The sequence below is a fragment of the Cobetia sp. 5-11-6-3 genome, assembly GCF_013374055.1.
Taxonomy (GTDB): Bacteria; Pseudomonadota; Gammaproteobacteria; order Pseudomonadales; family Halomonadaceae; genus Cobetia; species Cobetia marina.
This window is the reverse complement of the sequence record NZ_BLWJ01000005.1, coordinates 285,135-342,805: the sequence shown is the minus strand read 5'-3', so window position 1 is coordinate 342,805 and position 57,671 is coordinate 285,135. Positions and strand designations below refer to the sequence as shown.

Annotated in this window: 49 protein-coding genes, 2 tRNA genes and 1 other RNA gene (2 of these 52 cut by a window edge); 16 read left to right on the top strand and 36 right to left on the bottom strand. The window is 63.0% G+C overall.

Going from position 1 to position 57,671, the window contains the following annotated elements; genetic code table 11:
* Both HXS66_RS11270 and HXS66_RS11265 read right to left on the bottom strand, forming a co-directional pair.
* On the bottom strand, nt 1-614 hold the 5' portion of the coding sequence (locus tag HXS66_RS11270; protein WP_176503567.1) for a DNA/RNA nuclease SfsA. It extends 253 nt beyond the left edge of the window; 614 of the gene's 867 nt are visible here — the first part of the coding sequence; the start codon lies at nt 612-614; its stop codon lies beyond the left edge, outside the window.
* Nucleotides 614-1,798: an aminotransferase class I/II-fold pyridoxal phosphate-dependent enzyme gene (locus HXS66_RS11265; RefSeq protein WP_084209477.1), complete on the bottom strand. Its 1,185-nt coding sequence runs from the start codon at nt 1,796-1,798 to the stop codon at nt 614-616. The genes HXS66_RS11270 and HXS66_RS11265 overlap by 1 nt, the downstream gene beginning before the upstream one ends.
* 275 nt (nt 1,799-2,073) lie before the next feature.
* Here HXS66_RS11265 and dksA point away from each other — a divergent pair, with 275 nt between their 5' ends.
* The 9 genes from dksA to HXS66_RS11220 all read left to right on the top strand — a co-directional run bounded on the left by dksA (nt 2,074) and on the right by HXS66_RS11220 (nt 11,989).
* Nucleotides 2,074-2,511, top strand: a complete 438-nt coding sequence (gene dksA, locus HXS66_RS11260) for an RNA polymerase-binding protein DksA (protein ID WP_077379460.1) — start codon at nt 2,074-2,076, stop codon at nt 2,509-2,511.
* Between the two features lie 135 nt (nt 2,512-2,646).
* Nucleotides 2,647-3,561, top strand: coding sequence for a tRNA glutamyl-Q(34) synthetase GluQRS (gluQRS, locus tag HXS66_RS11255; RefSeq protein WP_176503566.1), 915 nt, complete (start codon nt 2,647-2,649; stop codon nt 3,559-3,561).
* Nucleotides 3,562-3,689: 128 nt separating this feature from the next.
* Entirely contained in the window at nt 3,690-5,189 is a 1,500-nt protein-coding gene (locus tag HXS66_RS11250; protein WP_176503565.1) for a sigma-54 dependent transcriptional regulator, read from the top strand.
* Nucleotides 5,190-6,294: 1,105 nt separating this feature from the next.
* Nucleotides 6,295-7,695, top strand: coding sequence for a polynucleotide adenylyltransferase PcnB (gene pcnB / locus HXS66_RS11245; protein WP_077379465.1), 1,401 nt, complete (start codon nt 6,295-6,297; stop codon nt 7,693-7,695).
* 29 nt (nt 7,696-7,724) lie between these two features.
* Entirely contained in the window at nt 7,725-8,222 is a 498-nt protein-coding gene (folK, locus tag HXS66_RS11240) for a 2-amino-4-hydroxy-6-hydroxymethyldihydropteridine diphosphokinase (protein ID WP_176503564.1), read from the top strand.
* Between the two features lie 181 nt (nt 8,223-8,403).
* The gene (panB, locus tag HXS66_RS11235) at nt 8,404-9,195 is read left to right on the top strand and encodes a 3-methyl-2-oxobutanoate hydroxymethyltransferase (RefSeq protein ID WP_176503563.1); all 792 of its coding nucleotides are present in this window, start codon (nt 8,404-8,406) and stop codon (nt 9,193-9,195) included.
* Nucleotides 9,195-10,049 carry a pantoate--beta-alanine ligase gene (gene panC / locus HXS66_RS11230; RefSeq protein WP_176503562.1) on the top strand — a complete coding sequence of 285 codons (855 nt, stop codon included), beginning with the start codon at nt 9,195-9,197 and terminating at the stop codon, nt 10,047-10,049. Before panB ends, panC begins: the two co-directional genes overlap by 1 nt.
* 99 nt (nt 10,050-10,148) lie before the next feature.
* Nucleotides 10,149-10,529, top strand: a complete 381-nt coding sequence (gene panD / locus HXS66_RS11225; RefSeq protein ID WP_077379473.1) for an aspartate 1-decarboxylase — start codon at nt 10,149-10,151, stop codon at nt 10,527-10,529.
* Between the two features lie 278 nt (nt 10,530-10,807).
* Entirely contained in the window at nt 10,808-11,989 is a 1,182-nt protein-coding gene (locus tag HXS66_RS11220) for an acetyl-CoA C-acetyltransferase (RefSeq protein WP_084209482.1), read from the top strand.
* Nucleotides 11,990-12,101: 112 nt separating this feature from the next.
* Here the strand turns inward: HXS66_RS11220 and pnp are convergent, their stop codons facing one another.
* The 15 genes from pnp to rlmE form a co-directional block, all read right to left on the bottom strand.
* Nucleotides 12,102-14,255 carry a polyribonucleotide nucleotidyltransferase gene (pnp, locus tag HXS66_RS11215; protein ID WP_176503561.1) on the bottom strand — a complete coding sequence of 718 codons (2,154 nt, stop codon included), beginning with the start codon at nt 14,253-14,255 and terminating at the stop codon, nt 12,102-12,104.
* A gap of 247 nt (nt 14,256-14,502) precedes the next feature.
* Nucleotides 14,503-14,772, bottom strand: coding sequence for a 30S ribosomal protein S15 (rpsO, locus tag HXS66_RS11210; RefSeq protein ID WP_065392421.1), 270 nt, complete (start codon nt 14,770-14,772; stop codon nt 14,503-14,505).
* A 98-nt stretch (nt 14,773-14,870) separates the two neighbouring features.
* Nucleotides 14,871-15,800 (bottom strand): tRNA pseudouridine(55) synthase TruB, encoded by a 930-nt coding sequence (gene truB / locus HXS66_RS11205; RefSeq protein WP_176503560.1) that lies wholly within the window; start codon nt 15,798-15,800, stop codon nt 14,871-14,873.
* Nucleotides 15,800-16,225, bottom strand: coding sequence for a 30S ribosome-binding factor RbfA (gene rbfA, locus HXS66_RS11200; protein ID WP_065392581.1), 426 nt, complete (start codon nt 16,223-16,225; stop codon nt 15,800-15,802). Before rbfA ends, truB begins: the two co-directional genes overlap by 1 nt.
* A gap of 27 nt (nt 16,226-16,252) precedes the next feature.
* A complete protein-coding gene (gene infB, locus HXS66_RS11195; RefSeq protein WP_077379481.1) occupies nt 16,253-18,703 on the bottom strand; it encodes a translation initiation factor IF-2 in 2,451 nt (816 codons plus the stop codon).
* 28 nt (nt 18,704-18,731) lie between these two features.
* Nucleotides 18,732-20,225, bottom strand: coding sequence for a transcription termination factor NusA (gene nusA, locus HXS66_RS11190; protein ID WP_077379484.1), 1,494 nt, complete (start codon nt 20,223-20,225; stop codon nt 18,732-18,734).
* A 76-nt stretch (nt 20,226-20,301) separates the two neighbouring features.
* Complete coding sequence (gene rimP, locus HXS66_RS11185) at nt 20,302-20,760, bottom strand: ribosome maturation factor RimP (RefSeq protein ID WP_077379486.1); 459 nt, start codon at nt 20,758-20,760, stop codon at nt 20,302-20,304.
* Nucleotides 20,761-20,883: 123 nt separating this feature from the next.
* Nucleotides 20,884-20,960: transfer RNA gene (locus tag HXS66_RS11180), tRNA-Met, on the bottom strand.
* A 103-nt stretch (nt 20,961-21,063) separates the two neighbouring features.
* Nucleotides 21,064-21,150, bottom strand: a tRNA-Leu gene (locus HXS66_RS11175).
* A gap of 63 nt (nt 21,151-21,213) precedes the next feature.
* Entirely contained in the window at nt 21,214-21,600 is a 387-nt protein-coding gene (secG, locus tag HXS66_RS11170; protein WP_077379488.1) for a preprotein translocase subunit SecG, read from the bottom strand.
* Between the two features lie 5 nt (nt 21,601-21,605).
* Complete coding sequence (gene tpiA, locus HXS66_RS11165; RefSeq protein ID WP_136939438.1) at nt 21,606-22,352, bottom strand: triose-phosphate isomerase; 747 nt, start codon at nt 22,350-22,352, stop codon at nt 21,606-21,608.
* Nucleotides 22,353-22,525: 173 nt separating this feature from the next.
* Nucleotides 22,526-23,878 carry a phosphoglucosamine mutase gene (gene glmM / locus HXS66_RS11160; RefSeq protein WP_176503559.1) on the bottom strand — a complete coding sequence of 451 codons (1,353 nt, stop codon included), beginning with the start codon at nt 23,876-23,878 and terminating at the stop codon, nt 22,526-22,528.
* A complete protein-coding gene (gene folP, locus HXS66_RS11155) occupies nt 23,875-24,768 on the bottom strand; it encodes a dihydropteroate synthase (protein ID WP_255303210.1) in 894 nt (297 codons plus the stop codon). The genes glmM and folP overlap by 4 nt, the downstream gene beginning before the upstream one ends.
* Nucleotides 24,769-25,158: 390 nt before the next feature.
* The gene (gene ftsH, locus HXS66_RS11150; protein WP_176503558.1) at nt 25,159-27,162 is read right to left on the bottom strand and encodes an ATP-dependent zinc metalloprotease FtsH; all 2,004 of its coding nucleotides are present in this window, start codon (nt 27,160-27,162) and stop codon (nt 25,159-25,161) included.
* Nucleotides 27,163-27,611: 449 nt separating this feature from the next.
* Nucleotides 27,612-28,340, bottom strand: a complete 729-nt coding sequence (rlmE, locus tag HXS66_RS11145) for a 23S rRNA (uridine(2552)-2'-O)-methyltransferase RlmE (protein WP_084209486.1) — start codon at nt 28,338-28,340, stop codon at nt 27,612-27,614.
* A 175-nt stretch (nt 28,341-28,515) separates the two neighbouring features.
* Between rlmE and yhbY the strand changes: the two genes are divergently transcribed.
* Nucleotides 28,516-28,830, top strand: coding sequence for a ribosome assembly RNA-binding protein YhbY (gene yhbY / locus HXS66_RS11140; protein ID WP_077379496.1), 315 nt, complete (start codon nt 28,516-28,518; stop codon nt 28,828-28,830).
* Between the two features lie 106 nt (nt 28,831-28,936).
* On the opposite strand, the gene HXS66_RS11135 is transcribed toward yhbY, so the two are convergent.
* From HXS66_RS11135 to dapB, 5 genes are all read right to left on the bottom strand, one after another.
* Nucleotides 28,937-29,389 carry a hypothetical protein gene (locus HXS66_RS11135; protein WP_176503557.1) on the bottom strand — a complete coding sequence of 151 codons (453 nt, stop codon included), beginning with the start codon at nt 29,387-29,389 and terminating at the stop codon, nt 28,937-28,939.
* 126 nt (nt 29,390-29,515) lie between these two features.
* The gene (gene greA, locus HXS66_RS11130) at nt 29,516-29,992 is read right to left on the bottom strand and encodes a transcription elongation factor GreA (protein ID WP_077379500.1); all 477 of its coding nucleotides are present in this window, start codon (nt 29,990-29,992) and stop codon (nt 29,516-29,518) included.
* Nucleotides 29,989-33,219 (bottom strand): carbamoyl-phosphate synthase large subunit, encoded by a 3,231-nt coding sequence (gene carB, locus HXS66_RS11125; RefSeq protein WP_176503556.1) that lies wholly within the window; start codon nt 33,217-33,219, stop codon nt 29,989-29,991. The genes greA and carB overlap by 4 nt, the downstream gene beginning before the upstream one ends.
* Before the next feature lie 67 nt (nt 33,220-33,286).
* Complete coding sequence (gene carA, locus HXS66_RS11120) at nt 33,287-34,432, bottom strand: glutamine-hydrolyzing carbamoyl-phosphate synthase small subunit (RefSeq protein WP_174775661.1); 1,146 nt, start codon at nt 34,430-34,432, stop codon at nt 33,287-33,289.
* A gap of 576 nt (nt 34,433-35,008) precedes the next feature.
* A complete protein-coding gene (dapB, locus tag HXS66_RS11115) occupies nt 35,009-35,815 on the bottom strand; it encodes a 4-hydroxy-tetrahydrodipicolinate reductase (protein ID WP_176503555.1) in 807 nt (268 codons plus the stop codon).
* 210 nt (nt 35,816-36,025) lie between these two features.
* On the opposite strand from dapB, the gene HXS66_RS11110 reads away from it, so the two are divergent.
* Nucleotides 36,026-37,051, top strand: coding sequence for an esterase-like activity of phytase family protein (locus HXS66_RS11110; RefSeq protein WP_077379508.1), 1,026 nt, complete (start codon nt 36,026-36,028; stop codon nt 37,049-37,051).
* 132 nt (nt 37,052-37,183) lie between these two features.
* On the opposite strand, the gene dnaJ is transcribed toward HXS66_RS11110, so the two are convergent.
* The 3 genes from dnaJ to grpE form a co-directional block, all read right to left on the bottom strand.
* The gene (dnaJ, locus tag HXS66_RS11105; RefSeq protein WP_077379510.1) at nt 37,184-38,332 is read right to left on the bottom strand and encodes a molecular chaperone DnaJ; all 1,149 of its coding nucleotides are present in this window, start codon (nt 38,330-38,332) and stop codon (nt 37,184-37,186) included.
* A 168-nt stretch (nt 38,333-38,500) separates the two neighbouring features.
* Nucleotides 38,501-40,423: a molecular chaperone DnaK gene (gene dnaK, locus HXS66_RS11100; protein WP_077379512.1), complete on the bottom strand. Its 1,923-nt coding sequence runs from the start codon at nt 40,421-40,423 to the stop codon at nt 38,501-38,503.
* 216 nt (nt 40,424-40,639) lie between these two features.
* Nucleotides 40,640-41,269, bottom strand: a complete 630-nt coding sequence (gene grpE / locus HXS66_RS11095) for a nucleotide exchange factor GrpE (RefSeq protein WP_077379514.1) — start codon at nt 41,267-41,269, stop codon at nt 40,640-40,642.
* Between the two features lie 364 nt (nt 41,270-41,633).
* Between grpE and recN the strand changes: the two genes are divergently transcribed.
* Nucleotides 41,634-43,304, top strand: coding sequence for a DNA repair protein RecN (gene recN, locus HXS66_RS11090; RefSeq protein WP_077379980.1), 1,671 nt, complete (start codon nt 41,634-41,636; stop codon nt 43,302-43,304).
* Nucleotides 43,305-43,459: 155 nt separating this feature from the next.
* On the opposite strand, the gene fur is transcribed toward recN, so the two are convergent.
* Nucleotides 43,460-43,882 (bottom strand): ferric iron uptake transcriptional regulator, encoded by a 423-nt coding sequence (gene fur / locus HXS66_RS11085; RefSeq protein WP_077379516.1) that lies wholly within the window; start codon nt 43,880-43,882, stop codon nt 43,460-43,462.
* A 78-nt stretch (nt 43,883-43,960) separates the two neighbouring features.
* Here fur and HXS66_RS11080 point away from each other — a divergent pair, with 78 nt between their 5' ends.
* Nucleotides 43,961-44,389, top strand: a complete 429-nt coding sequence (locus tag HXS66_RS11080; protein WP_077379518.1) for an outer membrane protein assembly factor BamE — start codon at nt 43,961-43,963, stop codon at nt 44,387-44,389.
* 159 nt (nt 44,390-44,548) lie between these two features.
* Here the strand turns inward: HXS66_RS11080 and HXS66_RS11075 are convergent, their stop codons facing one another.
* Together HXS66_RS11075 and HXS66_RS11070 are read right to left on the bottom strand one after the other, a co-directional pair.
* Complete coding sequence (locus HXS66_RS11075) at nt 44,549-44,857, bottom strand: RnfH family protein (protein ID WP_176503554.1); 309 nt, start codon at nt 44,855-44,857, stop codon at nt 44,549-44,551.
* A gap of 72 nt (nt 44,858-44,929) precedes the next feature.
* A complete protein-coding gene (locus HXS66_RS11070) occupies nt 44,930-45,367 on the bottom strand; it encodes a type II toxin-antitoxin system RatA family toxin (protein ID WP_077379522.1) in 438 nt (145 codons plus the stop codon).
* 162 nt (nt 45,368-45,529) lie between these two features.
* Here HXS66_RS11070 and smpB point away from each other — a divergent pair, with 162 nt between their 5' ends.
* Both smpB and ssrA read left to right on the top strand, forming a co-directional pair.
* Entirely contained in the window at nt 45,530-46,006 is a 477-nt protein-coding gene (gene smpB, locus HXS66_RS11065; protein WP_077379524.1) for an SsrA-binding protein SmpB, read from the top strand.
* Between the two features lie 181 nt (nt 46,007-46,187).
* Nucleotides 46,188-46,542, top strand: a transfer-messenger RNA (tmRNA) gene (ssrA, locus tag HXS66_RS11060).
* An 87-nt stretch (nt 46,543-46,629) separates the two neighbouring features.
* Here the strand turns inward: ssrA and HXS66_RS11055 are convergent.
* The 4 genes from HXS66_RS11055 to HXS66_RS11040 all read right to left on the bottom strand — a co-directional run bounded on the left by HXS66_RS11055 (nt 46,630) and on the right by HXS66_RS11040 (nt 50,856).
* Entirely contained in the window at nt 46,630-47,490 is an 861-nt protein-coding gene (locus tag HXS66_RS11055; protein ID WP_176493790.1) for an ABC transporter ATP-binding protein, read from the bottom strand.
* Nucleotides 47,491-47,622: 132 nt separating this feature from the next.
* Nucleotides 47,623-48,726, bottom strand: coding sequence for an iron chelate uptake ABC transporter family permease subunit (locus HXS66_RS11050; protein WP_176503553.1), 1,104 nt, complete (start codon nt 48,724-48,726; stop codon nt 47,623-47,625).
* Nucleotides 48,727-48,775: 49 nt separating this feature from the next.
* Entirely contained in the window at nt 48,776-49,744 is a 969-nt protein-coding gene (locus tag HXS66_RS11045; protein ID WP_077379982.1) for an iron ABC transporter permease, read from the bottom strand.
* Between the two features lie 155 nt (nt 49,745-49,899).
* Nucleotides 49,900-50,856 carry an ABC transporter substrate-binding protein gene (locus HXS66_RS11040; protein ID WP_176503552.1) on the bottom strand — a complete coding sequence of 319 codons (957 nt, stop codon included), beginning with the start codon at nt 50,854-50,856 and terminating at the stop codon, nt 49,900-49,902.
* Nucleotides 50,857-51,283: 427 nt separating this feature from the next.
* Between HXS66_RS11040 and ybiO the strand changes: the two genes are divergently transcribed.
* Nucleotides 51,284-53,743 carry a mechanosensitive channel protein gene (gene ybiO, locus HXS66_RS11035; RefSeq protein ID WP_176503551.1) on the top strand — a complete coding sequence of 820 codons (2,460 nt, stop codon included), beginning with the start codon at nt 51,284-51,286 and terminating at the stop codon, nt 53,741-53,743.
* 139 nt (nt 53,744-53,882) lie between these two features.
* Here the strand turns inward: ybiO and HXS66_RS11030 are convergent, their stop codons facing one another.
* The 4 genes from HXS66_RS11030 to HXS66_RS11015 form a co-directional block, all read right to left on the bottom strand.
* Complete coding sequence (locus HXS66_RS11030) at nt 53,883-54,467, bottom strand: DUF2780 domain-containing protein (RefSeq protein ID WP_077379535.1); 585 nt, start codon at nt 54,465-54,467, stop codon at nt 53,883-53,885.
* Nucleotides 54,468-54,874: 407 nt separating this feature from the next.
* Entirely contained in the window at nt 54,875-56,098 is a 1,224-nt protein-coding gene (locus HXS66_RS11025; protein ID WP_077379537.1) for a heme biosynthesis HemY N-terminal domain-containing protein, read from the bottom strand.
* The gene (locus HXS66_RS11020; protein WP_176503550.1) at nt 56,095-57,660 is read right to left on the bottom strand and encodes a uroporphyrinogen-III C-methyltransferase; all 1,566 of its coding nucleotides are present in this window, start codon (nt 57,658-57,660) and stop codon (nt 56,095-56,097) included. Before HXS66_RS11020 ends, HXS66_RS11025 begins: the two co-directional genes overlap by 4 nt.
* Nucleotides 57,661-57,671 carry the end of a uroporphyrinogen-III synthase gene (locus HXS66_RS11015; RefSeq protein ID WP_308478286.1) on the bottom strand. The gene runs 925 nt beyond the window's last position, so the window shows 11 of its 936 coding nt (coding positions 926-936); its start codon lies off the right edge, out of view — the gene reads right to left on this strand; it ends in the stop codon at nt 57,661-57,663.

Sequence of the window (57,671 nt, the reverse complement as noted above, 5' to 3'; positions counted from 1 at the left end):
GCGACCAGCGCGGCAAGACTGGCAAGGTGACGGCGCGCGCGCGTACTGACCGAGTCCGGAAAATACCCATGCCCATCCGGCTCACGCAGGGTGAGCTGCTTGACCTCGACATAGATCGAGGCGGCCTGCTCATCGCGCGGCCATAGCTGGAAATCGAGCCGCGAGCGCTCCGCGACCTCACTGCCTGCTGGCATGACCTCGACCCGCGCCTCCCGCTCGATTCGCGCCAGATTCGTCAGCCCTCTCTCACGCAGCGCAGCATGCAGTGCAGGCGGGCACTCTGACGAGTCACCCTCCCGCAGGACCGCCTCGACATGCGCATTGGCACGTCCGGTATGCACCGCCACCAAGGCCTCACGCCGACCGCCAGCCCCGGGAGGGTCCAGGGGCAGGCGAATCAGCTCCCAGGTCCAGGCAAGCTTGCGCTTCGGATTGTTGGATGGTGACAGCCATACCTCACAGCCTTCCACGCACACGGCACGCATCGAGCCGGTATTCGGACAATGCGCCGTCACCACCTCGCCTGCCCGTTCCCCCTCGAGCAGCTCCACTTCAGCGAAGAAGCGCTTGTAGCGCCGGATCAGCCGACCACGATACAACCCTGTCAACTGCATCAGGCAGATGCTCCCGCCGGGGCAGCACGCCGCTCCAGGAAGCGCTCAAGTCTCGTCAGGGCTTCGCGCAGACGCGCCTCATCGGCCGTGAAGGCGATCCGCACATGGCGACGTCCATCTGCCAGCGCGAAATCGGTCCCCGGCGTGATGGCAACGTTCTCTTCCTCCAGCAAGGCACGGCAGAAGGCCTCGCTGTCATGACTCAAGTGCGAGATATCCAGCCAGACGTAGAAGGCGCCCTGCGGTGGAACCGACGGTGCCAGCCCGAGACGTTCGAGTCCGGCCAGCAGCACGCCGCGCCGCGCCTCCAGCACCTGGCGACGGCGTTCGAGCTCGGCCTCGCACTCCGGCGTGAAGGCCGCCAGCGCCGCATGCTGCGCGGGGGTGGAGGCAGCCAGGAAGACATTCTGGGCCAGGCGCGACAACGGCTCGACCGCCGCTTCCGGCGCCACCAGCCAGCCCAGTCGCCAGCCGGTCATGCCGAAATATTTCGAGAAGCTGTTGATCACGAAGGCATCCGGACATTCCGCCAACGCCGTATGTGCAGGCACGCCATAGGTCAGGCCCTGATAGATCTCATCGACCAGCAGGTGAGCGTCTCGGGCTCTGCACAGCTCCCCCAGCGCCTGCAGCTCCTGTGGCGACAACACGTGCCCGGTGGGATTGGAAGGAGATGCCACCATCACCGCACGGGTGTTCTCGCGCCAGACCTCATCGGCAAGCTCCGCGGTCAGCTGCCAGCCGCTCTCGGCGCTGACAGGCACCACGTCGAGCTGGGCATCGACCAGCCCCATGAAATGGCGATTGCACGGGTAGGTCGGATCCGCCATCAGCACGCTGTCACCGCGCTCGGCACACAGCAGGGTGGCCAGCAGCAGAGCGCCAGAGGCGCCGGGTGTGACGATGATGCGCGAGGGCGAGACCGTGACACCGTGACGGCGCTGGTAGTCTGCCGCGATGGCGTCGCGCAGCGCGGGCAGGCCACAGGCGGGCGTGTAGCGAGTCTGGCCGGCGGCCAATGCCGCCTGACCGGCCGCGATCACCGGCGCAGGGGTCGGGAAGTCGGGTTCGCCCACTTCCAGATGGATGACATCATGCCCGGCAGCCTCTCGCGCCTGGGCGGCTTCCAGCAGCGTCATCACGCGAAAGGCGGCAACGGATTCAAGACGGCGGGCAAACTGCATGATGGCACTCCTCGTGACGGAAGCTTCATTCTAGGCACCTGCCAAGGCCCATTCCCACCCCCTTTTCACAGGAAAATGCATGTTTGCGTGAACAGGCCTGTTCATGAGCCGGCACAAACTATCGTCGGAGTTCGGTTGCAAACTTGTCATTTTTACGCTAAATAAGCTGATCTTCTCGCGAGGGCAGCAGTCAGGACAGCCCCCTCGCCGTGGCCAAGGAGGCAGTGCAACAGACTGTCGACGGCCCAAGTCACCTTGCGGAATGAGGCGGTCCCATGCCAGTAGCTGAAACCAAGCCGGAAGCGCTTAAGAAATTCACCCCGTACGAGCCGGCAGCGGGTGAAGAGTACATGAACGAGAAGCAGCTAGCGCACTTCCGTCAAATCCTGCTGGACTGGAAACAGGAGCTGATGGAAGAGGTTGATCGCACCGTGCGTCACCTGCAGGAAGATGCCAACAACTACGCGGACCCTGCAGACCGTGCCACTCAGGAAGAGGGCTTCAGTCTCGAACTGAGAACGCGTGACCGCGAGCGCAAGCTGTTGAAGAAGATCAACGAGACCATCGAGAACATCGATGAGGACGATTACGGCTTCTGCGAAGCCTGTGGCGTCGAGATCGGTATCCGCCGACTGGAAGCACGCCCGACCGCGACCCAGTGTGTCGACTGCAAGACACTGGCCGAGCTGAAGGAAAAGCAGCTGGGCCGCTAAGCCCCGCTGTCGGTGAACCGACGGCCCGCCGTCGACCTCATCCCCCATACGGGCACCCTCCTTGGAGCGGTGCCCGTATGCGTTGGGGTCCGCACAGCCAGACATTCCCCAATCACGGACGCCGGAGCCCTGCCGATGCCCACCGCCTACCGTGGCCGTTTTGCCCCGACCCCCTCTGGCCCACTGCACGCCGGTTCGCTGCTGGCGGCCGTGGCCAGCTACCTGGATGCCCGGCATCACGCTGGCCAATGGCTGGTGCGCATCGAGGACATCGACCCGCCACGCTGCCCCGTAGGCAGCGCCGACACCATCCTGCGTCAGCTGGAGGCCTTCGGACTGCACTGGGACGGCGCGGTGCGCTATCAGAGTGATCGCCATGCCGCCTACGACGAGGCGCTCGCGAAGCTCAAGGCCACGGGTATCGCCTATCCCTGTGATTGCTCCCGCAAGCAGTGGCGGGACTTCGCGGTCTATCCGGGCTGGTGTCGCGATCGCGATGAGCCACCCGCTGGCGAGCACGCCTGGCGTCTGGACGTGCGAGCGGCAGAGCGCTTCGGTGGAGCCGGCGCCATCGCCGGCTGGCACGATCGCCTGCAAGGCCCGATCCAGCAGGAACTGGCGGCACTCGGCGACGTGGTGCTCAAGCGTCGCGATGGCCTGTGGGCCTATCAGCTGGCCGTGGTGGTGGATGATGCCGAACAGGGAATCACCGACGTCGTACGCGGCCTGGACCTGCTCGACAACACGCCCTGGCAACGCCTCCTGCAGGCGTCCCTTGGTCTCCCCACACCGCGCCTGACGCACCTGCCACTGATCACCGCCGACAATGGGCAGAAGCTCTCCAAGCAGAACCTGGCCCCGGCCCTGCCGGTCGATGAAGTCGCCATTCGCCAACTGCTGCATCACACGCTGACGCTGCTCGGGCAGGCACCGCCAGCCGAGCTGGCCACTGCCAGCCCCGCGGAACAACTGGCGCACGCCACGCCACGCTGGTCGCTCGCGAACGTTGGCGCGGCCCAGTCACTGCGCATGGCCACGCCATTTCCATGACGACCAGGCCAGCCACGATTGTCGGATTGCCAGCCCACGGGGAACAGGGGAGACTTTGTACGAGATAGCCAAGGCATCAGCGCCATCTCGTTTCTTCACGCACTCCATCAGGCGAGCGATAGCATTCCATGGCCCGGATTCTGATCATCGAAAAGGAAGGTGCCACACGCACTGCCCTTCAGCATCTGCTGGAGCGCGACGGGCACGGCGTGGTGCATGCCAATGGACTTGAAGACGCCTGTCGTCAGAAACCCGGCGAGTTTGCACTGGTCATCTGCGATGTCGCGCTCGCCGGAGAACATGCCAAGCCCGTTCTCGAGGCCAGCCACCCTGCCCCGGTGATCCTGCTGGCGGATCCCCCCAGCCTGCATGGCGCCATCGCCTGCCTGAAAGCCGGCGCCGCGGATTATCTGCCCAGACCCTTCGATCAGGAGGCCTTCGCGCGCAGCGTACGTGAGGCGCTGGCCTTGCCGCGCAATGACGATGCGCCGTCCCCCTCATCGCGCCCCTCCTCTCATTCCGGAGCCACCGGCTCGCAGGTCGAGATGATCGGCCACTGCCGTGCGATGCAGCAGGTCTATACCCGCATCCGCAAGGTGGCCCCCGCGGATGTCACCGTACTGGTACTTGGCGAATCCGGTACCGGCAAGGAGCTGGTCGCACGTGCGATTCATCGCCAGAGCGGACGGCATCAGGCACCGCTGATCTGCGTCAACTGTGCCGCCATTCCGGAAACCCTGATCGAATCCGAGCTGTTCGGGCATGAAAAGGGCGCCTTCACCGGCGCGACGAATTCACGCACCGGCCTGATCGAAGCCGCGGATGGCGGCACCCTGTTCCTGGATGAGATCGGGGAACTGCCGCTGGATGCTCAGGCTCGCCTGCTGCGTGTCCTTCAGGAGGGTGAGATACGTCGCGTCGGCGCCATCGAGACGCGCCATGTGGATGTCCGCCTGATCGCGGCCACTCACCGCGACCTGCACCGCCTCTCCGCGACCGGCGAGTTCCGCCTGGATCTCTATTATCGCCTCAACGTCATGGAGATTGACCTGCCTGCGCTGCGTGAGCGGGGAGATGACGTGCTGGAACTGGCCGAACACCTGCTGAAGGGCATCGCGCGCCGGCATGCCCGGGAGGGGATGCGGCTGTCACAGCGTGCGCGCCAGGAAATCCATCAGTACGGCTGGCCCGGCAATGTGCGCGAGCTCGAGAATGCCCTGGAGCGCGGCGTGATCCTGGCAGACCGTCGGATCATCGCCCCGGAAGACCTGGGCCTGCGCGCCGAGCATGTCCTGCGAAGCGATACTGCTGACGGCCGTCCACAGGAGCCCCTCGCCCACCAGCCGCCTCCCGTCACTTCAGCACCGCGTCCGCAGGCTGAAGGTGCCTCTCCGGCACGGGAGACCGCCCCCCCTCGACCCGCGCCTCCACTCGCCACCCCGACACCGGAAGAGGAAGACCTGTCCCTCGAGGACTACTTCCAGCATTTCGTTCTCGAACATCAGGACCACATGAGCGAAACGGAGCTAGCCCGTCGACTCGGCATCAGCCGCAAGAATCTGTGGGAGCGCCGTCAGCGGCTGGGTATCCCGCGCAAGAAGGCACGCCGTGGCAGCGCGACGTCCTGAGGCATCATCAGCACATGTCTCCCTCAAGCAGGCGCATGGGCAGGCTGACGATCACCAGCCGACCCGCGGGCTCCCCATCCGCATTGCACCAAGCGGGTGCTCGCCCCCACGACTCACCTGGCCGTCTTCGAGACATCAACACTCAAACCCTTCAGGACTCGGCAGGCAGCCAGCCGGTCTCGCTAGACTTTAGTGCCGAATCCATGCCGGAAAACACTTCCCAATCATTAGCTTGCGAGTCACTCCGTTAGACCTTCGCACCAATTGTTACCATCGACCCCAAACAGTGCCCCCATCCAGCGCGGTAATGGCCACGTCAGGTAACACCTCAGCCTCACCTACGCCTCACGTCTCAGCGACCTATGTCTAAATGACTGAATTACGTGTTTTTTTTAAGCTGTGGCACATCCGATGCAATAACACGGTCAAGAAAAAGAACAACCGGAAATACGAAGCGCGTCCAACAACAACAAGATTGCGCAAGGCTTCGAAAACCCTCGACACCAACAACAACAAGATTCGTCGAGCGAGTGACATTGATGATGACAGGCAAGCACGGCCGAGATTCATGGCCGGATGCTGGAGCCACAACAAGAACAAGCGGCCGCACGTCATCATCCGCCGAACCAACAACAACAAGATATCGGCAGTCCGGAATCTACTGACCAGGACGCGACGAATCCGGCCTCGAGTGCCAACAACAACAAGATACTCGGCCCCGGATCACCCCCGACCCAACAACAACTCGCGGGGGGAGGCTATTCAGCCGTCGGTGAATGGAAGATTGTTTTGAATACGAGATGGTCACTGAACAGACGGTCAGATAACAACAATAGCTTCATCTGTCTGCGTGATTGGCGACTGTGGTGCGTATTCAAGGCGATGCGCCTTCACGAAAAAGAACATCTGCTCAAGGATGCGTGTACTCTACCTGAAAGGGAGACCGAGAAATCGGTCTCCCTTTTTCCTTGCCCGAGAGGCATTTCTTCCCTCATCAGGCACCTTGAAGTGCAGTCTCGGCCCATCAGTGGCAGACCGGCGCTTTGCCAAGGTATCTGCCCTCCGCTACACTGGGCGGCCTGCTACGCACGAGTCGAATCGCTGCATGTTCAAAGGATTTACCCGCTTTCTCCAACGCCCCGGTGACCGCTTGAAGACGCTTTTCAATGCAACTGACGCGCCCGAGGCCACCCTGCCCAGCCTGCGTGTGATACCGCGGGATGAGCATCCCGTGTCCCGCCGCCAGCTCAGCGAAAACGCACTGAAGGTGCTCTATCGCCTGCAGAGCGGCGGCTATCAGGCCTATCTGGTCGGTGGCTGCATCCGTGATGCCCTGCTCGGCGAGCGCCCGAAGGACTTCGACGTGGCGACCAACGCCACGCCGGAACAGGTCCGCGAGCTGTTCCGCAACGCACGCATCATTGGCCGACGCTTCCGCATCGTGCATGTACGCTTCGGCCGTGAGGTGATCGAGGTCACCACCTTCCGTGGCAAGCCTGCCGACAGCACGCCGAGCCAGCATACCCAGCAGTCGGAAGATGGCATGCTGCTGCGCGACAACGTCTGGGGCTCCATCGAGGAGGACGCGCTGCGCCGCGACTTCACGATCAACGCCCTCTACTACGACGTGTCCGACTTCACGATCCACGACTGGGCGCATGGCGTGCGTGACATCGAAGCGCGCATGATCCGCCTGATCGGTGACCCGGAAACGCGCTATCGCGAAGATCCGGTCCGCATGCTGCGGGCGGTCCGCTTCGCCGGCAAGCTGGACTTCGACATCGAGGAAGCCACCGCCGAACCGATGTACGAGCTGGCACCGCTGCTGCTGCAGATTCCGCCGGCACGCATGTTCGAGGAAGTGCTGAAGCTGTTCATGTCCGGCTACGCTCTGGAAACGTTCCACCTGTTGCGTGAGTTCGGCCTGTTCCAGATGCTGTTCCCGGAAACGGAAGAGAGCTTCGCGCACTATCACTGGTCCATGCCGCTGATCGAGAAGGCGCTGGCGAGCACGGATGATCGTATCCGTGACGACAAACCGGTCACGCCGGCCTTCCTCTACGCTGCGCTGTTGTGGCCTGGCGTCAAGGCACGCACCGACCAGCTGGTCGCCAGTGGCATGCCGGACATCCCGGCAGCCCACCAGGCGGCTCAGCAGGCGATCGCCCGTCAGCTCAACCACACCTCGATTCCGAAGCGCTTCAGCATCCCGATGCGCGAGATCTGGGACATGCAGGCCAAGCTGCCGCGTCGCCGTGGCAAGCGCGCCTTCCAGACCCGCGAGCATCCACGCTTCCGCGCCGCCTATGACTTCCTGCTGCTGCGGGAATTCGCCGGCGAAGTGAAGCCGGGACTGGGCAAGTGGTGGACCGACTTCCAGGAAGTCGATTCCCGTGCTCAGGTCGCCATGATCGAAGGCGTGTCCGATGAGGGGCCGGCAGGCAGCAAGCCGGCGGGCACCAAACGTCGCGGCAAGCGCCGTCGCAATGGTCGTGGACAAGGCTGAGCACTGGCGTGCCGACGCAGGAACCTCGCATGACTTCGACAGCCTTGATCGGCCTCGGTGCCAATCTTGACGATCCGCGCGCTCAACTCGAGCGCGCACTTGAGGCGCTGGACCGCCTGCCGCTGACCCGCTGCACGCGCCACTCGCGCCTGTATGCCAGCAAGCCGGTCGGGCCTCAGGATCAACCTGACTTCGTCAATGCCGTCGCCGAGCTCACCACACGCCTCTCCCCCCTGGCGCTGCTGGATCAACTGCAGGCACTCGAACAGCAGCACCGTCGCGTACGATTGCGCCACTGGGGGCCTCGCACCCTGGATCTGGACCTTCTACTGTTCGATGATCGCTCCATCGCTACCCCGCGCCTGTCAGTGCCGCACCCCGAGATGCTCAAACGAGGTTTCGTGCTGCGTCCACTGGCGGACCTGCTGGGCCCCGTGCGCGTTTCCTCCCTGAGCGAAGATGACCTGGAGACGCTGGCACAGCGGGTTGAAGGAGATGACTTGCTCCCCCTCGGGCCTCGGGAGTAGAGTTTCGCCACATTGTTACCGATGCGCCCACTGATCGTGGCTCGGTAACACTTTCTGGTAACACCGGCTCGTCCTGTCAGGTCGCGCACATGGCTCCCCGCCTGCGACGATCCTGGCCACGTCGTCCGTCCGACGCCACGGACACGACAAGGCACACGCGCCGCAACGAGTACGCTTCCTGATGAAAAACGTCACCCTGAGCACCCTGCGCCGCCTCAAGGCCGACGGTGAGACGTTCAGTTGCCTCACTGCCTACGACGCGACCTGCGCCCACCTCGCTGGAGAAGCCGGCATTGAAGTACTGCTGGTCGGCGATTCCCTCGGCATGGTCCTGCAAGGCCACACCAGCACCCTGCCTGTCACCATCGATGACATCTGCTACCACACCGCGGCCGTCGCGCGTGGCAAGCAGGGCAGCCTGGTCATGGCTGATCTTCCCTTCATGAGCAATGCCAGCACCGAGATACTTCTCGACCATGCCGCACGTCTGATGCGTGCCGGTGCCGAGATGGTGAAGGTGGAAGGCGAAGCCTGGCTCGCCGAGGCCGTCACGGCCCTCGTCCAGCGTGGCGTGCCGGTCTGCGTGCACATGGGCCTGACGCCGCAGCATGTCCATGCCTTCGGAGGCTACAAGGTGCAGGGCCGCGAGGAAGCGCGCGCCACGCAGATGATCGCCGACGCCCGCACGCTTGAAGCCGCCGGTGCCGCGATCATTCTGCTCGAGTGCGTGCCTGCCGAGCTCGCCGCACGCATTCGTGATGCGGTCGAGGTGCCGGTGATCGGTATCGGCGCAGGCGTCGAGGTGGACGGCCAGATTCTGGTCATGCATGACATGCTCGACCTGACACCGGGCCGCAAGCCGCGCTTCGTCAAGAACTTCATGGCTGAGGCCAGCAGCGTGCAGGACGCCTTCGCTGCCTATCATCGGGCCGTCAAGGAACGCAGCTTCCCGGCAGCGGAGCACACCTTCTGATGGAGACCCTCACTCACATCAGCGCCCTGCGCGAGCGCCTGGCCGAGGTGCGCCGCAAGGGCCTGCGCATCGCGCTGGTGCCCACCATGGGCAATCTGCATGCAGGCCATCTGTCCCTAGTGCGCGCGGCACGCCGACAGGCGGACTTCGTCGTCGCCAGCATCTTCGTCAACCCGCTGCAGTTCGGGCCGGGCGAAGACCTCGACAGCTACCCGCGCACGCTTGTCGATGACCAGAACGCATTGACCGCAGAGGGCTGTGATCTGCTGTTCGCCCCGTCGACAGCGGAGCTGTACCCCGAAGGGCGCACCGGACTGTGCAACGTGCAGGTCCCGGGGGTCTCCGAAGGCCTGTGCGGTGGCAACCGACCGGGGCACTTCGATGGCGTGGCCACCGTCGTCAGCATCCTGTTCCATCTGGTGCGTCCCGATGTCGCCTGTTTCGGCGAGAAGGATTTCCAGCAGCTGGCGGTGATCCGCAAGCTCAATCGTGATCTGCACTTCGGGATCGAGATCCTCGGCGTGCCCATCGTGCGTGCCGAGGATGGTCTGGCACTCTCCTCGCGCAACGGCTACCTGAGCGCCGAAGAACGCGCCATCGCCCCTCGCCTTGCGCAATGCCTGAATGCGCTCAAGGACAGCCTCGAAAGTGGCACCGCGCCTGCCGAGGCCCTGCGCGTCGCGCTGGCCGCCATCAGCGAGTGCGGCTTCAAGCCGGATTATCTCGAACTGCGCCGCGCCGAAGACCTGGGCCCGGTGCAGGACGACACCCGTGATGCCGTGATTCTGGTCGCGGCACACCTGGGACGTACCCGTCTGCTCGATAACCTGAAGGTCGCCTTGCCGGTGGCCTGATGCCTGAATAGACTGCGCCGCCCTGCCTTCACGACCGCGTCCCGCGTTCCGGTCATCAAGGCCTCCTGCGCCCGGCGGCGCTCAACCGGAGATATCCCGATGCAAGCCATCATGCTCAAGGCCAAGCTGCACATGGCCCGCGTGACCCATGCCGTTCTCAATTACGAAGGCTCCTGCGCCATCGATGGTGACCTGCTCGACATGGCAGGCATCCGTGAGTACGAACAGATCCAGATCTACAACGTGGACAATGGCAAGCGTTTCACCACCTATGCCATCCGCGGTGAAGAAGGTTCGAAGATCATCTCGGTGAATGGTGCCGCGGCCCACCAGGCCGACGTCGGTGACCGCGTGATCATCTGCGCCTTCGCCAACTATGCCGAGAGCGAGCTGGAGGCCCACAAGCCCTCCATGGTCTATCTGATGGAAGGCAATGAGGTCAGCCACACGGCCAACGCCATTCCGGTGCAGATGGCCTGATCGCCGTCCTCCCACGGTAATGAAACACGCAACGACGACGCCAGCCCCGCGAAAGCGGAGCTGGCGTCGTCGTTGATGGCCACGCAAAGGGGCGCACCCGGAGCACGTATGGCAAATGGCTGACAGACCCACGACGCTTTGACGATTGCCGCATTGCACAACACTGCCTTATGCTGGAATCTCGCATCAGCAAGGCTGCAAGCCCTCTACCCGATTCGACAGTGCAGGGCGCAGCGTCTTTGACTCAGACAGTCTCGCGAGAGAACAGGAGCGTTCAGATGCAAGATGTGGTGATCGTAGCAGCTCGTCGTACCGCCGTAGGTGCCTTCGGTGGCAGCCTCGCCGGCATTTCCGCCGCTGACCTCGGGGCACATGTCATCAAGGATATCCTCGCCAGCACAGGGGTGAGCGGTGATCAGGTCGACGAAGTTCTGCTCGGCCAGGTGCTGACGGCAGGCTGCGGCCAGAATCCGGCTCGTCAGACCGTCATCAAGGCAGGCTTGCCGGAAGGCGTGCCGGCGATGACCATCAACAAGGTCTGTGGCTCTGGCCTGAAGGCACTGCATCTGGCCACCCAGGCCATCCGCTGTGGCGATGCCCAGCTGATTCTGGCCGGCGGTCAGGAGAACATGTCACTGTCTCCTCATGTGCTGCCCAACTCCCGCAATGGCAAGCGCATGGGCGACTGGAAGGCGATCGACACCATGGTCCACGACGGACTTTGGGATGCCTTCAATGATATCCACATGGGCATCACCGCCGAGAACCTGGCAGAGAAGTACGAGATCACCCGCGAAGCGCAGGATGCCTTCGCTGCCGCATCCCAGCAGAAGGCCTGCGAGGCCATCGAGGCGGGCCGCTTCAAGAGCCAGATCGTTCCGGTCGAGATTCCGCAGCGCAAGGGCGACCCAATCGTCTTCGACACCGACGAGAACCCGCGTGCCGGCACCACTGCCGAGAAACTCGCCGGCATGCGTCCAGCCTTCAAGAAGGATGGTACCGTCACCGCAGGCAACGCCTCGGCGCTCAATGATGGTGCCGCCGTGGTCATGCTGTGTTCCGCCGACAAGGCCCGCGAACTTGGCCTGACGCCGCTGGCGACCATCAAGGCGTACTCCAACGCCGGTGTCGACCCGAAGATCATGGGCATCGGACCGGCTCCCGCCACCCGCCTGTGCCTCAAGAAGGCCGGCTGGAGCCTGGAAGATCTCGATCTCGTCGAAGCCAACGAAGCCTTCGCCGCCCAGGCGCTCTCCGTCAACAAGGAGCTGGGCTGGGATGTCGACAAGGTCAACGTCAATGGCGGTGCCATCGCGCTGGGCCACCCGATCGGGGCATCCGGCTGCCGTGTACTGGTCACGCTGGTACACGAGATGATCGCCCGCGATGCCAAGAAGGGTCTGGCGACCCTGTGCATCGGCGGCGGCCAGGGTGTCGCACTGGCCATCGAGCGCAGCTGATCGCTCACGGATGATCTCCCGCTGCCCCCGCGATCACGGGCACCAGGAGACAAGAAAGCCCCCGCCAGTCCTGCTGGCGGGGGCTTTTCATTGGGCTGAGGGGATGGTGGCCTTACTGGCCGTCTGCCGCCTCAGCAAGCTTCTCGGCTGCCTGACGTGCCACGAAAGCCGCCTTCTCTTCCTCGCTAATCTCCTTCAGCGACAGCTTGACGCGATTGCGGTTGTCGATGTCGAGCACCTTGACCACGACCTCATCGCCTTCATTGAGATAATCGCGCACGTCATTGACGCGCTCCTCGACGATCTGGGAGATATGCAGCAGGCCATCGGTGCCCGGCATGAAGGTGATGAAGGCCCCGAAATCGGCGATGCGAGCGACCTTGCCGGCGTACAGCTTGCCGATCTCCGCCTCGGCGATGATGCCCTCGACATAGTGAGCGGCCGCCTGGGCCTGGGCCTTGTGCTCGGCATAGATACGCACGCTGCCGTCATCGTCGAGATCGACATTGGCACCGGTCTCTTCACAGATCTTGCGAATGGTCGAGCCACCCTTGCCGATCACGTCACGGACCTTGTTCGGCGCGATCTTCAGCGACAGCATCGCCGGGGCGTTGTCGGACACCTCTTCGCGGCTACCCTTCAAGACAGCGTTCATCTGCTCGAGAATGGTCAGGCGCGCCTCAAGGGCCTGCTCCAGCGCCTGCTCCATGATGGCCTCATCGATCCCCTCGATCTTGATGTCCATCTGCAATGCCGTGACGCCCTCTGCCGTCCCCGCGACCTTGAAGTCCATATCCCCCAGGTGATCTTCATCCCCGAGAATATCGGTCAGTACGGCCACGCCGTCGGCATCCTTGACCAGCCCCATGGCAATCCCCGCCACCGGCGCCTTGAGCGGTACCCCGGCATCCATCAATGCCAGCGACGCCCCACACACGGACGCCATGGAGCTTGAACCATTGGACTCGGTGATCTCGGAGACGACACGGATCGCGTAGGGGAAGTCCTCGACGGTAGGCAACATCGACTCGATCCCACGTCGCGCCAGACGCCCATGACCGATCTCGCGACGTTTGGGAGAACCGATGAAGCCCGTCTCGCCGACACAGTAAGGCGGGAAGTTGTAGTGCAGCATGAAGCGATCATGCTTCTCACCTGACAGCCCCTCCACCAGCTGGGCGTCACGCGTGGTGCCCAACGTTGCCGTCACCATGGCCTGTGTCTCGCCGCGCGTGAACAGCGCAGAGCCGTGGGCCTTGGGCAGGACGCCAACGGCAATGTCCAGCGGACGCACGGTGCGTGCATCACGACCATCGATGCGCGGCTCACCGGCAATCACGCGCTGACGGACGATGCGCTTCTCCAGTGCAGCGAAGGCACTGGCCACCGCACTCGCCTCGAAGCGTGCATCCCCTTGCGTCTCCAGCGCCTGAATCGCCCGAGCCTTGAGTGATGCCAGCGCATCCTGACGCTCCATCTTGTCATGCAGACGGTAGGCTTCACCGATCTCCTCGCCCACCTCACGCTCCAGCGCCTCCATCAACACGCTATCGTGCGTCTGGGCGACCCAGGACCACTGGGGACGATTGACCTTGGCGGCAAACATCTCGATCGCCGTGATCACCTTCTGCATCTCATGATGGCCGTAGAGCACCGCGCCCAGCATCTCGTCTTCCAGGAGTTCCTTCGCCTGGGACTCGACCATCAGCACTGCCTGCTCGGTACCTGCCACCACCATGTCCAGCTCGGAGTGGGCAAGCTCGCTGTAGCCGGGATTCAGGAAGTAGCCCCGTTGCTCACTGAAGCCGACACGCGCCGCTCCCACGGGGCCGGCAAAGGGCACACCCGAGATGCTGAGCGCCGCCGAGGTACCGATGAGCGCCGCGATATCCGGATCGACATTGCGCTCTGCCGACATCACCGTGCAGACCACCTGCACCTCATTCATGAAGCCTTTCGGGAACAGCGGACGGATCGGGCGATCAATCAGCCGCGAGGTCAGCGTTTCCTTTTCCGTCGGGCGCCCTTCACGCTTGAAGAAACTGCCGGGGATGCGGCCGACCGCGTAGGAGCGCTCCTGATAATGCACCGACAACGGGAAGAAGGACTGTCCAGGCTTGGCGGACTTGCTGGCCACTACCGTGCACAACACCGAGGTATTGCCCATGGTCACCATCACGCTGCCGGTGGCCTGACGCGCGATGCGACCGGTCTCGAGCGTGATGGTGTCATTACCGTACTGGAAGCTGTGCGTAACCGGGTTCACGGCGCATGTCCTTTAGTCTGATGTCGTCGATGTCCGGCGCTCATGGTAATGCGCGGCGCAGACAATGAAAAGCGAGTGAGTCTCACGCAGCATGCGGGCTGCAGCCGGATCGGGAGGCGATTGCCCGCCCGCTTCTCCCCACGGTATCAGGCACAAAAAAACCGACACCGCCCGCAGGCAGTGTCGGTTTTCCTGTGCCCACCGGGGGCCCGCCATGCACCGGAATGCATGGCGGCAACATCGCTGATTAGCGACGCAGACCCAGACGCTGGATCAGAGCGGTGTAACGCTCGAAATCCTTGCGCTTGAGGTAGTCAAGCAGCTTGCGGCGCTGGTTGACCATGCGGATCAGACCACGACGGGAGTGGTGATCCTGCTTGTTGGCCTTGAAGTGGCCCTGCAGGCCATCAATGTTGGCGCTCAGCAGTGCAACCTGAACTTCCGGGGAACCGGTGTCGTTCTCGCCACGGCCGAATTCGCTAACGATCTCAGCCTTCTTCTCAGCGGTAAGTGCCATCTGTCTCTCCAGTAAGCAATATGCTTGGTAGATAAGAAATGTCGAAGACCACGCATATTTGCAGTCTTCATGCGGCTTGCGGCCAGGCCGCAATCAGCTCACCCAGCCGCCGCCTCGACAGCGGAGCTGAGCAGTCGGCGAGGAGCGATGATGCCCTCCGCCGCAATCCGGACCAGCCCGAGCAACTGCTGGTCCTGATACACACGAGCCAGGGAGTCCACTTCCAGCGACCCTGTCGTCGTTTCAGCCTGTTGACCACGCAATATCTTCCGAGCCATCTCGGCAGTGATGTCGAGACGTGGAAGATGATCGAGCAGGATGTCGACAGGCAACAGAACGCCTTCACGTGCCTGCTGATCTGCCAGCGCCTCGAGGCGCTCGAAAACCAGCATGGCATCACCCGTGAACGGGCCTGTCTTGAGACGACGCAGTGCCGTGAGGTGGGCTCCACAGCCCAGCGCCTCGCCGATATCCTCGGCCAGACTGCGTATGTAGGTGCCCTTGCTGACCGCCACTTCGATCTCGATACCATCGGAGTGCCGTGCAAGAAGCGCCATATTGTAGATGGTAACGCGACGGACTGCACGCTCGATTTCAATTCCCTGGCGCGCCAGCTCATAGAGCGGACGTCCCTGGTGCTTGAGCGCGGAGTACATCGGCGGCACCTGATCTATCTCGCCACGGAACCGGTCCAGCACCGCTTCCAGCTCGGACTCCGCAAGCTCGGGAATCTCCCGCTCACGCAGTATCTCGCCTTCCGCATCACCGGTGTCGGTGACCTGGCCAAACTTGATCCGTGCCCGATAGACCTTGTCCGCCTCGAGCAGGTGCGAGGAGAACTTGGTGGCCTCACCGAAGCAGACCGGCAGCAAGCCGGTTGCCATCGGATCGAGCGTGCCGGTATGCCCTGCCTTCTGTGCCTGGTAGAGGCGGCGTGCCTTCTGAAGCGCGTAGTTGCTGGACATGCCCTTGGGCTTGTCCAGCAACAGTACGCCGTCAATCGGCAGGCCGCGACGACGACGGCCCATCAGGCGTCCGGCGTGGTGCCCGGGGCACCGTCTTCGCTGTCATCATCACCACGTTCTGCACTGCGCTTGCGGTCATCAGCGACCGCCGTATTGATCAGTGAAGACAGGTGATGGCCACGAACGACGCTCTCATCGTAATGAAAGCGCAGTTCCGGCACGTGACGCAGCTGAATGGTGCGCGCCAGCTGGGAGCGCAGGAAACCTGCCGCGCGCTTGAGCACGGCAAGATTTTCCTTGATGCGTTCCGGACTGTCGTCACCCAGCAGGGTCACGTAGACATCGGAGTAGGACAGGTCGCGGCTGACCTTGGCGGCGCTGACCGTCAGCATGCCAAGGCGCGGGTCCTTGACCTCGCGCTGAATCAACAGCGCGAGCTCCTGCTGGATCTGGTCCGCCACGCGGTCAGTACGGCTGTATTCACGCATCCGTGATCTCTCCTCGCAGGGGCGCTATCAGAGGCTACGCTCGACCTGAATCTGGTCGAACACCTCGATCTTGTCGCCCACCTGCACGTCGTTGTAGTTCTTGACGCCGATACCACATTCCATGCCGTTGCGGACTTCGTTGACGTCATCCTTGAAGCGACGCAGGGATTCCAGCTCGCCTTCGTAGATGACCACGTTGTCACGCAGCACGCGGATGCGCTTGGAGCGGTACATGGTGCCTTCGACGACCATGCAACCGGCGATGGCGCCGATCTTCGGTGCCTTGAAGACATCGCGCACTTCGGCCACACCCACGATCTGCTCGCGGAATTCCGGTGCCAGCATGCCGCTCATGGCCAGCTTGACCTCGTCGATCAGCTGGTAGATGACGCTGTAGTAGCGCAGATCCAGGCCTTCACGCTCGACGATCTCACGGGCGGAAGCGTCAGCACGGACGTTGAAGCCGACCAGGATCGCTTCGGAAGCGAGTGCCAGGTTGGCATCGGTGCCGGTGATGCCGCCGACGCCGGAAGAGACCACGGCCACCTTGACTTCGTCGGTGGAGAGCTCTTCCAGAGCGCCACGGATGGCTTCCAGAGACCCCTGCACGTCGGCCTTGAGGACGACGTTGACCTTGGCGACTTCTTCCTGACCCATCTGGGAGAACATGTTCTCCAGCTTGGCCTTCTGCTGACGCGCCAGACGCACCTCGCGGTACTTGCCCTGGCGGAAGTTGGCGACTTCACGCGCCTTCTTCTCGTCCGGGACCACGGTGAACTCTTCACCGGCTTCCGGCGTGCCACCCAGGCCCTGGATCTCGACCGGCATGGCCGGACCCGCGGAATCGACCTGCTTGCCGACTTCGTTGATCAGCGCACGCACGCGGCCGTAGTGCAGGCCAGCGAGGACGATGTCGCCCTTCTTCAGGGTACCGTTCTGGACCAGCACGGTCGCGACCGGGCCACGGCCCTTGTCGAGACGCGACTCGACCACGACGCCTTTACCCGGCGCGGACGGCACGGCCTGAAGCTCGAGCACTTCGGAGACCAGCAGGACGGCTTCCAGCAGCGCGTCGATGTTTTCGCCAGTCTTGGCGGAAACGTGGACGAACTGGGTATCACCACCCCATTCCTCGGAGATGACGCCGTGCTGGGACAGCTCATTCTTCACGCGGTCCGGATCAGCGCCTTCCTTGTCGATCTTGTTCACTGCCACGACCAGCGGGACACCCGCGGCCTTGGAGTGCTCGACAGCCTCGATGGTCTGCGGCATCACGCCGTCATCGGCAGCCACCACCAGGATGACCACGTCAGTCGCCTTGGCACCACGAGCACGCATGGCGGTGAACGCCGCGTGGCCCGGAGTATCCAGGAAGGTCACATCGCCGTTGTCGTGCTCGACGTGGTAGGCACCGATGTGCTGGGTGATACCACCCGCTTCACCTGTGGCCACCTTGGTACGGCGGATGTAATCCAGCAGCGAGGTCTTGCCGTGGTCAACGTGACCCATGACAGTGACGACCGGCGCGCGAGTGATCTGCTCACCCTCGTAGGAGATACCCTCGAGAACGGCTGTCTCGAGCGCGTCATCCTTGATCAGCTTGGGCGTGTGACCCATTTCCTCGACCACGATGGTCGCGGTTTCCTGATCGATCGTCTGGTTGATGGTGACCGCAGCGCCCATGTTGAACATGGCCTTGATCACTTCAGACGCCTTGACGGCCATCTTGTCGGCGAGGTCTGCCACCGAGATGGACTCGGGGATGGAGACTTCACGCACGAAGGTCTGGACCGGCTTCGGCGGCTGGCGATTGGTATCGCGACCACCACGACGACCGCCGCGACGCTCTGCGCGCTTGACCTTCTTGGCCCCGCCACGCTTGCGCTCGCTGCGATCTTCACGGGCCTCACGGCGATCACGTGATTCATCACGCGGCGCAGCCTTGGCGCGACGCGGTGCATCACCACGCGGCTCCTTCGGCGGCGCATTGACTTCCGGCGCAGCATCCGCGACCGGTGCAGCGGCAGCGGCCGGAGCACTCTGACGCGGACGCTCTTCGCGACGGTTGTCGTTGCCACGACGCTCATCACGCTGCGGGGCAGCAGCCGGCTTCTCGGCGGCAGGCGCCTTGGCAGCCTGTGCCTCAGTCGCCGGCGCATCTGCAGCCTGCTCTTCACCATCCTTGACGTAGGTACGCTTCTTGCGGACCTGCACCTCGATGGACTTGCCGCGACCGCCGCCAGTGTTGATGCGTGACTTGGTCTTACGGGTCAGGGTAATGCGGTTCTTCGGCGCTGCCGGGGCAGCACCACCGCCGTGGCTCTTGGTGAGGTGGTCAAGCAGCTTCTGCTTGTCGACCTCGGACACGGCGTCGTTCTCTGACTTGTGCTTCAAACCAGCTTCGTGCATCTGTTCCAGTAGGCGGGCTGACTCGCGGCCCACCTTCTTGGCGAATTCTTTGACTGTCATTTCTGACATGTACGACCCTCCTGAGCCCGTGACCTAGTTACTGTTCGCTTGCGAACCAGGGCGCGCGGGCGGTCATGATCAACGCCGCTGCTCGCTCTTCGTCGACGCCTTCGATGTCTTTCAGATCATCGATGGCCTGCTCGGCAAGGTCTTCCATGGTGACGATACCCTTGCTGGCCAGGATGTATGCCAGATGACTCTCCATGCCTTCCATGTTGAGCAGATCTTCGGCCGGCTGTGCGCCGTCCAGCTGCTCTTCAGTGGCGATGGCGAGATTCAGCAGTTCATCCTTGGCCCGAGCGCGCAGCTCCTCGACCAGATCCTGGTCAAAGCCCTCGACCTCGAGCATTTCCTCGAGCGGGACATAGGCGATTTCCTCGAGTGAGGTGAAGCCCTCGTCCACCAGGACACGGGCTAGATCCTCTTCAATCTCGAGATGAGTGATGAAATATTCGACAAAGCTGTCGATTTCCTGCTCGCGCTTGCCCTCGGCTTCCGCCTCGGTCATGACATTGAGCGACCAACCTGTCAGCTCACTGGCCAGGCGCACGTTCTGACCGCTACGACCAATGGCCTGTGCCAGATTGTCCGCGGCGACAGCGACATCCATGGAATGGGTGTCTTCGTCGACCAGAATGGAGCCGACATCGGCCGGTGCCATGGCGTTGATGACCAACTGGGCAGGATTGTCATCCCACAGGATGATATCCACGCGTTCATTACGCAGTTCGTTTGACACGGCCTGCACACGCGAGCCGCGCATGCCGACACAGGCACCGATCGGGTCGATGCGCTTGTCATTGCTCTTGACCGCAATCTTGGCCCGCGAGCCCGGATCGCGAGCCGCGCCCTTGATCTCGATCAGCTGCTCGGCGATTTCCGGCACCTCGATCTTGAACAGTTCGATGATCAGCTCCGGACGCGTCCGCGAGAGTATCAACTGGGATCCACGCGCCTCGGTATCAACCTTCCAGAGCAATGCGCGTACTCGCTCGTTCAAGCGGTAACGCTCGCCATGGATCATCTCGCCGCGCGGCAGGAAGCCTTCGGCGTTGTCGCCCAGGTCGATGATCAGGCCGTCACGTGTCGTTTTCTTGACGATCCCCGCAACCAGCTCGCCTTCACGCTCCGCGTACAGGCGAACGACTTCGGCACGCTCGGCTTCGCGCACCTTCTGCACGATGACCTGCTTGGCCGTCTGGGCAGCGATACGACCGAAGGCTTCGGACTCGATCTGCTGCTCGACCACGGCGCCCAGCGCCAGCGGCTCTTCGCGCTGTTCGGCGATACTGGCCTTGATCTCGTAGTCCGGCGTCTCGAACTCGTCGTCTTCCACGACGGTCCAGCGACGGAAGGTCGCATAATCACCGGTGACACGATCGATCTTGACGCGGATATCCGCCTCTTCCTGATCGAAACGCTTGCGTGAAGCCGAAGCCAGTGCCGCCTCGACGGCCTCGAAAATCACATCCCGCGGCACGCCCTTCTCATTGGAGATGGCGTCAACGACCAGCAGAATCTCTTTGCTCATGACTTTGCCTCGCCAGAAACCTGTCCTTGCGCATCGACTCGAGCTCGCCAAGCGAGCAATGTGCCGACAACGTCAGTTATTTGAACTGCGGCACAATGCGTGCCTGGTCGATGCTTTCGATCGGAAAGCAGTATTCTTCTTCGTCGACCCGGATCACGACATCACCGTCTTCGGTGCCAGTCACCAGCCCCTGGTACTTGCGCTGGCCATCGAAGGCCTGGCGCAGTCGCAGTGCCACCACATGACCGATGTAGCGCTCGTACTGATCAAGCGTGAACAGCGGACGATCCATGCCTGGGGATGAAACTTCAAGCTGGAACTGGCCCGTGATGGGGTCCTCGACATCCAGCACGGCACCAACCTGACGACTGACGCTTGCGCAGTCATCCACGGAAATGCCATCGGAATGGTCGATATAGATCACCAGACGGGACTGCTTGCCTTGGGAGAGATAGTCGATACCCCAGAGCTCGAAGCCCAGAGCAGAAACGACGGGATCGATAAGCGCTTTAAGCGTAGCGTCCTTGGTTGACACAGACGAGGCTCCTACAGCAGTTGCATCAGGCACCTGACCGGGAGTAGAGAGGAGAGCTAGGTGGCTGATTGGCACTGGTGCTAACAAAAAGCCCCTTCATAGGAAGGGGCCTTTCAAGAAACTTGGTAGCGGGGACCGGATTTGAACCGATGACCTTCGGGTTATGAGCCCGACGAGCTACCAGACTGCTCCACCCCGCAACAATAGTCGGACGATGGTAATGTCACCGTAAAAGGAGGTCAAGGAATGACGTCTTTCAAAGGTGGCAGAGTTGCGTCCAGACTGCCAATCGATCTAACAGGATGGTGCCGAAGGGGGGACTTGAACCCCCACGACCATAAGGTCACTACCCCCTCAAGATAGCGTGTCTACCAATTCCACCACTTCGGCACGGGGGCGGGTATCGCCTGAGACGTTACCCGGAAGAATTCAAACGATAATGCCTTGAATTCCTTAGAGTACTGGTTGGTCTGCGTTGCCGCTTTCCTCGAGCACTGGCGACGTATTCTCCACACTTTCACTGGAGTCGTCAAGTGATGGCAGTGAATTTTTCTGCTGCTCGATCACGGTGGCATTCGGGATGCCCGCTTCCACGGAGGTCTGGTTGGCATTGGAGGCGAACCAGGCCAGGGTCAGGGACGTCGCGAAGAAGCCTGCTGCCAGCACGCCGGTGAAGCGCGCGAGGAAGTTGCCACTACCGCTGGACCCGAAAACGGTCTGGGAAGCACCACCACCACCGAAGGCAGCGCCAGCTTCGGCGCCCTTGCCCTGCTGGAGAAGGACGAGCACGATCAGTGCGACCGCGAGTACCACATGGACCATCAGAACGGCTACTTGCATGAGATTCAACCTGCAGACTGGCAAATGGCTAGGAATTCGTCGACCTGGAGAGAAGCACCTCCCACCAGGCCGCCGTCGATATCCGGCTGCGCGAGCAGCTCGGCGGCATTGGCAGCTTTCATGCTACCGCCGTACAGCAATTGCATGGCATCCGCGAGAGACGCGGACCACTCGCCCAGGCGTGCACGGATAGCGGCGTGCATGGCTTGCGCCTGCTCAGGCGATGCCGTGCGGCCGGTACCGATCGCCCAGACCGGCTCATAGGCCACGACAAGACGGGCACGCGCCTCAGCGGACAGCTCGGAGAACACGGCCTCCAGCTGACCCAGCACGACACGCTCCGACTCACCGGCTTCACGCTCTTCCAGTGTCTCACCGATGCACAGTACCGGCGTGAGGCCTGACGCGAGAGCCGCATTGACTCGTGCAAGCACGGCAGCATCGTCCTCGCCATACAGGCTGCGACGCTCGGAGTGCCCGACCAGCACCAGCGTCATGCCCACATCCTTGAGCATGCTGCCTGCCACCTCACCAGTGAAGGCGCCTGATTCCGCCGGGTTCAACGTCTGGGCGCCCAGCAGGACCGTCGCCGGCAGCCGCTCACGCGCAGCGCTCAGATAAGGGAAAGGCAATGCCAACGCCACCTGAACCCCCTGGGGCAGCGCTGCGGCCCCCAGTGCGTCGGCGAACTCGTCGATCAGGGCAAGATCGCCATTCATCTTCCAGTTACCGGCAATCAGCGGTGTACGCATGTGCTTCTCCCTTATGAGCAGTGCGAGGATGGTAATGGAGCGGCCCCTGACTGACAACCTCATCGCGAACTGTCAAGCCCTGCAGGCACGCTCGACCGGGCCTTTCATGACGTCCAGAATCGACGACAGGCGCACTGGGCGCCTGTCGTCGATTCTGATGACCGCGGGTGATATCAGCGAGCCTGCATGCTGGCCTCGACCGCCGAGGCGATCTGACGGGCCAGTGCCTGCACATCGAAGTGCGGCCGCCCCTCGACCATGACACGGATCAGTGGCTCGGTACCACTGGGACGCAACAGCACGCGACCTTCGCTGCCCAGCGTCTCTTCCACTTCCGCTACCGCGGCCTGGACGGCATCCGCCGCTATCAGCGCCTGATTGTCACAGCCCGGAGTCAGACGCACGTTGATCAACGCCTGCGGCGCCTTCTCGAAACCGACCAGCAACTCACTGAGAGAACATTCCTCACGCGCCATGATCGCCAGCACCTGCAGCGCGGAGACGATGCCATCGCCGGTGCTCTGGATATGGCTGCAGACGATGTGACCGGAGGATTCCCCCCCCAACTGCCAGCCATTGGCTTCCAGACGCTCGATGACGTAGCGGTCACCGACCTTGGCACGCTCGAAGGGAATTCCCAGACCTTCCAGTGCTGCCGCCAGACCGAAGTTGGACATCAACGTACCGACGACACCGCCCCCCAGCACCCCACGCTCGTGACGATCCCGCGCGATCATGTAGAGGATGTCATCGCCATCGATGACCCGGCCATCGGCATCGACCAGGATCAGACGGTCCCCGTCGCCATCGAAGGCCACGCCAAGATCGGCGCCCTGCTCGATCACGGCCGCCCGCAGTGCCTGCGGGTTGGTGGAGCCGACATCCTGGTTGATGTTCAGACCATCCGGCTCGCCACCGATGACGCTGACCTTGGCGCCCAGCTCACGGAAGACATTCGGCGCGATGTGGTAGGTCGCGCCATGCGCGCAATCCAGCACCACTTTCATGCCATGCAGGCCCAGACGGCCCGGCAGGGTCGACTTGCAGAATTCAATGTAACGGCCGGCGGCATCCTGGATGCGCGAGGCCTTGCCGAGGCTATCCGGCCCGACGATCTCGATATCGCGATCCAGCTCGGCCTCGATCTCGGCTTCCAGCGCATCATCCAGCTTGGTGCCGGCCGCGGAGAAGAACTTGATGCCATTGTCCGGATAGGCATTGTGCGAGGCCGAGATCACGATACCGGCATCCGCGCGGAAGGTCCGCGTCAGATAGGCGATGCCCGGTGTCGGCATCGGCCCCAGCAGGGAGACATCCACGCCTGCGGCAGAAAGACCGGACTCGAGCGCCGACTCGAACATGTACCCCGAGATGCGCGTGTCCTTGCCGATCAGTACCTTGCCGCGGCCATGGCGTGCAAAGACACGCCCGGCCGCCCAGCCCAGCTTGAGCATGAAGTCTGGCGTGATCGGGAATTCACCGACCGTGCCGCGAATACCATCCGTACCAAAATAACGTCGACTCATCGTATCGTGCCTTCCTGTAGCACGGCCCACGTCATGTCGACAGCATCGACAGTCGGGGCCACGTCGTGAACGCGTAGCAATCGGGCACCTTCACGGACGGCAAGTGCCGTCAGCGCCAGATTGCCAGCCAGTCTATCCTCTACCGCGCGCCCGAGCGCATTGCCGATCATGCTCTTGCGAGAGGTGCCGATCAGCAGCGGGAGGGTGAATTCGTGCAGCTGCGCCATGCGGTGATACAGACGCAGATTGTCTTGCAGGGACTTGCCGAAGCCGAAGCCGGGGTCCAGCAACAGACGCGAACGCTCGATCCCTGCGGCCTCACAGACGGTGATGCGCTCGGCTAGAAAGTCACTGACCTCATCCTCGATCGACTGCGCATAGGCGGTATCCTGCTGCATGGTGTCCGGCTCGCCACGCATGTGCATCAGGCACACCGGCAGGCCGCTGCGCGCGGCCGCCTCAAGGGCGCCCTCACGACGCAATGCACGCACGTCATTGATCATGCCAGCCCCGAGACGCGCCGTTTCCTGCATCACCTCCGGGGTACTGGTATCGACGCTCACCAGCGCCCCCAGCTCGCTCACCAGCCGCTCGACGACCGGACAGACACGTGCCAGCTCCTCATCCGCACTGACAGGGCTCGCCCCCGGGCGGGTCGACTCACCGCCCACGTCGATGATGGCGGCGCCATCGGCCAGCATCCGCTCGGCATGGCGCAGCGCGGCATCCAGGGTCGCGCTGCGCCCACCATCCGAGAAGGAGTCCGGGGTCACATTGAGAATCCCCATGACACGCGGGCGTGACAGGTCAAGCGTATGTCCACCGCAGTCAAGCGCCATTGAATGGCCCACCACGGGCTCGCGTGGCAGTGAATCAGCGTAAGTCGACATGATCACCCATGCAGAAAACGGGCAGCCAGGACGAACATCATGGCTGCCGGAGAAGGAATCGGGCACCCACTTTAAAGAGGCCTCATCGGCCGCGCAAGGCGTCGAACGGCCGCCACATGGGGCGTCAGCAGATGGCAACGCCATCTGCCCAGGCAAATCATCTGATCAGGATCAGGAACCTGAGCCGCGCCGCGCAGGATAGTGAGTCACACCGCCTCACCCACACTTACCCGGCTCACCCCGACGCCTGATCGCGGATGGCATCCCCCGCCATCAGCCGCCTCCGGGCATCCAGGGCGCCGCGAATGTCTGCCCCGAAAACGACAACGCCCGAGCGGAATGTCCGCTCGGGCGTTGTGAGAGTCAGCGCGATGATGGCTGATTCATGGCTCAGTGACCGCTTGGACCACCCAGCGGATCTGACGGACGGCGGCGCGTATCTTCCTCACCGTCGTCAGTGTCTGCGTCATCACCGTCTGACCCGGGGGCCTCAGGCGTCTCAGCTTTCGGCGTGTCGGCCACCGGTGCGACGAGACCACTGTCACCACCACCGGCCGGGCCACCCCAGTCCTTGGGCGGACGCGGAGTGCGCCCTGCCATGATGTCGGCCAGCTGCTCGGCATCGATGGTCTCGTAGGTCATCAGCGCCTCGGTCATCGCATCCAGCTTGTCGCGATTCTCCTCAAGGATCTGCTGCGCCTTGGCGTAGCACTCGTCGATGATACGACGCACTTCCTTGTCGAGACGTGAGGTGGTGTCGCCCGACTTCAGCTTGCCGCCGCCCTGACCCGGACCGCCGAGGAACTGGTGAGACTCGTCCTCATCGTACATGATCGGGCCCATTTCACTGGAGAGACCCCATTTGGCGACCATGTTGTGGGCAAGCTCGGTGGCACGCTTGATATCGTTGGAAGCCCCGGTGGTGACACCATTCGGCCCCAGCGTCATCTCTTCGGCGATACGACCGCCGAACAGCGAGCAGATCTGACTGATGATCTGCTGGCGGGAATAGCTGTAGCGATCCTCTTCCGGCAGGAACATCGTCACACCCAGCGCACGGCCACGCGGAATGATCGAGACCTTGTAGACCGGATCATGCTCTGGCATCACCAGACCGATGATGGCGTGACCGGACTCGTGATAGGCCGTGTTGCGCTTCTCCTTCTCGGACATGACCATCGATTTGCGCTCGGCGCCCATCATGATCTTGTCCTTGGCCAGCTCGAGCTCTTCCATGCCGACCAGACGCTTGTTGCGACGTGCAGCGAACAGGGCCGCTTCATTGACCAGGTTGGCCAGATCGGCACCAGAGAAGCCCGGCGTACCCCGTGCGATATTGACCGGCACCACATCGTCGCCCATCGGCACCTTGCGCAGGTGAACGCCGAGGATATGCTCGCGGCCACGAATGTCCGGCAGGCCTACCATGACCTGGCGATCGAAACGGCCCGGGCGCAGCAATGCGGGGTCAAGCACGTCTGGACGGTTGGTCGCGGCGATGACGATGATGCCGTCATTCGCTTCGAAGCCATCCATCTCGACCAGCAGCTGGTTCAGGGTCTGCTCGCGCTCATCGTGACCACCGCCCATGCCGGAGCCACGGTGGCGGCCGACGGCGTCGATCTCATCGATGAAGATGATGCACGGCGCCTGCTTCTTGGCCTGCTCGAACATGTCACGCACACGGGAGGCACCGACACCGACGAACATCTCGACGAAGTCAGAACCGGAGATGCTGAAGAACGGCACCTTGGCCTCGCCGGCAATCGCCTTGGCGAGCAGGGTCTTGCCGGTACCCGGCGGACCCACCATCAGTACGCCACGCGGAATCTGACCGCCAAGACGCTGGAACTTGCTGGGGTCCTTGAGGAAGTCGACCAGTTCCTCGACCTCTTCCTTCGCTTCGTCACAGCCCGCGACGTCGCTGAAGGTGGTCTTGATCTGATCCTGGCTCAGCAGCTTGGCCTTCGACTTGCCGAAGCTCATCGGGCCACCCTTGCCGGCACCACCACCCTGCATCTGGCGCATGAAGAACATGAAGATGGCCAGGATGATCAGAATCGGGAAGCTGGCAATCAACAGACGTGTCCACAGCGACTGCTGCTCAGGCTTCTTGCCGATGACCTCCACCTTGTTGGAGAGCAGGTCATCCATCAGCTTGGGATCGGACGCCGCCGGCCGGATGGTGGTAAAGCTGGAGCCGTCGGCCCGCTCACCCTCGATGGTGTAGCCATCGATGGTCACACTCTTGATCCGGTCGTTCTGCACCTGCTGGACGAACTGTGAATAGTTCATCGCCTGCGGCGAGGTATCGACGCTGAAGTTGTTGAACACCGTCAGCAGCACTGCCGCGATGATCAACCAGAGAATCAGGTTCTTCGCCATGTCGTTCAAGGGGACACCCTCATTGCATGAATCTGTCTTGGCATGCCGTGAATACTCCGACTGCCGTCTTGTGGTGGCCTGCCATGCTATCTGATCGTGCCTGCGGGGTATCAAACGACGCAACACGCCGCCTTGCCTACCGAGTCACTCAAAGCTTGCCTGCGTTGTTCTGCTTGCCGATCGATGATGATGCGACCTTGGCATCTCATCAACCTGTTACCGGCCCTCCGTGCTCAAGGCCCAATGCTATCGACACTACACCAGATGGGGGCCGGCAACCATTGCTTAAAGGCCGGCACCGGACTATTCAGCCGATAGTCGGCCTATATCAGAGATACAACGACTTCGACCGAGGCACAATGATTCCAGCCTGACCAAGTATGCCATCGGCCGCCTTAACCGGTGATGAAGTCGCCGCCCGGGGCAGAAATCGGGATCGCCTGGCATCGAGGGCAACGTCAGCCCTTGAACCCCTGCCCAAGCAGATAGACCTCGCGCGAGCGGGCGCGCGACGCTTCCGGCTTGCGCGTGACGACCTTGTTGAAGCTGCCACGCATGTCCTTCAGGTAGGCATCGAAGCCCTCTCCCTGGAAGACCTTGACCAGAAAGTTGCCACCCGGCTTGAGCGTCTGGCGCGCCAGATCCAGCGCCAGCTCGACCAGATACATGCCGGCAGGCTGATCTATCGCGCTCATGCCGCTCATGTTGGGTGCCATGTCGGAGATCACGAGATCCACCGGGCGATCCCCCAAGGTGGCCAGAATCTGGTTCAGCACGGCCTCTTCGGTGAAGTCACCCTGGATGAAATCAACACCGGCCAGGGCGTCCATCTCAAGGATGTCGGAGGCGATGACCACGCCTTCCATGCCGACGCGATCCGCGGCGATCTGGCTCCAGCCACCGGGGGCGGCACCTAGGTCGATGACGGTAGCGCCCGGCTTGAGCAGGCGGTCCTTGTCATCGATTTCAATCAGTTTGTAGCTGGCACGGGAACGATAGCCATCGGCCCAGCTGCGCTGGACATAGGCGTCATCAAAGTGTTCCTTCATCCAGCCAGCGCTGCTCTTGCTGGGGTGAGCCACGTTGTCACCTGGAATGTCGGGGGAAATCGAATACTGGCGGGAGATGGTGCGGGGGGATAACGACGACACGAAAGGCGTGGCAAGCTTGCGCACGGGTCGTGTCATGAGCGTCGTCATGGAGTAGAATGGCGGGTCCTGCGCGCGGTTCCGCCCGCGGGCACAGACATTGCCTGCGCAACAGACGGGTTCACACCCCTGGATTTCAAGCCCTGGAGTCGACCCTGTCTTTCGCTACGCTCCCCGCTCCCATCGGACGCCAACAGGGAAACTTTACGATACCATGAGCTTGTCACAGTCACAAAAGAAAGCATTTCGCAGCATCGGGCACCATCTTGACCCGATCGTCACCGTCTCGGAAAACGGCCTTTCCGACGGCGTCGTGACCGAACTCGAGCGCGCACTGCACGATCACGAACTGATCAAGCTGAAGCTGGCGATCAATGATCGCGAAGCCCGTGGCGAGGTGGCTCGCCACCTGTGCAGCGAAACCGGCGCGACCCTGATCCAGAGCATCGGCAAGATCGCCCTGCTGTATCGCCGCAACCCGCAGGCCAAGCCGAAGCTGTCCAACGTACAGCGCTTCAGCGAGAAGTAAGCCGCCGGGCCCAGGCCTGACGAGGCTCACCTCGCACGCCACGCCTGCCGCAGACAGAAACGCCGCCCTCATCGAGGGTGGCGTTTCTGTTTTCTGTGACTGACAATCACGACCTGACGCGCTGATTCAGCTCAAAGGTGATGTCGTCCAGCGCCCGCTGGGTGACCTGATGACGCTTGAGTGTCGTCTGTCTGGACTCCCCCTCACCGCTGCCGGCATCACGATACTTGATGACCAGCGTCTTCTTGTCGAAGGTGAAACCCTCGATCAGCTCATACTCGATCTTGCGACACCCCATGAGTGGTGACGGCCGCAGATAAAGCGACTGATTGCCGAAGTGCGCCAGCGGCACCACCAAGTGGAAAACTCCCCTCGCCAACAGGGCACTCCCCAGGACCAATGACGGCGTCAACAGCGCCGAGTCCCCGGTGTACCGATAGGCAAACGACTGGGAGACCACATATGCCACCCCGAACAGCATGAACCCGAGCACCATGAAGATGGCCACCATGGAGGTTGCCATGATGCGCTTTTCCGGCTGACTTCCCTGTACTTCCATTACTCCCTCCCTGAAGGATTTCGTGCCCGCAGGCAAAAAAAACAGCCCTGCCGGGATGACCGGCAGGGCTGTCACGACATCAGGATCTGACGAATCAGAGGCGATGCTCTTCAGATGTGACGTGCTTCAGATGTGATGCACTTCGGAGATTTCATACTCCACATCGCCACCCGGGGTACGCACGACCACGACATCCCCTTCTTCCTTGCCGATCAGCGCACGCGCGATCGGTGAGGTAACGGAGATCTTGCCGTCCTTGATGCTGGCCTCATCCTCACCCACGATGCGATAGCGCACTTCGCTGTCGTCATCGAGGTTCATCAGATCAACCGTGGTACCGAAGATCACCTTGCCTGTCTTGGGCAGCTTGGTGACATCGATGACCTGGGACATCGAGAGCTTGGCTTCAATCTCCTGGATACGCCCCTCGATGAAACCCTGTTGCTCACGCGCGGCGTGATACTCGGCGTTCTCCTTGAGATCGCCGTGCTCACGTGCTTCCGCGATGTCAGCGATGACCTTGGGGCGTTCCGTGCCCTTGAGGTGCTCGAGCTCCTTGCGCAGGCGATCTTCGCCCTCGACGGTCATCGGACTTCTACTCATATCATGACTCCTGCATGCAGATCCTGGAGACGACGGACCTTGACATCGTTTCCGTACTCGAGCGCCATGCACACGGCATTGGCACCCGCCAGCGTCGTGGCATAGGGCACCTTGTGCGCCAGCGCAGTGCGGCGAATCACGGACGAGTCATTGATGGCCTGACGTCCCTCAGTGGTGTTGACGATGTAGGCGATCTCGCCGTTCTTGATCATGTCGACGATATGCGGCCGCCCCTCGAACACCTTGTTGACGGGTTCAACCTCGAGCCCGGCAGCGGCAATCACCTCTGCCGTGCCACGGGTAGCACAAAGCGTAAAGCCCAATGTTACCAGAGAGCGGGCCACCTCGATAACGCCCGCCTTGTCGAACTCGCGCACGGACAGGAACGCCTTGCGATCGCCCGTCAATGTCGGGATGGCTTCCCCGGCGCCCAGCTGCGCCTTGTAGAAGGCCTCGGCGAAGGTATCGCCAGAGCCCATCACTTCACCGGTGGACTTCATTTCCGGTGACAGGATCGGATCGACACCCGGGAACTTGGCGAACGGCAGCACCGCTTCCTTGACGCTATAGAAGGTCGGCACGATTTCCTGGGTGAAACCGATCTCTTCCAGGGTCTGGCCGGCCATGCAACGCGCGGCGATCTGCGCCAGCGACTGGCCGATGCACTTGGAGACGAACGGCACGGTACGCGAGGCACGCGGGTTGACCTCGATGACGTAGATCACGCCATCCTGCCAGGCCAGCTGAACGTTCATCAGACCGACGACGTTGAGCTCCAGCGCCATGCGCTTGACCTGCTCACGCATCTCTTCCTGGACGTCTGCCGGCAGCGAGTACGGCGGCAGGGCGCACGCCGAGTCACCGGAGTGGATACCAGCCTGCTCGATGTGCTGCATGATGGCGCCGATCACGACCTGCTTGCCGTCGGACACCGCGTCGATGTCGACCTCGATGGCGGCATTCAGGAAGTGGTCCAGCAGCACCGGCGAGTCATTGGAGACCTTGACCGCGTGGGTCATGTAGTTCTCGAGCTCGGAGGCGGAGTAGACGATTTCCATCGCGCGGCCGCCCAGCACGTAGCTCGGACGCACCACCAGCGGGTAGCCGATGGTTTCGGCCTTGACGAAGGCCTCCTCGAAGCTGCGTGCGGTGGCGTTTTCCGGCTGGATGAGACCGAGCTTCTCGATCATCTGCTGGAAACGTTCGCGGTCTTCGGCGCGATCGATGGCGTCCGGCGTGGTACCGATGATCGGCACACCGGCGGCCTCGAGCTCACGGGCCAGCTTCAGCGGCGTCTGACCGCCGAACTGGACGATGACACCGACAGGCCGTTCCTTGTCGGCGATCTCCAGCACGTCTTCCAGCGTCACCGGCTCGAAGTAGAGGCGATCGGAGGTGTCGTAGTCGGTGGACACGGTTTCCGGGTTGCAGTTGACCATGATGGTCTCGTAGCCGTCCGCGCGCATGGCGAGGGAGGCGTGGACGCAGCAGTAGTCGAACTCGATACCCTGACCGATGCGGTTCGGACCACCGCCCAGCACCATGATCTTCTTCTTGTCGCTGACCTCGGCCTCACACTCCTCCTCGTAGGTGGAGTACATGTAGGCGGTGTCGGAAGCGAACTCCGCGGCACAGGTATCGACACGCTTGTAGACCGGGCGGATGCCCTGCTGCTGACGATGCTTGCGGAAGGCCTTCTCGGACACGCCCATCAGGCGCGCCAGACGGGCATCACTGAAGCCCTTGCGCTTGAGACGGAACAGACGATTGGCATCCATCTCACCCAGAGAACTTGCCGCCACTTCGCCTTCCTGAGCGATCAGGTCGGCCAGCTGCACCAGGTACCAGCGGTCGATGTTGGTGAGACGGAAGATCTCTTCGATGCCAAGGCCGGCACGCATGGCGTCGGCGATGTAGAAGATACGCTCGGCACCGGCGGCCTGCAGCTCGCCCTTGATGCGCGCCATGTTCTCGTCGCCGTAGTCGGCCACGATGGGATCGAGACCATCGACACCGGTCTCCATGCCACGCAGTGCCTTCTGCAGGGATTCCTGGAAGGTACGACCGATGGCCATGACTTCGCCGACCGACTTCATCTGCGTGGTCAGACGGTCATTGGCCTGCGGGAACTTCTCGAAGGTGAAGCGCGGAATCTTGGTGACGACATAGTCGATGGACGGCTCGAAGGACGCCGGCGTCTTGCCACCGGTGATGTCGTTCTGCAGCTCGTCCAGGGTATACCCGATGGCCAGCTTGGCGGCGATCTTGGCGATCGGGAAACCGGTCGCCTTGGAGGCCAGTGCAGAGGAGCGCGACACGCGCGGGTTCATCTCGATCACGACCATGCGACCGGTGTCCGGGCAGATGCCGAACTGGACGTTGGAGCCACCGGTCTCGACACCGATCTCGCGCAGGACGGCCAGCGATGCATCACGCATCAGCTGGTATTCCTTGTCGGTCAGGGTCTGTGCCGGGGCGACAGTGATGGAGTCACCGGTATGCACGCCCATCGGGTCGAAGTTCTCGATGGCACACACGATGATGCAGTTGTCGTTCTTGTCACGAACGACCTCCATCTCGTATTCCTTCCAGCCCAGCAGCGATTCGTCGATCAACAGCTCACGGGTCGGCGACAGCTCGAAACCGCGATGGCAGATCTCTTCGAATTCTTCACGGTTGTACGCCACGCCGCCGCCGGAACCGCCCATGGTGAAGCTGGGACGGATGATGGACGGGAAGCCCAGCTCGGCCTGGATTTCCCAGGCCTCTTCCATGGAGTGTGCGACCTTGGCCTTCGGGCACGCCAGGCCGATCTTCTTCATCGCCTTGTCGAAGCGATCACGGTCTTCGGCCTTGTCGATGGTATCGGCGTTGGCACCGATCATCTCGACGCCGAATTTCTCGAGCACGCCTTCGCGCTCCAGGGCCAGTGCACAGTTCAGTGCGGTCTGGCCACCCATGGTCGGCAGGATGGCGTCCGGACGCTCCTTCTCGATGATGCGCGCCACGGTCTCCCAGGTGATCGGCTCGATGTAGGTCGCGTCGGCCATCACCGGGTCGGTCATGATGGTGGCCGGGTTGGAGTTGACCAGGATGACCCGGTAACCCTCTTCACGCAGGGCCTTGCAGGCCTGTGCGCCGGAATAGTCGAACTCGCACGCCTGGCCGATGACGATGGGGCCGGCGCCGATGATCAGGATGCTTTTCAGGTCTGTACGTTTCGGCATGTCTCTTCCCGCAATGATCTGGTGACTGAACTCAACGATGGATCAGGCCCTCGGGCCTGCGCTCGGCTCAGCGTCGCGCGCGCATCATCTCAATGAAACGATCGAACAGCGGGGCGACGTCCTGCGGGCCGGGGCTGGCTTCCGGGTGACCCTGGAAGCTGAAGGCCGGACGGTCGGTGCGCTCGATGCCCTGCAGACTGCCATCGAACAGCGACTTGTGGGTCGCGCGCAGATGGCTCGGCATACCGGCTTCATCCACCGCGAAGCCGTGATTCTGACTGGTGATCATCACCACACCACTGTCAAGATCCTGCACCGGGTGGTTGGCACCATGGTGACCGTGGCCCATCTTGACCGTGCTCGCACCGGAGGCCAGGGCCAGCAGCTGGTGACCGAGGCAGATGCCGAAGACCGGCGTCTCGGTCTCGAGCACTTCACGAATCGCGGTGATGGCGTAGTCGCAGGGTTCGGGGTCGCCCGGACCGTTGGACAGGAAGATGCCATCCGGGTTGAGCGCCAGCACCTCGGCGGCAGGCGTCTGCGCCGGCACGACGGTCAGACGGCAGCCACGCGAGGCCAGCATGCGCAGGATGTTGTGCTTGACGCCGTAGTCGTAGGCGACCACGTGGAAGGGGCGCTCTGACTCACGGGTGTCGGCGTAGCCTTCTCCCAGGGTCCATTCGCCTTCGTGCCACTCGAATGACTCGCGGCAGGAGACTTCCTTGGCCAGGTCCATGCCCTTGAGGCCCGGGAAGGCACGAGCGGCTTCCAGCGCACGCTCGACGGCGTCATCTCCCTGAGCATCCTCACCGGCGAGAATGGCGCCGTTCAGCGAGCCCTTCTCGCGCAGGATGCGCGTCAAACGACGCGTGTCGATATCCGCGATGCCGACGACATTCTCGTCACGCAGGTACTGATCGAGAGAGCGAGTGGAGCGGAAGTTGCTGGCCAGCAGCGGGAGGTCGCGGATGACCAGGCCGGCGGCCGCGACATGATCGGACTCGTTGTCCTCGTCGTTGATGCCGGTATTGCCGATGTGCGGATACGTCAGAGTGACGATCTGTCGGGTGTAGGAGGGATCGGTCAGGATTTCCTGGTAGCCGGTCATGGCAGTGTTGAACACCACCTCGCCACTGGTCTGCCCATCAGCGCCGATGGCGCTGCCGTGAAATACACTGCCGTCTTCCAAGGCCAGTATCGCGGGTTTGATCAACGCAACGTCCTCCCCTAAGTGTCCACTTTCCTGCCCGGAATCCGCGGTCGAACACCGGACATGCTGCTTGATTGTCGTACTCGACTGACGCCGAGTCTGGGTCCCGCTGCCACTCTTCCCACGCGCCTTCCCCATGTGAGGAGCGCTCGCCGGAAGCGGCAAATTCAGGCTGCAAAAAAGCGGGACGAAACCGAAAAATCAGGCTTCATCCCGCTTGTTATCATTCTTCGGAATATTGCTTGTCACAGCGGCCCCAAGAGTGCGGCCAAATTGGGTAGAGATTACCCGAATCCTGCGGTGCTGACCACCCCATGACTGCACCGCGAGCGGGCGGCAGTGCCCACCATACGGTCGTTTCGTCACAGCGGTCAGCTTGTGGAGCATCGGGGGTGATCGCGAGCCTGCCCCCTGAATCACCTGCCAGGAACATTTCCCGCCGCAAGGTGCGACATCCATCACCGCCGACCGACAATATCCTGTCGGCAGTGACAGCTTCCGCGATGCGCCCGGAAGCCACTCGAACGCGGTATATCGAGTGCCCGGGACGCGTTCTCGACCCGAGCCCCCGACGGAACATCACTTGAGACCCAGCACGTCCTGCATGTCGTAGCGTCCGACGCCACGCGCTGACAGCCACTCGGCGGCACGCGCCGCACCCTTGGCGAAGGTCATGCGGCTTGAGGCCTTGTGGGTGATCTCGATGCGCTCGCCTTCGGTGGCGAACATCACGGTATGCTCGCCGACGATGTCACCGGCACGCACGGTGGCGAAGCCGATTTCCTTGTCGGTACGCGGACCACACTGACCTTCGCGTGCAAAGACACCGTGGGTCTCGAGATCACGACCGATGGCATGTGCCACCGCCTCGCCCATCGCCAGTGCCGTGCCGGAGGGGGCATCGACCTTGTGGCGGTGGTGCGCCTCGATGATCTCGATGTCATACCCTGCATCCCCCAGTGCCTGGGCTGCCGTTTCCAGCAGCTTCAGCGTCAGATTGACGCCGGAGCTCATGTTGGCGGCAAACACGAAGGGCACGCTGTCGCGATAGCCATCCAGTTGCTCGAGCTGCTCCGGGCTGAAACCGGTCGTGCCGATGACCATGCGCTTGCCGTGCTCGGCACACAGCGCCAGATTGGCCAGCGTCACCTGCGGCGCGGTGAAATCGATCACGACATCGACGTCATCCACCACGGCGGCCAGACTGTCACTGGCGACCACACCCAGACGCCCCTGCCCCGCCAGCTCGCCGATGTCGGCACCTGCCAGGGAGCTACCGGCCTCGACGATGCCCGCTGTCAGCGTCAGGCCTTCCACGGCACCGACGGCCTCGACCAACGTGCGTCCCATGCGTCCGGCGACGCCCATGATTGCGATACGGGTCATGCTGACTCCTGCCTGTTGTGGGTCTTGAGGGCAGCCACCCCACGGCGATGATGAGGGTGTGCCACCTGTGCTGTCCCCGCGAGTATATCAGCCGCCTGCAGCGTTGGCTGACGTCATGTATTTGCCCCCGTTACGCGCTAGAGTAGCGGGAGACTGAGTTCCTGCCTGTCCACGCCACTCCCTCTTCACCGCTCAGTTCCCGGAGTCAGCATGTCGCTACTTCATCGTTATGCCATTCGCCATTGGCGCCTGCTGCGCCTCGCGACCCTTGCCACGGCAGTTGCCGGCCTGCTGAGTGCCTGTGGCGTTCACCCGCGCCCCTACTCGCTGGCCTCGCCGGAGCAGATGAGCCAGCTGCCGGAGATCCAGTGGTGCGGCACCCTCAAGCTGCCAGGCAAGTGGCTGGATGGCACCCCCGTCGGCGGCCTGTCCGATATCGGCTGGGACAAGGATGAATCCCTGCTGTACGCCGTGTCGGACCGAGGCTGGCTGCACCGCCTGCGTCTGGCCTTCCGCCATGGGGAGCTGGTCGGTGCCAAGGCACTCAAGACCTATACGCTGCGCGACGAGACCGACATCTCCCTGCAAGGCGCCCTGAGCGATGCCGAAGGCATGCAGCTGCTGAAGGACCACAACGGCCGGCGCGGTGATACCCGTCTGGTCATCAGCTTCGAGCAGCAACCCCGAGTCGAGCACTTCCTGCCCAGCGGACTGGCGATCAGCGAACCCGCCACCCCCGTGGGCGTACGCGGTGCCGCCCCCAACAACGGCATGGAGGCGCTGACCCTGCACCCCGAGTACGGCCTGCTCGCCGGTCTGGAAGCCACCCCGGAGGGCATGGACGAAGGCACCACGCGCCTGTTCACGCTGGATGGCAAGCAGGAATGGCGCTATCCACTGGCCAGCGACACGGGCTCGAGCCTGACCGCCATGGAGATGCTGCCGGACGGGGACATCCTGATGCTGGAGCGCGCCTTCTCGCCGCCCTATCCGCTGGTCATCAGCCTGCGTCGCGCGCATCTGGGAGAGCCGGGGACGACTGTCGAGGTCCGCACCCTTGCCCGCCTGTCGAGTGGCGAGGGGTGGTCACTGGACAACTTCGAAGGGCTCACGCACCTGGAGGGCAATCGCTTCCTGATGGTCTCGGATGACAACTTCAGCAGCTTCCAGACCACGCTGCTGAGCTGTTTCGCGGTGATCGAGCCCGAGGCCTTCACGCCAGCCTCTCAAGAGTGAAACATCGCCTGACAGCGCATCGCTGATGACATGTCAGGCGAGCCCTACAATGAAAAAGCCCCACACCCGAGTCATCGGGGTGGGGCTTTCGCGTTGCGCATCCGCCAGCGCGGAGGAGAACGAAGACGCAGCCTAGGGCTTCATGTCCTCGAAGAACTTCTTCACGCCATCGAAGAAGCTGTTCTCCTTCGGCGAGTGGCTCTTGCCGGTATCGCCAAGACTCTGCTGGAACTGGCGCAGCAGCTCCTTCTGCTCTTCGTTCAGGCTGACAGGTGTCTCGATGACCACCTTGCACAGCAGATCGCCGGCAGGGCCACCACGCACCGGCTTGACGCCCTTGCCGCGCAGTCGGAACAACTTGCCCGTCTGGGTCTCGGCCGGAATCTTGAGCACGACACGACCATCCAGCGTCGGGACGTTGAGCTCACCACCGAGCGCTGCATCCACGAAGCTGATCGGCACTTCACACTGCAGGTGACGCCCATCACGCTTGAAGATCTCGTGCTCGCGCAGATTGACCTGGACATACAGATCACCTGACGGCCCGCCGTTGACACCGCCCTCGCCTTCGCCGTTCAGGCGGATACGGTCACCGGTGTCGACGCCCGGCGGAATCTTGACCGAGAGGGTCTTGGATTCCTGCACGCGGCCTTCGCCGTGACACTTGCGGCACGGTACGCTGATCTTCTCGCCACGCCCGTGGCAGGTCGGACATGCCTGCTCGACCGCGAAGAAGCCCTGCTGCATGCGCACCTTGCCCATGCCGTTGCAGGTCGGGCAGGTTTCCTTGGTGGAACCCGGCTCGGCGCCGTCACCATCACAGTGACCACAGGCAGCTAGACGCGGCACGCGGATGTCGACCGTGGTACCGGCGACCGCCGATTCCAGATCGAGATCAAGGTTGTAGCGCAGGTCGCTGCCACGCTGTGGAGCGTTCGGGTTGCGACGACCACCGCCGCCACCGAAGATGTCACCGAAGACATCGCCGAACACGTCGCCGAAGCCACCGGCACCACCACCAAAGCCACCGCCGCCGAAGCCACCGCCGCCCTGGCCGTCGACACCGGCATGACCGAACTGGTCATAGGCCGCGCGCTTGTCCGCATCGGACAGCACTTCATAGGCTTCTGACACTTCGCGGAACTTCTCCGCCGAGGCCTCGTCATCCGGATTGCGGTCAGGGTGATGCTTCTGAGCCAGGCGTCGGTACGCCTTCTTGATGTCCTTGGTGTCGGCGCCACGCTCGACACCAAGCACTTCGTAATAATCACGCTTGGACATGGATCAGGTCCGCCTGGATTGCTGGCAGCCCAAGGCTGCCTGTCTGTTCTGGGATATCGGCTGTCACCGACAGCGTGCGCCCACGCGATACGCTACCGGTGCAAACGACAACGCGGGACACCTTCGCAAGGCTCCCGCGCTGTCATCAGACGTCGTTCAAGAGATCCCTCAGGACTTCTTGTCGTCGTTGACTTCCTCGTACTCGGCGTCAACCACGTCGTCGTCTTGCTTCTTGTCAGCCTGACCGTCGCCAGCCTGCTCACCCTGGGCACCCTGCTCGGCGTACATCTTCTGCGCCAGGTTGCCGGAGGCTTCGGTCAGCGCATCCAGCTTGGCCTGGATCGCGTCCTTGTCGTCGCCTTTCAGGGCTTCTTCCAGCTCGGAGATCGCCGTCTCGATGGCTTCCTTCTCGCTGGCCTCGGCCTTGTCACCGGCTTCGGTCAGGGTCTTTCTGGTCGCGTGGATCATGCCATCGGCCTGATTGCGCAGCTGGACCATTTCCTCGAACTTCTTGTCCTCGTCGGCGTTGGCTTCCGCGTCACGCACCATCTGTTCGATCTCTTCGTCGGACAGGCCGCCGGAAGACTTGATGACGATGGACTGTTCCTTGCCGGTGGCCTTGTCCTTGGCGGACACGTTCAGGATACCGTTGGCATCCAGATCGAAGGCGACTTCGATCTGCGGCACACCACGCGGGGCCGGCGGAATGTCGGCCAGGTCGAAACGACCCAGGGACTTGTTCTGTGCCGCCTGCTTGCGCTCACCCTGCAGGACGTGGATGGTCACCGCGCCCTGGTTGTCGTCAGCGGTGGAGAACACCTGAGACTTCTTGGTCGGGATGGTGGTGTTCTTCTCGATCAACGGAGTCAGCACGCCACCCATGGTCTCGATGCCCAGCGTCAGCGGCGTCACGTCCAGCAGCAGCACGTCCTTGACGTCGCCACCCAGCACGCCGCCCTGGATACCGGCGCCGACGGCGACCGCTTCATCCGGGTTGACGTCCTTGCGCGCTTCTTTGCCGAAGAATTCAGCGACCTTGGACTGCACCAGCGGCATGCGAGTCTGACCACCGACCAGGATGACATCGTCGATCTCGGAAGCGGACAGGCCGGCATCGGCCAGAGCGGTCTGGCACGGCTTCAGGGAGCGAGCGACCAGCTCATCAACCAGCGACTCGAGCTTGGAACGGGTCACCTTGACGTTCAGGTGCTTCGGACCGGTGTTGTCTGCGGTGATGTACGGCAGGTTCACGTCGGTCTGCTGAGCGCTGGACAGCTCGATCTTGGCCTTCTCGGCAGCTTCCTTCAGACGCTGCATGGCGAGATTGTCGCCGGACAGGTCGATGCCGCTGTCGGACTTGAACTGGTCAACGAGGTAGTTGATCAGATGCATGTCGAAATCTTCACCGCCCAGGAAGGTGTCACCGTTGGTGGCGAGCACTTCGAACTGGGTCTCACCGTCGACGTCCGCGACTTCGATGATGGAGATATCGAAGGTACCGCCACCCAGGTCGTAGACCGCGATGGTCTTGTCACCACGAGACTTGTCCATGCCGTAGGCGAGTGCCGCGGCAGTCGGCTCGTTGATGATGCGCTTGACCTCGAGACCCGCGATGCGGCCGGCGTCCTTGGTCGCCTGACGCTGGGAGTCGTTGAAGTAGGCCGGCACGGTGATGACCGCTTCGGTGACTTCTTCACCGAGGTAGTCTTCCGCGGTCTTCTTCATCTTCTTGAGGATTTCCGCACTGATCTGCGGCGGCGCCATCTTCTTGTCCTTCACCTGGACCCAGGCATCGCCATTGTCGGCTTCGACGATCTTGTACGGCACCATCTTGATGTCTTTCTGGACGACATCATCCTTGAACTTGCGACCGATCAGACGCTTGACCGCGAACAGGGTGTTCTCCGGGTTGGTCACTGCCTGACGCTTGGCCGACTGACCGACAAGGATCTCGTTGTCGTCGGTGTAGGCGATGATGGACGGCGTGGTGCGGCCACCTTCAGCGTTTTCGATGACCTTGGTCTTGTCGCCGTCGAGCACTGCCACACAGGAGTTGGTAGTACCCAAGTCAATACCGATGATGCGTCCCATAATCGTATACCTCGAATCTGTTGCTAGCCTGAAAGATGAGTCTGGTTGTCGGTACCTTGTGTCGGCACCTGAACTTGCTTCAATAAGTGGGGTCGCGCGTCAGGCTTTCAAGGGTGTGCTGGCATTTTTTGCCGCCCTGATCCTCCTTGAAGCCCCGCAGGGCGGGCATGTGCCATCACGACACATGCCCTCATGGCCACTCGACCCCGCAGGGCCTCAGTTGGCCTTGCTGACCGCGACCATCGCCGGACGCACCAGGCGACCATTGAGGGTGTAGCCCTTCTGCATCACGTCGATGACGCTGTTCGGCTCGGCATCCGGAGATGGCACCATGGCGACCGCCTGATGGTATTCCGGGTCGAAGGGCTCGCCGTGGGGGTCCAGCTGCTCGACGCCTGACTTGTTCAGGGCATCCAGCTGCATTTTCAAGGTCATCTCGATACCTTCGACATGTGCCTTGGCTGCCTCGTCGTCGCTCATGGACTCAAGCGCCTTCTCGAGCGAGTCCACCACCGGCAGCATTTCCTTGACGAACTTCTCCAGCGCGAACTTGCGAGCCTTCTCGGCATCCTGCTCGGCGCGACGGCGCGCGTTCTGCGCCTCGGCAGCTGAACGCAGCGCCTGGTCCTTCGCCTCCTTCACCGCCTGCTCGAGTTCCTCGACCTGAGCGGCCAGCATCTCGGCTTCCGGATTGTCGATCAGCTCACCTTCGCTTTCGGCGGCGACATCGGTGGCATCCAGTATGTCTTCAATCACTTCGCCTTCCGGAGTTTCCGGCTGCGGCTCGGCGTCGCGAGCGGCACGCTGAAGTTCTTCATCCATCGGGGTCTGCGGATCCTGAGCCATGCTGTTCTCCTGCGGGCCGACGTCTGTGCGCCATTGCCCTGTTCGTGGCCTGCGGAGCCTGCCTCGAGACGACGAAGGCAAGCCCCTGAAGACAGGCCATGAGTTGCCTGTAGGGCAGCAAGGCCGCGCCATTGCTGCCGACGATGAGTGTCAGGGCCTTTATATGGGGCCGGCACTCGGCTTCTCAAGCCTTCGATGCGGCTTTTCTGCCAGCTGAGTCCGGCATGGATTGAAGGCCGACGGAGCGTGCTGTATAAAAAGCCATATACACTGTATGTACATCCTGTATGGCGACTCCGTAGTCACCCCCGAAACGGGCAATGATCGGCACGGCGTACGCCCCAGCTTCCCTTCGGAGGTAGTCATGCTGCTACAGCTCGCCATTCAAGATTTCGCCATCGTCGAGACACTGGAACTCGATTTTCGCCGCGGCATGACCGCCATCACCGGCGAGACGGGGGCCGGCAAGTCCATCCTGCTCGGTGCACTCGGCCTGTGCCTGGGCGAACGTGCCGATGCTGGCAGCGTGCGACACGGCGCGGATCGCGCGGATCTCATCGCACGCTTCGATATCACAAGCCTCAGCGACGCGCGCGAGTGGCTGGACGAACGCGAGCTGGGCAGCGACGACTGCCTGCTGCGCCGGGTGATCACCGCCAGCGGACGCTCGAAGGCCTGGATCAACGGCACCCCCTGCACCATCGCGGACCTGCGGGAACTGGGTGAGCACCTGATCGACATCCATTCCCAGCACGCCCACCACTCGCTGCTGAAGGAAGAGACGCACCTGCGTCAGCTCGACGAGTACGCCGGGATCGAGACGCAGGTCACGCAGCTGCGCGAGGACTTCCGCCACTGGCAGGAGGCACATCGCCGCCTCAAGCGCATGAGCAATGATGGCGACGAGGTACGCGCTCGTCGCCAGCTGTTGCGCTATCAGGTCGAGGAGCTTGATGAGCTGGCACTCAGCGAGGGCGAGCTGGAGGCACTGGAGCAGGAGCAGGAAACCCTGGCCAATGCCGAACAGATTCTCAGCGAGGCGCAGGCCGCCGCCGAGTGCTGCGATCATGATGATGAAGGTGCCCTCGCGCGCCTCAATCAGGCCGTGGCGCGACTGACACACCTGCCGGGCAGCGAGCAGGGTTCGCTGGCCAGCGCACTGGGCATGTTGGAAGAGGCACGCATCCAGATAGAAGAAGCGGCACGCGAGCTGAACCGCTTCGTCGAAGTCACCGAACTCGACCCGGAGCGTCTGGCCTTCGTCGATGAGCGCCTTGGGCGCATCCACCAGATCGCCCGCAAGCATCATGTCTTGCCCGAGGAGCTGCATGGCCTGCACCAGCGACTGAGCGAGGAGCTGGAAGGGCTCGGGGGTGACGAGGAGGCCATCGAGGCCCTGCGTCAGGAAGTGGCGGCCCGCCGGGATGCCTGGAAGATCCTGGCTACTGAGGTCGGTACGTCACGAGCCGCTGCCGCCCCCCAGCTGGCCAGCGACATCCAGGATCAACTGGCCTTCCTCGGCATGGGCAAGGCGACGTTCGAGGTTGCCGTCGAGCCACGCGAGCGCCCGCAACCCGAAGGCATGGAGCGCATCCACTTCCGCATCAGTGCCAACCCGGGGCAGCCGCCGCGGGCGCTGGCCAAGGTCGCTTCGGGCGGTGAACTGTCCCGCGTCTCGCTGGCCATTCAGGTGGTGGCCGCCAGTCGCTCGACCATTCCCAGCCTGGTCTTCGATGAAGTGGATGTCGGCATTTCCGGTGCGACCGCCGAGATCGTCGGTCAGCTGCTGCGCCGACTGGGCGACAAGGGCCAGGTGCTGACCGTCACCCACCTGCCTCAGGTCGCGGCCCAGGCGCATCAACATCTGCATATCGAGAAGCAGGCAGAGAAGAACACCACACGCACCCACATGGCACTGCTGGACGAGAGTGGCCGCGTGCGGGAGCTGGCACGCATGCTGGGCGGCATTCACCTGTCCGAGCAGACCCTGGCACACGCTCGCGAGATGCTCAGCGCGGCGGACAGCCGTCACTGAGCCCCGACAGGCCGCCTTCCCGACGTCCATTCGTCCAATGAACCTCCTGGCAGTTCGAACGCCAGAAACACCAACGGCCGCCCCTGTGGGGCGGCCGTTGGTGTTTCTGTCCTGCAGCGAACCTTGTCATCCCTGACACAGGCGAGGCCTGAGCATCAGCTGTCGCTCTTGGTGTCCTTGGGACGCACGTAGAGCACCAGCGCATGCTCGACCAGCTCATAGCCATGCTCCTCGACGATCTCGCGCTGGCGGCGCTCGATCTCGGGATCACAGAACTCTATGATCTCGCCGCTGTCCAGACATACCATGTGGTCATGGTGTTCTTCCTGGGACAATTCGAAGACAGCATGGCCGCCATCGAAATTGTGACGCATCACCAGTCCAGCAGTTTCAAACTGGGTGAGCACACGATAAACCGTCGCCAGACCGACATCTTCGCCAGCCTCAAGCAACGCCTTGTACACGTCCTCGGCACTCAGGTGTCGATCCATCGATTTCTCGAGGATCTGCAGGATCTTGACTCGCGGTAGGGTTACCTTGAGTCCCGCCTTGCGCAGTTCATGGTTCTGATCGGCCATGCTGGGGTACTCTTCGCAGTCGCTTGATGTATCAGGTATGATCGGCCAAGGCAAAACGATAGGGAATCTTCAGGGCAAATGCAAAACTTGATCAAAACAGTCGCCTTTTGCAGCGCCCTGTCGCTGCTCACCGGGTGTAGCTACTTCAGCGTCTACAAGCGCGACCTTCCACAGGGCAACCTGATCAAGCCGGAAATGGTCGAGCAATTGAAGCCGGGCATGAGCCGCGAACAGGTCATCTATGTGATGGGTTCACCGCTGCTAACCGCTCCCTTCAGTGAGAATAGCTGGGACTACGTATATCGCCTCAAGAAAGCGGACGGCGAGATCATCAACAAGCGCGTCACGCTGAATTTCGACGGCGATGTGCTTTCCACCATCGACAAGAGCGGCGACATCGACAAGGAAACCGTCATCGTGCCGGACCTCGACATCGACCCGCGTGCCGCACAGCCGAACCGCAACGACAGTGGTGCAGGCGCCGCTGACCTGCCGGACGAGCTGTAAGTCGACCGCCAGCGGGCCCGTCATCGACAGGTCCGGCTGGCGGGAAACGGCATGCCCGCCAGCGCTCGGATAGCAAGAGGGACCGAGTCGTGATGACAGACGGGGCACCCCAGGGTGCCCCGTCTTGCGTACGGTCGCCGATGCCCGGTGAGGACACCGCTACTTCTCGGCGCGTGCCTTGTCGGCCCGGCGCTTGCGAGCAAGCTTGGGGTCGTTGATCAAGGCACGATAGACCTCGACCCGGTCACCGGCATCCAGCACGTGCTCATCGGGCTTGCGCAACGCCTTGCCGAAGATCCCGAGATCCGCCTCGAGAAAGACCTCGGCGCCCAGTGTCGGGAAATGTTGCTCGAGATGTGCCATGCGTACGGCCTCGCGCGCCGTGGTTCCCGCCGCGACGGCCAGGGAGACGATCTTCTGCTTCTCCGGCAGCGCATAGGCCACCTCGACCGTGATTCTGTCGCTCATGCTTGCTCCTGTCGGACTCACCTTTCAGACCACGTCATCAGGCCTTCTCTACGGCCTTGCCTGTGGCGGACATCAATTCGCGCCGTACAGCTGGTCAGCACGCCGCGTGAACGCCTCGACCATCTGACCGGCGACCTGACTGAACAACTTGCCGAAGGCCATGCCCAGCAGGCGATTGCTGAATTCGAAATCCAGCTCCAGCGAGACCTTGCAGGCATCCTCGCTCAGCGGCGTGAACAGCCAGCGTCCCTCGAGACGCTTGAAAGGGCCGTCGACCAGACTCAACTCTATGCGCTGGGGGGCGAACAGATCATTGCGGGTCACGAAGCTCTGCTCCATGCCCGCCTTGGACAGAGTCAGCCTGCCCACCAGATGGGCGTCATCCTGCTCAAGCAACTGGGCATCACTGCAGCCCGGCAGGAATTCGGGGTAACGCTCGAAATCATTGACCAGATCGAACATCGCCTGGGCCGAGTGCCGAACCAGGGCAGACCGGTTGACCGTAGGCATCTAGCTCTCCGCTGACTTGGATACGCGCCTTGCGTATCATGAACAATGGGCCGGCGCATGAAGTGCCGTCTGGCCTTGAATGGTAACACGCCTCCCCCCATCCAGAAGGATGCGCCAGCTGTCCGTCGGGCAGTGGCAGGAGCACACGACAAACGAGGCAACATGGGCAAGAAAAAGAAACCCCAACAGGGCGGCAACCTGATCGCCCAGAACAAGAAGGCACGCCACGAATACCACATCGAGGAAGCCTTCGAGGCGGGGCTGGTACTGGCAGGCTGGGAGGTCAAGGCGCTGCGGGCGGGCAAGGGCCAGCTGACGGACACCTACATCGTGATCAAGAACGGTGAGGCCTGGCTGCTCGGCTGTCATATCCATCCGCTGGAGACGGTCAACACCCACGCGGTGGCGGACCCGCAACGCACGCGCAAGCTGTTGCTGCACAAGAAGCAGATCGCGCGCATCTTCTCGCGCACCCAGGACAAGGGTCACACCTGCGTCCCCATCAAGCTGTACTGGAAGAACGCGATCGTGAAATGCGAGATCGCGCTGGTGGAAGGCAAGAAGATGCATGACAAGCGTGCCACCGAGAAGGACCGTGACTGGAACCGCCAGAAGGCACGTATCCTGCGGGATCGCTGAGACTGTCAGCGCCATGATCGCGCGCCGCGCCTGCGCCGTTGCGATATGGGAGGCAAGGGCTTTGAATCACGGCAAATCATTGTCAGACCAGAAAAAATTCCTGAGGCCTTGAACTGGCGTAGCACAGTCTCCACCTGTTATGATGACACCGTAGCAAAGCAGCAAGCAGTAACACTGTTATGGGGGCGTTCTGGCATTCGACGCTGGTGGCAAACCCTGAGGTGCATGCCGAGATCGTAACGTATCTCGTAAATAAAACGTTGCAAATATATAGTCGCAAACGACGACAACTACGCTCTAGCTGCATAAGCTGCTCATGATACCGTTGCGCCTGTTCAAGGTGGATTGAGAACGAGCCCGTATAAACAGGATCGTCTTGGCCGACGTCTCTAAGGTCGAGATTAAAACTCAGAGAATCGCATTGCTGTAGCCTGTTCATTGGCGGCAGTCGTGTTAAATCAAATAATGAAACTAAGCATGTAGAGCCGAAGGCGGAGTGCCGGCGGACACGGGTTCGACTCCCGTCGCCTCCACCATATCCGTGACAAGAAGGCCTCCCCTCGGGGAGGCCTTCTTGTTTTCTGCTGTCTGATATTCCGCGCGCCGAGTCGTGCCAGGCGCTCTCAGGTAGCACTGCCACTCAGGCGCTCGTCCGTGCGCCGCACGCCGATCAACAGCGGGGTACCGGTCTCGGGGTCAGGAATCAGCCGGCATTCGACACCGTAGAGCTTGCGCACCAGCGCCGGTGTCACCACTTCGGAGGGCGGACCTTCCGCGACCACGCTGCCCGCATGCATCGCCACGAGGTGGTCGGCATAGCGACAGGCACTGGCCAGGTCATGCACCACCATCACGATGGTCTTGCCTTCCTCGTGGGCCAGCCGCTGGATCAGTTCGAAGACCTCGATCTGATGGCCGAGATCCAGCGCCGAGGTCGGCTCATCCAGCAACAGCAGCGGCGTCTGCTGCGCCAGCGCCATCGCGATCCAGGCACGCTGACGCTGGCCACCGGACATGGAGGCCAGCTCACGGTCGGCCAGACTCTCGATGTCAGCGGCCGCGATCGCCGCCGAGACCACCTCCTGATCCTCCTGCGACCACTGACGGAAGGCTCCCTGATGCGGCTGGCGACCGAAGCGCACCAGCTCATGCACCGTCACGCCTTCCGGCGAGTGTGTCTCCTGGGGCAGCAGCGCGATGCGCTGCGCGACATCACGGCGCCCGAGACGTCGTATGTCCTGACCCTCCAGCAATACCGCACCAGCATGCGGTGCCTGCAGGCGGGCCAGACCGGCCAGCAGCGTGGACTTGCCACAGCCGTTGGGCCCGACGATGGCCGTCACCTTGCCATCCGGCAGCGCCAGCGTCAGCGCATCGATCACGGCCACATGCCGCTGTCCGCTGCCATACCCCAGCGACAGCTCACTGGCCTTGAGAGTGGCGGCCACGGTGTCCCCGCAGCGTGGATGATGTTCAGCGCTCATGGCGCATTCTCCTGAAACGATGACCCTCGTGACCCGGTTGGTCCGCGAGGGCTGCGGGCGGCTCTCAGGTCGGTGATGCAGACATGGCAGCCACACGGTGAATGGGGGCATCGGCCGGACAGGACAGCCTGACTAGCGCGGGCTGCGCAGCAGGATCCACAGCAGATAGGGGCTGCCGACCACCGCCATCACGATACCGACCGGAATCTCGAGAGGTGACAGCAACGTGCGTCCCGCGAGGTCCGCCAGCACCATCACCAGCGCCCCTGCCAATGCCGAACCCAGCAAGGGCACTCCCTTGTGGCGCGACAGGTAGCGGGCGATCTCGGGACCGACCAACGCCACCATGCCCACCGGGCCGGCCACGGCCACCGCGGCGGCCGTCAGCAGTACCGAGAGCCACAGCGTCGCCATGCGCACACGGGCGACATGCTGACCAAGTCCGATGGCGACAGAATCGGTAAAGCGCAGCGTATTGAGCCCTCGCCCCAGCCACAACGCCGCCGGCACCGTCAGCAGCAAGGCAATGCCCAGCCATTCGAGCGAGGAGACATCCCGTGCGTTGAGGCTCCCCACCGTCCACGGATAGGCGCTGTTGGCGACATCGATGGACACCCGCGCCAGCATCAACTGGGTGCCGGCACCGAACAGCGCCCCGACGCCGATCCCCGCGACCAGGAAGCGATAGCCGCGCGTGCCGATGCCACCGGAAAGCCCGAAGGCCAGCGCCGTGGCGACCACGGCGCCGCTCAGTGCCATCGCCGGTGGCGCCAGCGAGGCGCCGAGCCCGACGACGGAGGCAACCGCAAAGGCGGTCGCGCCATTGTCGATGCCGATGATGCCCGGCGTGGCGAGACGGTTGCTGGCCAGTGTCTGCATCAGACAGCCAGCCAACGAGAAGGCGGCGCCCGTTCCGAGGCCGGCCAGCAGTCTCGGCAGCCGCAGCTCCCGGACCACGAAGACATCGGCGAATGCACCATGGCCGAACGCGGCCTTCAGGGCGGCGTAGGGGCCCAGGCCCGCGCTGCCCAGCATCAAGGCGGCCACGCAGGCACTCAGCAGTGCCAGCAGCAGACCGAGGTTGGCCAGCAATGGGGCCCGATGCCACAGCAACGACAGGGGCCCGCAGCGCCACCAGAACGTATCGGCCGGTGCCGTGGCGACAGGGCATGATGCCTGGCGCCGAGGCACCCCGGCATCAGAAGAGGCCGATGAAGAAGGAGCGGAGCGATACATAGGCGTTTCCGGGTTATCTGTCATGAAGAACGGCGCATTGAAGCCTGACTCACAGAATCGGCAGGCGACGAGCGCGCACCACGGCAATCAGTACCGGCGCGCCCAGCAGCGTGGTCAGCACGCCCAGCGGCAACTCGGAAGGACGAACGAGCAGACGCGAGACCACGTCGGCGCTCACCAGCATCACCACGCCCAGCGGCAGGCACAACCACAAGGTGCGGCGGATATCCGCGCCACACAGCGCACGCGCGACATAAGGCACGGCCAGTCCCACGAAGGCGATCGGCCCCGCGAGGGCCGTGGCGGCCCCGACCAGCAACGCGACCACCAGTACCGTCAGCTTGCGCACGCGCCCCGGGTGATGGCCAAGTCCACTGGCCACCGCCTCACCCAGCGCCAATGCCGCCAGCGGCCTGACCAGCCACAGCGTCAAGGCGAGGGCGAGCATGAGGCTCGGCAGGCTGCCACCCAGCGCCTCCAGCGAACGCCCTGCCAGACTGCCGATGACCCAGAAACGGATCTCGTCTGCCGCGCGCTGGTCGATCAACAATACCAGCGACGTGAGAGCCACCAGCAGGCTGGAAAGCGCTGCACCGGCCAGTACCAGGCGCACGGGGTCCTGGCGTGCACCACTTAGCCGCACCGTGCTCATCACGAACAGGCAGCCCAGCAAGGCGCCAGCCTGAGCCACCAGCACATGCAGGCCTGCGGCCTCCATCCCCAGCAACAGGGCGATGGCGACGGCAAAGGCCGCGCCTGCGCTGACACCCAGCAGCCCCGGCTCCGCCAGGGGATTGCGTGCGACCACCTGCATCAATGCGCCGCCGCAGGCCAGCATCATGCCCACGGCGATGCCGATCACGGTACGCGGTGCACGCAGCTCGGTGACCACGAAGCGGGCCTCCTCGCTGCCCTGCCCCATCAATACCGCCCACGCCTGGGCAGGGCCGATATCTCCCGCGCCCCACAACAGACTGGCCAGGCAGGCCAGTACCGCCGCCAGACACGCCACTGGCATGACCTGCCCCAACGACAGACGCCCGGCGACCTTGCGGGTCGCCGGGCGAAGAGCTGTCTGTGGGGAGCCAGGCCGTGAGGACGCTCCTTCAGCCGCCATGCTGCCTCCCGACCTGACGGCATGACGCCTGATGAGTCGAGACGGGCCAGTCCCGCTTACCCATCACTGCGCGCCTGCTCGATGTCCTTGAGCAGCGCCTCGGCCGCCAGCGGACCACTGGCACTGGTCCACAACTGACCATTGACGCCGACCAGACTGTCACGCGATGCGTGCTCGAGACGCTGGAAGGCCGGCTCCTTCGCCAGGGCGTCAGCGGCAGCCTCAGAGGAATCATCCAGGGTCGCCAGGAAGAGTGTGTCGGCATCGATGCGCGCCATGTTCTCATCGCTCAGCGGGTCGGAATGCGGACGCCCCGGCTTGACCAGATCCCCGCCCACCAGCTGATAGCCGGTCGCGGCGAGCAAGCCGGTCGCGAACAGCTCATCGGACATCGCCATCAGGCCACCCGGCATGCGACGCACCAGGCTGGCAGTCTGCGGTGTGGTCATCTCGGCCTTCAGGCGCGCCGCGTGAGCGTCGATGGCGGCCAGACGCGCCTCGAGCTCCGCTTCGGCCTCTTCCCCGAGTGCCAGGGCATAGACTCGGCTCTGCTGCTTCCAGGCCTCCCGGCTGAGCGCCGCCCCGCCTGGCACGATGGTCGGCGCCAGACGCGACATCAGCTGATATTGCGCCTTGTCCAGCCCCGGGGGAGCCAGAATCATGTCCGGCTTGAGCGCCACGATGGCCTCGAGATTGAACTCTCGCGGTGTACCGACGATCTCGATCTCCGGCACCCGAGATTGGAGATAGCTGGCCACGCCATCACCGCCGCGCGTGGTGACCGCGCCCAGCGGCGTCACCTCGCTGGCGACCGCCACATCCAATGCCCCTTCATAGAGCGTCACCACGCGCTGCGGAGTGCCCTCGAGCTCCAGTTCACCATAGGCGGTCTGGACCTCACGAGCCTCGGCAGACACCGCGGCTCCCATCAACACGACCGCCAGTGACGCCACCAGCCCACGACGCAGGCGGGACAGGGCAGGAACAGCAAACACATGGGAAGAGTGGGTCATTCGTTTCTCCAGGGAGCGAATATCAGGGCGGCGAGATCGGATGGTAATAATAATTGATCGCAACAATACCGCCTGTCCAGCCATCGGGCCACATCAGTTCCTGCAACGCGACATTGCAACAATCCGGTGAGCAAGGCTTGAAGGATGCGCAGCGCTGCCGCAGGCTGTGGCGCTGAAGAATCTCTCGCATACCGTCATCGGGGGTTGGGTTACCTGCAATCGCCCCGATAACACAGGAGAGTACGTGCGCGGGATGCGCACATCACGCTCCCACATCCAATCGACAGCGCCTGACGTATGACGTGGCCATGCCGATGTCCAAAAGGCACAGACGCTCAGCTATCCGGGTGCCTCCGCGTCACCTCAGGGAGCCCGCATGACTCGACTCCATCTCCATCCGACATTCACCAGACAGGAGAAGCCATCAGTGGCGACCCCGATCCCCCCCCACTCCCCTCCCGCGCAAACCGCAACGTCATCGATCGCCTCGCGCCTGAGTGCCGGCTGGTTACAGGGCCTGATGGCACTGGCGATCATGCTGTGCCTCAGCGTCAGTGGCCTGGCGCATGCCGCCCCCGCCAGCGATGCTGACGCCGCCAGCTCGTCCTATGAGAGTCTGGCGACGTTGCTCGAGGACCCCGACCAGCGTGAGGCACTGATTGAAGGCTTGCGCCAGCTGGACAGCAAGACGAGCGAACAGGCAGCCGAGGTGGCGGGGACGGAAGTCACGCTGAGCGAGGACTCACCGTCACTGTCTCGCCAGCTGGCCGAGATCAGCCAGGAGCTTGTCGCAGAGCTTTCCGCCACTCTGGACCGCATGATCCAGACGCTCAGCGGCCTCGGCAGTGAAGATGCCAGCAGCATCGACTGGGAGCGCTTCATGACCGAAGCCATCAGTCTGGGGCTGGTGGTAATCTCCACCATCGGGCTGTTCCTGATCCTGCGCCGGCTGGCCCATCCGCTCTTCAGTCGCGTCAGCCAATGGTCGCTGGATGGTCAGCACCGCAGCCCGCTGCTGCGCACCCTGATGGCAGTGATCATCGCGGCGATCGTCGATGTGGCCGTGATCGGTCTGGCGTTCCTGGGGGGCTATCTGCTGGCCATCTTCGCCTATGGCGAACAGGGCGTGATAGGACAGCGCGAGTCGATGTTCCTGAATGCCTATCTGGTGATCGAGCTGGTCAAGGCCTTGATGCGCATGCTGTTCTCCTCCGGCTACCAGGGCCTGCGCCTGATGCCGATGCGAGATGAGGTCGCCCGCTACTGGAATCGTTCACTGGCATTGCTCGCCGGCTTCATCGGCTACGGCATCCTCGTCGTGGTACCGATGATCAACAACAATCTGGCACCGGCCGTGGGCAGCTTCGTCAGCCTGCTGATCATGGGTATCGCGCTGATCTGGGCCATCGTGGTCATCAGCCGCAACCGTGTTCTGCTGCGTGACCGCCTGCTCGATCAGGCCCGCGAGACCCACAATGCCTTCATCGCCGTCTGCCTGCGCATTCTGGCGCGTACCTGGCACCTGATCGCGCTGGCCTACTTCGCGACCCTGTTCATCATCTCGCAGACGACACCGGAAGAGGCGCTGCCCTTCATGATGGCCGCGACGCTCAAGACGCTGCTCGCCATCGGTGGCGGGGCGCTGCTGTCTCGCGTGCTGACGCAGCTGATCGGCAAGCGCATCCAGGTGTCCGACAAGCTGCGTGGTCAGCTGCCGATGCTGGAGACGCGCCTCAACTCCTACATCCCGACCGCGCTGCGCATCATGCGCGCCATCATCCTGGTCGTCGTGGTCGGCATAGTGCTGAATGCCTGGAGCATCGTGGCGCTTGGCGACTGGCTGGCAACGGACGCCGGGGCCCTGCTGCTGTCACGCATCTTCCATGTGCTGTTCATCCTCGCCTTCGCGGTCGTGATCTGGGTCGGCATCGCCAGCCTGATCGAGCACAAGCTCAATCCGGATACCGGCAAGGGCAAGCCCTCCTCACGCGTGGAAACCCTGCTGGCACTGTTTCGCAATGCCATCGCCATCGCGATGATCGTCTTCACCGCGATGATCGTGCTGTCGGAGATCGGCATCGACATCGCGCCGCTGCTGGCCGGTGCCGGGGTGCTCGGTCTGGCGATCGGTTTCGGGGCCCAGAAGATGGTGCAGGACATCATCACCGGCGTGTTCATCCAGCTCGAGAATGCCATCAACACCGGTGACGTGGTCACCGCCGGTGGCGTGACCGGGACGGCGGAACGCCTGACCATCCGCTCGGTGGGCATCCGCGATCTGTCCGGCACCTTCCATATCGTGCCGTTCTCCTCGGTGGATACCGTCTCCAACTACATGCGTGACTTCGCCTACCATGTCGGCGAGTACGGCATTTCCTACCGCGAGAACGTCGATCACGCCATCGTGCACCTGCGTGCGGCCTTCGACGAACTCCAGGAAAGCAGTTATGGCGCGGAGATTCTCGAGCCGGTCACCATCGCTGGCGTCTCGTCGCTCGCCGACAGCTCGGTCAACATCCGTGTGATGATCAAGACCAGCCCGGGCAACCAGTGGGCCATCGGCCGCGAGTACAACAAGCTCGTGAAGCAGCACTTCGACGCCGCCGGCATCGAGATCCCGTTCCCGCACATGACCATGTACTTCGGTCAGGACAAGGACGGTGGTGCGCCGCCGGCCAACGTTCGCACCATGCACGAACCGTTCGTGATCGATGGCTCCGCCGCCGGTCAGCCGAAGACTCCCGAGCAGCGTGAGGCCGCCGCCAAGGTGGCTCAGCGTCGCGAGGAGACCCCGCTGACCCGCCATGCCACCAAGGACGGCGAAGTCGTGGATGCCGAGGAACAGCGCATCCGTCAGACCACCCAACCGGATGCCGACGGCGACTGATCGCGCGCCCGGGGTATCCCGACACGGCTGCCTGCGATGGGCGCCGGACTGAAACGAAAACGCCCCCGAGCCAATGGCTCGGGGGCGTTTTCATGTGCGGGCGTAAACCGATGCCTCACACCTCATGCGCGAGGCTGGCTCAGGAGCCGGTGCCCCACAGGCCAGACAGTGAGCTCAGCAGCGTCGAGCTGACACCTTCGCCACCCATGTAGCTGAGCAGCACCGGCGCGAACTGGGACACCATGCTGCTGTCCATGCCCAGCGCGGAGAAGGCGCTGTCCAGAGACGCACTGTCATCGACATTGCCGACGGTGCTGGCCAATGCCGTGGCATTGTCATTGCCGCTCAGGCTGGCAAGGCTGGACAGGGTCGAGAGAGAGCTGCTGCTGGTCAGGCTGGACAGCTGCGGCACTTCACTGGACAGCTCGGAGGTCGCGCTGGAACCCAGCTGGGACTGAGCCAGTGCCAGCATGGCAGCGGAACCACCCAGCGCCTGGGTGGAAGACACGCCCAGCTGGGATGTCAGGCTGGACATCAGGTCGGCTGCCGGCAGGGACTGGCCCGTCTGGCTGCTCAGCATGCTGCTGGCCAGGCTCATCATGGAGCTGGAGGAGCTGGAGGAACTGGCGGTGTTGCCGGAAGAGCTGTTGCCGGTAGCGGCACAGCCGGCAAGTGACACGGCCAGTACGGAGGCGCCCATCAGGGCCAGGGACTTTTGCAACATGCAGACTCCATTATGTCTTGGGGATAAGCCGAACAAGGCTCAGGAATGGCCTGCCGTGACGGCAGATCATTCATCACGCGGAATCATCGCACGGAGGAAATGCCGACAGCCAGCGCCATGGGTGCCCAGCGCCCCACGGCGGGCATGGATCGCCGGTTGCAGGGTCTGCAACCCCGAGTCTTGCAGGGCCGCCCGAGACCGCTACCGGCTCAGACCTTCACCACCACGGAGGGGGAAAAGCGCCATCTGACAGGCAAAAAGAAGGGTATCCCGTCACGCCTTGGCATGAACGCGGATACCCGGAGAGTAACCAATGTCCACCGACCAGAGACCTGGCCGGCGGCAGTTTTTCATCTTCTCGCGAAATGAGGAAACAATGTGCAGCGCCGCCCGACGGGCGGCGTCGATCAGGCGTTGTCCTTGCTGGGCTGCGGCAGCGCCGGCAGTGAACGATCCAGCAGCTCGACGCTCTGGCGATAGTAGAGCTGACTCTTGTTGTGCTCGCCAAGGTTGGCGAACAGACGTGCCAGCTCGGCACACACCGTGCCGCTCGGACGCTGACGCTGACTGGCCTCGAAATACTCCTGCGCCTTGCCCCAGTTGGCGTTGCGCAATGCCAGTCGACCCAGCGACAGCAGCAGGTCCGGGTCATTCGGGCGCTCCTGCAGCCACTTCTCGGCATACACCAGCTGACGCGGTGCATCCACGTCCAGCAGGCCATAGCGCAGCACCAGACGTGAATCCCAGCATTCCTTCAGCGAGTGACGCAGCAGGCGCTCTGCCAGCCCTTCCTGCCCACCGGCGATCAATGCCTCGGCATACAGGGCGACCAGATTCACGTCGCTGCGCAGGTGGTCCGGCATGTCGGCCCACAGGTTGCGCACGCGCTCGATGTCTTCCGGATTGCGCGCGGCCTGCTGGATCAGTGCCACGTAGGCGCGCTGTTCCAGCTCCTTCTTCTCTTCCGGCGAGATGAGGTCCTGCTTGTCGAGACGCGGCATCAGGCGACGCAGGCCATCCCAGTCATTCACCGCCAGATACGCCTGCTTGAGCAGCTTGAGGACCTGCGGGTGCTCGCCGAGCTGCTTGTCGAGACGCGTCAGCGTCGCGAGTGCCTGCTCGTGCTGCTGGCGATCCAGCATCAGCTGCGCCTGCACCAGCCCCACGGCACTCTCGGAGCCCTGAGTGGACTCATGAGCACGCTTGAGCAGCGTATCCGCCTGCTCGAAACGCCCCTGATAGTGGGCGGCGAGTGCTGCGGACAGATAGTTGACCAGCGGTGTGCTGGAGTCCTCCGCAGAATGGGTCAGCGACTTCTCGGCACGCTTCCAGCGGCCTTCGGCCAGTGCCACCAGGCCACGCACGGTCTTGCGAGTGGCATTGCGATGGCGCGTGCGGCTGTTCCACACCTTGAGGCGCGAGAACGGATGCGCGAAACGCGACAGCAGACGCAGGCCGAAATGCAGCACCACGAAGGCGCCCAGCAGCAGCACCAGCCCGAACCAGAAGGACGTCTGGACCGAGGTATCACCGACACGAATCAGCCAATAGCCGGGAAACGACTGCATCAGCTGACCGAACAGCGCACCGATGGCCAGGCCGATGATGATCAGCAGTATCAGTTTTCTCATGCCTCACCACCCCCGGACTGGGCGCGGCGTTCGATCAGCTCACGCAGCGTGTTGAGAGACGCGGAGATATCCGGAAGCTCCGGGCGGATGGTCTTGCCCTTGAGGTCTTCCAGCTTGGCGACGGCATTCTGCACGCCATCGGTCTTGGTATCGTAGTAGCCGTTGACCAGCGTGATCGCCTTGTCGATGGCCGCCTGATACAGCTTCGGCTCTTCCTTGAGCAGCGCCAGCTGGGCCTGCTCGAGCACCAGACGCACGTTCTGGCGCAGATAGGATTCCTGCTCCGGCGTGATCAGGGCTTCCAGCGCCTCATCGTGACGACGCACGGTGACCAGATTCTTCAGCTCATTGCCGAAGCGCGCCAGCTGCTGCTGCCAGCCGCCGGTGGGTGGAGCGTCGTTCTCGACCTTGGCGGCGATCTCGGCCACGTCCTGCTTGAGCGGCAGACGCGCCAGCTGTTCCTGCTCGGCGAGCAGCGCCAGGTAGATGCCACTGCGATCGACACGCGGCACGCTGTCGAGGCTGGCGAGCTCGGACTGGATCGCCTTGCGAACCGGCAGCAGGGCGGGATTGTCCGCCTCGGCGATACGCGCATCGGCGTTCTCGAGCAGTGCGTCGGCACCGTTCACGTCACGCTCCAGCTGCAGACGCTGATTGGCGAGACGCAGCAGGTATTCGGCCTCCGCGTAATGCCAGTCGCGGGCATCGGTCTGCTGGGTCTTGCTGAGCTCCTCGAGCACCTTGTTGAGCGCCTGCTCGGTCTGCTGGCTCTCGCCGGACAGACGCTTGTCGAGATCACTGACCTGCGACGCGTTCTTGTCGAGCTTGCCGGACAGGCTGGCGACCTTGCTCTCGACCTGGCCGACCTGCTGGGTCACGGATTCGCTGACCTGCTTGTCGAGGCCCTGGGCATCCGGCAGGGCGTTCAGACGCTGCCAGCCGAACCAGGCCAGTACCGCGACGACGATGGCAAGAAGAATGACCAGCACCAGTGCGATGCCGCCGGCAGCACTCTTCTTGCTGCCCTGCGGCTCGCTCGGCGGCGTGCCTCCTCCCGCGCCCCCCACGGCGGCACCGGCACTCTTGCCCGTCACGCCGCTCTTGTCTGAAGCCCCTCCCTTGCCTGAGGCAGCGCCCTTGCCGGACGCCGTCGAGGCAGTGGTCGTCTCGGCGGCAGGCGCGGTATCGGTCTGCTTCGGGAAGGGAGATTTCGCGCCGGAAGGCGTCGAGGCGTTATCGTCGGAAGTCTGGCTCACGGGCGTGGACTCGCTGGCAGTGGAGGATGAAGAGGAGGAGCTGCCCTGTCCCTTTCCCCGTCCACGACGGTTGCGCCCGCCACGCGAGCGTCGCTCACGTGGGGCGTCAGCCGTGGCGGATGACGAGGAAGAGGAGGACGAACGGGAGGCCTCGGCGCCAGGGCGGCCAGAGGCAGTGTCTTCGGCGTGTTCGCCGGGAGCGGAAGAGGCATCTGATGCGCGAGCGGCAGCATCCTTGTCGCTCGGCTTGCCTGGCGTGGTGCCGGCAGAGCCGTGGTCTTCCTGATCGTGTTCTCGGTTGCTCATCTACGCTTGCC

What these genes read in the sequence shown, in the direction of transcription:
- dapB (WP_176503555.1), bottom strand. Translation starts at nt 35,815, where the DNA reads ATGACCCGTATCGCAATCATGGGCGTCGCCGGACGCATGGGACGCACG.
- panB (WP_176503563.1), top strand. Translation starts at nt 8,404, where the DNA reads ATGAAAAACGTCACCCTGAGCACCCTGCGCCGCCTCAAGGCCGACGGT.
- pcnB (WP_077379465.1), top strand. Translation starts at nt 6,295, where the DNA reads ATGTTCAAAGGATTTACCCGCTTTCTCCAACGCCCCGGTGACCGCTTG.
- greA (WP_077379500.1), bottom strand. Translation starts at nt 29,992, where the DNA reads ATGAGTAGAAGTCCGATGACCGTCGAGGGCGAAGATCGCCTGCGCAAG.
- glmM (WP_176503559.1), bottom strand. Translation starts at nt 23,878, where the DNA reads ATGAGTCGACGTTATTTTGGTACGGATGGTATTCGCGGCACGGTCGGT.
- HXS66_RS11265 (WP_084209477.1), bottom strand. Translation starts at nt 1,798, where the DNA reads ATGCAGTTTGCCCGCCGTCTTGAATCCGTTGCCGCCTTTCGCGTGATG.
- rbfA (WP_065392581.1), bottom strand. Translation starts at nt 16,225, where the DNA reads ATGCGTGAATACAGCCGTACTGACCGCGTGGCGGACCAGATCCAGCAG.
- HXS66_RS11080 (WP_077379518.1), top strand. Translation starts at nt 43,961, where the DNA reads ATGCAAAACTTGATCAAAACAGTCGCCTTTTGCAGCGCCCTGTCGCTG.
- HXS66_RS11070 (WP_077379522.1), bottom strand. Translation starts at nt 45,367, where the DNA reads ATGCCTACGGTCAACCGGTCTGCCCTGGTTCGGCACTCGGCCCAGGCG.
- grpE (WP_077379514.1), bottom strand. Translation starts at nt 41,269, where the DNA reads ATGGCTCAGGATCCGCAGACCCCGATGGATGAAGAACTTCAGCGTGCC.
- dksA (WP_077379460.1), top strand. Translation starts at nt 2,074, where the DNA reads ATGCCAGTAGCTGAAACCAAGCCGGAAGCGCTTAAGAAATTCACCCCG.
- carB (WP_176503556.1), bottom strand. Translation starts at nt 33,219, where the DNA reads ATGCCGAAACGTACAGACCTGAAAAGCATCCTGATCATCGGCGCCGGC.
- HXS66_RS11075 (WP_176503554.1), bottom strand. Translation starts at nt 44,857, where the DNA reads ATGAGCGACAGAATCACGGTCGAGGTGGCCTATGCGCTGCCGGAGAAG.
- HXS66_RS11045 (WP_077379982.1), bottom strand. Translation starts at nt 49,744, where the DNA reads ATGCCAGTGGCGTGTCTGGCGGCGGTACTGGCCTGCCTGGCCAGTCTG.
- truB (WP_176503560.1), bottom strand. Translation starts at nt 15,800, where the DNA reads ATGGGCCGTCGTCGTCGCGGCCTGCCGATTGACGGCGTACTGTTGCTG.
- infB (WP_077379481.1), bottom strand. Translation starts at nt 18,703, where the DNA reads ATGTCAGAAATGACAGTCAAAGAATTCGCCAAGAAGGTGGGCCGCGAG.
- secG (WP_077379488.1), bottom strand. Translation starts at nt 21,600, where the DNA reads ATGCAAGTAGCCGTTCTGATGGTCCATGTGGTACTCGCGGTCGCACTG.
- rpsO (WP_065392421.1), bottom strand. Translation starts at nt 14,772, where the DNA reads ATGGCACTTACCGCTGAGAAGAAGGCTGAGATCGTTAGCGAATTCGGC.
- HXS66_RS11220 (WP_084209482.1), top strand. Translation starts at nt 10,808, where the DNA reads ATGCAAGATGTGGTGATCGTAGCAGCTCGTCGTACCGCCGTAGGTGCC.
- HXS66_RS11030 (WP_077379535.1), bottom strand. Translation starts at nt 54,467, where the DNA reads ATGTTGCAAAAGTCCCTGGCCCTGATGGGCGCCTCCGTACTGGCCGTG.
- HXS66_RS11020 (WP_176503550.1), bottom strand. Translation starts at nt 57,660, where the DNA reads ATGAGCAACCGAGAACACGATCAGGAAGACCACGGCTCTGCCGGCACC.
- HXS66_RS11050 (WP_176503553.1), bottom strand. Translation starts at nt 48,726, where the DNA reads ATGTATCGCTCCGCTCCTTCTTCATCGGCCTCTTCTGATGCCGGGGTG.
- yhbY (WP_077379496.1), top strand. Translation starts at nt 28,516, where the DNA reads ATGAGCTTGTCACAGTCACAAAAGAAAGCATTTCGCAGCATCGGGCAC.
- panD (WP_077379473.1), top strand. Translation starts at nt 10,149, where the DNA reads ATGCAAGCCATCATGCTCAAGGCCAAGCTGCACATGGCCCGCGTGACC.
- HXS66_RS11055 (WP_176493790.1), bottom strand. Translation starts at nt 47,490, where the DNA reads ATGAGCGCTGAACATCATCCACGCTGCGGGGACACCGTGGCCGCCACT.
- nusA (WP_077379484.1), bottom strand. Translation starts at nt 20,225, where the DNA reads ATGAGCAAAGAGATTCTGCTGGTCGTTGACGCCATCTCCAATGAGAAG.
- folP (WP_255303210.1), bottom strand. Translation starts at nt 24,768, where the DNA reads ATGTCGACTTACGCTGATTCACTGCCACGCGAGCCCGTGGTGGGCCAT.
- folK (WP_176503564.1), top strand. Translation starts at nt 7,725, where the DNA reads ATGACTTCGACAGCCTTGATCGGCCTCGGTGCCAATCTTGACGATCCG.
- tpiA (WP_136939438.1), bottom strand. Translation starts at nt 22,352, where the DNA reads ATGCGTACACCGCTGATTGCCGGTAACTGGAAGATGAATGGCGATCTT.
- panC (WP_176503562.1), top strand. Translation starts at nt 9,195, where the DNA reads ATGGAGACCCTCACTCACATCAGCGCCCTGCGCGAGCGCCTGGCCGAG.
- gluQRS (WP_176503566.1), top strand. Translation starts at nt 2,647, where the DNA reads ATGCCCACCGCCTACCGTGGCCGTTTTGCCCCGACCCCCTCTGGCCCA.
- HXS66_RS11250 (WP_176503565.1), top strand. Translation starts at nt 3,690, where the DNA reads ATGGCCCGGATTCTGATCATCGAAAAGGAAGGTGCCACACGCACTGCC.
- HXS66_RS11110 (WP_077379508.1), top strand. Translation starts at nt 36,026, where the DNA reads ATGTCGCTACTTCATCGTTATGCCATTCGCCATTGGCGCCTGCTGCGC.
- rlmE (WP_084209486.1), bottom strand. Translation starts at nt 28,340, where the DNA reads ATGACACGACCCGTGCGCAAGCTTGCCACGCCTTTCGTGTCGTCGTTA.
- smpB (WP_077379524.1), top strand. Translation starts at nt 45,530, where the DNA reads ATGGGCAAGAAAAAGAAACCCCAACAGGGCGGCAACCTGATCGCCCAG.
- dnaJ (WP_077379510.1), bottom strand. Translation starts at nt 38,332, where the DNA reads ATGTCCAAGCGTGATTATTACGAAGTGCTTGGTGTCGAGCGTGGCGCC.
- HXS66_RS11135 (WP_176503557.1), bottom strand. Translation starts at nt 29,389, where the DNA reads ATGGAAGTACAGGGAAGTCAGCCGGAAAAGCGCATCATGGCAACCTCC.
- fur (WP_077379516.1), bottom strand. Translation starts at nt 43,882, where the DNA reads ATGGCCGATCAGAACCATGAACTGCGCAAGGCGGGACTCAAGGTAACC.
- dnaK (WP_077379512.1), bottom strand. Translation starts at nt 40,423, where the DNA reads ATGGGACGCATCATCGGTATTGACTTGGGTACTACCAACTCCTGTGTG.
- HXS66_RS11040 (WP_176503552.1), bottom strand. Translation starts at nt 50,856, where the DNA reads ATGACCCACTCTTCCCATGTGTTTGCTGTTCCTGCCCTGTCCCGCCTG.
- recN (WP_077379980.1), top strand. Translation starts at nt 41,634, where the DNA reads ATGCTGCTACAGCTCGCCATTCAAGATTTCGCCATCGTCGAGACACTG.
- HXS66_RS11025 (WP_077379537.1), bottom strand. Translation starts at nt 56,098, where the DNA reads ATGAGAAAACTGATACTGCTGATCATCATCGGCCTGGCCATCGGTGCG.